Source organism: Kitasatospora sp. NPDC089509 (assembly GCF_044749365.1).
In the GTDB taxonomy this organism is placed as follows: domain Bacteria; phylum Actinomycetota; class Actinomycetes; order Streptomycetales; family Streptomycetaceae; genus Kitasatospora.
The window spans coordinates 444,520-500,324 of the sequence record NZ_JBIVHS010000002.1; the positions used below are offsets into that span (position 1 = coordinate 444,520).

The window sequence follows — 55,805 nt, forward strand, 5'->3', positions numbered from 1 at the left end:
ACGGCATCGCCAAGGAGGCCGCCGAGGCCAAGCTCACCGGCAAGGGCCTGTCCAAGGCCGACCTGGAGCGGCAGAGCCGGGAGGCGGGCCGCTCGGCCACCATCCAGACCGTGCAGAGCTTCCTGGACGTCCCGATCGACCACTTCGCCGAGGTCAACCTGATCGGGTTCTACGACATCGCCAAGGCGGTCGAGCCGATCCAGGTCTGCCTCAACCACCCGGTCGACGATCCGATCATCGCCCGGACCGCCACCCACGAGGGCGGCGGCACCGGCCTCAAACTCCCCGCCGGGATCAGCTCGCTGGACGCCGCCCAGGCGCTCTCCTTCGTCCGTCAGCGCCACCACCTCACCAACGGTGACCTCGACCGCACCCACCGGCAGCAGGCGTTCATCTCCTCCGTCGAGTACAAGCTCAAGCAGCAGGGCATCCTCAACGACTTCGGGCAGATGCAGAAGCTGTTCGGGGTGGTGAAGAAGGACGTCGTGATCGACAACGAGTGGAACATCCTCGACTTCGCCCAGCAGGCGCCCAACCTCACCGGCGGCAACGTCGAGTTCAACACCCTGCCGATCACCGGGTTCAAGACCGTCGGCGGGCAGGAGGTCAACACCGTCAACCCGGACCTGATCAAGAAGATCGTCCGGCAGCTGTTCAACCGGGACCAGACGCCGGCCGCCCCGGCCCAGGCGGCGTCCGGCGCCGCCCCGAGCGAGACGGCGGCCCCTACCCCCTCGGCCGGCGCCGCGCCCAAGTCCGTGGTCGACGTCAATGCGGCGGCGGGGGCGGGTGCCGCCTCCACCGAGTCCAAGGCCCTGGTCGAACTCGGCTACCAGGCGGGCCGGATCGGCGACGCCCCGGCCCGGACCCGTGCCACCACGGTGACCTACGGCAGCGGCGCCAAGGCCGACGCCCAGGCGCTCGCCGGCCGCTACGGCGTCACCGCCGTGCCGTCCTCGGCGGTCGCGGCGGGCCACGTGGTGCTCACCCTCGCCGTCACCCGGACCCCGAGCCCCACCCCGGCCGCGCCCTCGGCGGGCGCCTCGGCCCCGGCCGACGGCTCGGCCGACCCGGCCGCGGGGCTGCCGATGCAGGGGCCGGCGGTGAAGGCCGGCGGGATCCCCTGCGTGGACTGAGCCGGGGGCCGACCGGCTGGGTCGTACCGGTCGGTTCTGTCGGTTCGGTCGTACCGGTCGGTTCGGTCGGTTCGGTCAAGTCGCCTCCGGGCGGGGTGCCTTCGTGCCGTGTACGGCGGTGTACTCGGCGGCGAGCCAGGGCGCCAGGTCGTCGATGAGGGCGGCCAGCACGGCGTGGTCGGTGGTGGGGGTGCGGGCGACGGCCGCGGCCAGGCGCATCTGGTCGGCGCGGTCGGGGTAGTGGGCGGCGAAGGCCTCGGCGGAGGCGGTGAGGTCGCTGGTCCAGCCGTTCCAGCGGGGCATGACCAGGGTGAAGCCGGTGCGGACCAGCCGTCGGGACACGGCCCGGCTGAGCGCCCGGAGTTCCCCCTCGGCAGCGGCGGCGCCCGGCCTCCCGCCGCCCGGCCTCGCGGCGGCCAGCCGCTCGCGCCAGCGGGGGAGCGCGAGCGCGAGGTCGCCGTTGGTCTCGCGGGCGAGCAGTGAGGTCGGGCGGTAGCGGGGGAGTTGCCCGGCCAGGTCCTCGCCGAGCAGCGGGGTGCACAGACAGGCGAGGAACCAGCCCAGGTCGTGCCGCTCCAACTCGCTGAGCAGCGTGGTGGTGTCGAACAGCAGCACGCCGACGCCGTCGATCTGCGGGAAGGCGGCGTCGAGCGCGGCTTCGAGGGCGTCGGCCGCGGCCCGGTCGTCCGGGGTGGGCGGGCGGTGCAGGGCGAGCAGCAGGTCGAGGTCGGAGACACCGGGGATCGCGGTGCCGCGCGGGATGCTGCCGTACAGGTAGGCGCTGTGCAGCCGGGCAGGGCCGAAGGCGGCGGCGATCCGCGCCCGGGCGGCGTCGACCACCGGGGCGTACTCCGCCGTGACCCGCTCCAGCGAGCCCTCGCGCGCGATGCAGCCGTCCTCGTCCAGTCCTGTTCCGATCATGGGGGCACTGTGCCCGTTCGCCGGGGTGACGGCCAGCGAATATTGCGCGCAGTTGACGTCGGGTCGGATTGTCGGTGCCGTGTGCCAGCATCCATCGCACACGAACACGAAGGGAATTCCCATGGGCACCTGGGACATCGGTCATTTCGACAATGACACCGCGGCGGATTTCGCGGGCGAGCTCGACGAGGCTGCCCCGGGCGAGCGGGTGGAGCTCGTCCGGGCGGCGCTGGAGCGCGCCGCCCGGGGGCCGGAGTACCTCGACGGTGACGAGGGCGTGGCGGCCGTCGCGGCCGCGGCGCTGGTCGCCGCGCAGTGCCTGGGCGGTCCGGCGGTGACGACGGCGTACGGCCCCGACGAGCCGATACCCGCGCTGCCCGCCGGGTTGCGCCCGCTCGCGGTCGCGGCGTTGGACCGGGTGGTGGCGGAGGAGTCGGAGTCGGCCGAGCTCTGGGACGAGTCGGGCTCCGGCCCGGCCTGGCGGCAGGGGATCCGCGCCCTGCGCGAGGTGCTCGCGCAGGGCGTCCCGGCGGGTGCGGGTGCGGGTGCGGGTGCGGCGGAGAGTCAACTCCGCTTCGTGGCGGACCAGTAGACGAGCGCGGCGAGGCTGGTGGCGGCGCCGAGCAGGCAGACGGCGGTCCAACCGCCGTGGTCGTACGCCACGGTGGAGGCGATCGCGCCCGCTCCGCAGCCGGCGGAGTAGAGCAGCATGTAGCCCGCGGTCAGCCGGCTCCGGGCCTCGGGACGGATTTGGTAGAGGAGGTGTTGGTTGACCACGTGCACGGACTGGAGGCCGTAGTCGATCACGATCACGGCGAGCACCAGCCACCACACCGAGTGCGGCAGCAGCGCGGCCGGGAGCCAGGCGACGAGCATGGCCGCCAGGCCGACGCCGGCGGTGCGTTCGGCGTGGCCGCGGTCGGCCTGGCGGCCCGCGTACCCGGCGCCGAGGGCCCCGGCGGCCCCGGCCAGCCCGAACAGGCCGATCTCGGTGTGGCTGAGCTCGAAGGGCGGTGCGGCGAGCGGCAGGACCATCGGCGTGAGCAGGACGGTGACGGAGGTGAAGGTGAGCAGGGCGAGCACGGCCCGGACGCGCAGCACACGCTCCTCGGCGAACAGCGTGAACACCGAGCCGACCAGCCGCAGGTAGCCGGTCCGTCCGGTGATCCGGTCGGCGGCGCGGCGGCGCTCGGGCGGGAGGGCGGCCGCGACGGCGAAGGCCATCGCGCCGGTCGCGACGGCGGAGACCAGGTAGACGGCGCGCCAGCCGGCCAGGTCGCCGATCGTCCCGGCCACGGTGCGGGCGAGCAGGATGCCGACCACGATGCCGCTGGTGACGGTGCCGACCACCCGGCCCTGGTCGCCGGGCGCGGCGAGCGAGGCGGAGTGGGCGACGACCACCTGGGCCACCACCGCGAGGACGCCCACGGCGGCCATCGCGGCGAGCAGCAGCGCGGCGGAGGGGGCGAGTGCGACGGCGAGGAGGGCGAGCACGGAGAGGGCGAGTTGGGCGGTGGCCAGGGTGCGGCGGTCGACGTGGTCGCCGAGCGGGACGAGCAGCAGCAGGCCGATCGCGTAGCCGACCTGGGTCAGGGTGCCGACCAGGCCGATGGCGGCCGGGTCGATGCCGAAGTCCCGGGCGATCAGGTCCAGCAGCGGCTGGGAGTAGTAGACGTTGGCGACGGCCAGGCCGCAGGTGACGGAGAGCAGCCAGGCGACGGCCGGTGACAGGCCGGGGGTCGCCGGGGTCACCGGGGTCGGCGGGGCGGCTCCGGCGGAGGAGGTGGCAGAGGTGGAGGTGGAGGTGGTGTCGGAGGTGGCCAGGTCCGGGCAGCTGGGGGAGGTCATGGGCGGGAACCCCTCGATGGGCAGTGGTTTCAAAGTGCTACCGCTTCACCCTGGCATATCCTGGTTTCAATAAGCAACCGCAAGTCCGGCGGTACGCTGGGCGCCGACCGGCTGAGAGGTGGCAAGACGTGCCGAAACGGACCACGCACGAGGAATCGGCCTGCCCGGTCGCCCGCCCGCTCGACGTGGTCGGCGACGGCTGGACGCTGCTGATCGTCCGTGACGCCTTCGACGGGCTGCGCCGCTTCGGGCAGTTCCAGAAGAACCTGGGGCTGGCGAAGAACATCCTCTCGGCGCGGCTCGCCAACCTGGTCGCCAACGGCGTGTTCGAACTCGCCCCGGCCGCCGACGGCAGTCCGTACCAGGAGTACGTCCTCACCGAGAAGGGGCGCGCCCTGTTCCCGGTGATCACCGCGCTGCGGCAGTGGGGCGACCAGTGGTTCTTCACCGAGGGCGAGCCCAGGGCCCGGCTGGTCGACCGCGCCTCGGGCGCACCGGTCGCCCCGGTGGAGGTGCACGCGGCGGACGGGCGGTTGCTGGGGCCCGAGGACGCGAAGGTGCTGCTGCCCTGAGACGTGCCGCCGCCACCGGCCGACGGTCGGACGGTGGCGGCGGGGGAGCCGGGCGCGGGCCCGGGTCAGGGCGTGGTGCCGGACGAACCGTTCCCGCCGGACGAGCTGTTCTCGCGGGGCGCGCCGGGCGTAACGGTCGGGCCGGTGGCGCCGGTCGCCGCCGGGCAGGGCGGCAGGGTCGACGGGGCCGCGGTGGCGCAGGTCGCGAGGGGTGCGTTCGGCGTGGTGGTCACCCCGGTCGCGGTGCCGCCGTTGGTCGTGGCTGCGGTCGTGACGGTCGTCGCCGTCGGGGGCTTAGCGGTCGGGGGCTTGGTGGTCGGCGTGCCCGGACCCCCGGCGGACGACGTGCCGGCGGAGGTGCCGGTGGACGCGGCCGAGGTCTCGGCGGTCGCCGAGTGCTCGGTCGGGTTCGCCGGGGAGGAACCGGTGGAGGCGGTGGCCGAGCCGGTCCCCGTCGAGGTCCCGGTGGACGCCGACCCGGAGGAGGAGGTCCCGGAGGACGTCGATCCGGAGGAGGTGGTCGCACCCGAGGACGTCGATCCGGAGGTGGCCGGGCCCGAACCGGTCGCCGTTCCGGTCCCGGACGAGGCGCCGGAGGAGCCGGACGTGGACGGTGCCGTGGACGTGGTGGACGTGGACGCCGTGGAGGTCGAGGCTCCCGCCGTCGGCACGGTCGGCTTCCACGGCACCGGCGGCGGCACGCCCGGGACCAGCGGACCCGTCGGCGGACCGACGTGCCGGTCCACCACGTCGACCCGCCCGGTCAGCCGGGAGAACCAGCCGCCGGTCTCGACGTTCACCAGGACGATCTCGGTCACCGCCCGCGGCGCCGGTACCACCACGATCAGCGTGGTCGGCTGGAAGCCCGCCCAGGCCTTGCCGGTGTACGTGGCGTCGCTGATCAGCACCGGCGGCTTCAACGGGTTGCCGCAGGCGCACCGCACCCGGGGCACGCCCTGGGCATCCACCAGCACGGCGGTGCCCGCCTGCAGGGCGGACTGGAACTCGACCACGGCGCCGCTCTTGTAGCTGTGATTGGTCACCCGGGTGTCCGCCCGCAGGTACGCCGAGGTCAGCGAGCGCAGGTAGCCCGGGACGGCGGACTGCTCGATGCCGGCCGCCGAGGCCCAGGCCTGCCCTGCCTCGCCGCTCTGCACCATGCCGATCAGCCGCTCGGTGTCACAGCTGGGCCGGCTCATCGTCCCGCCGTACAGCCCGGCGGAGCTGCCCTCCACGCTGTGCAGGACGGCCGGCGAGGCGCTCCTCGGCGCGCCGCCCGGCTGCGCCGTCGCCGTGCCGGTCGGGGCGGTGCCGGTGGGCGCGGGGGCGGGGGCGCTCATCCCCTGGGTTTCCACCGAAGGGGTGAACGGGTCCGGACCGGCGTCGGCCGGGGCCTGCAGGGCCACCTCGTTGGCGGTCGGGACGGCCTGGTTCTTGCCGCCCTGGTTGGTGACGACCAGCACGGTCGCCACCACGGCCGCCACCACCACGCCCGCCGCCACCGACAGGGCCTTCCCGGAGCGCCACCAGGGCGTGCCCGGGCCACGGCCGCCGTCGCCCGCACCGCCGGAGGCCGGCCCGGACGGTCCCGAGGGCGGCGGTACGGACGGCGGTCCGGATCGCCCGCCGCCCGACGGCGAACCGGCCAGCGGGCCGGACGGCGGACCGGAGGGCGGTCCGTGGGGCGGCTCGCTCGGCGGGCCGGGGGGAGGTGGTTGGGAACTCATCGAGGCTCCGTTTCGCAGGCGGCCGGGGGGAACGGCCGACACGGGAGGCTCCTGCCACTGGGTTCCATTTCTCCCCCCGTACCCCGTTCGCCGCAACAGCAGGTGGCACCGCCGTCGCCGAGCGTGCCGTGCGGTGGTCGGTCACCCTGGGAACGGACCGGCGCCGTTCGGCGACCGGGATCCGTTCCCAGGGGTCGAGCACCGGGATCCGGTCACCAGGACCCGAGCAGCGGGACCCGTGCAGAGGAACCCGTGCAGCGGGATCCGAACAGCGGGATCCGAGCAGAGGAGGCGGTATGCAGCAGCCCACCACCGCGGCGGCCGGCCCGCCCGGAGCCGTCCGCGGTTGGCTGGACGCGCTCGCCGTGGTGCTGGCCGGGCTCGTCGCGATGGCGGCGGTGGCCGCGCTCGGTCTCTGGCTGGCCGGCGCCGACGGCCTGCCGGAGGGCGGCTTCCCGCCCGTGCTTGCCGCGACGCTGGCGCTGGCCGTCGGCGGATCCGTCCAACTCGACGGCGGCGCGGGCAGTTTCGCCGCCGTGGACGCCGGGGTCAACGCGATGCCGCTGACCGTCTCCCTGGTCGGCGCGGTGGTGATGGCCGAGGTGTTCCTGCGTCAACTGCGCTTCCGCGCGGTCGCCGGGGGCGGCGAACTGCTCGGCCGGATCGCCCGGGTGGTGGTGCTCTGGCTGATCGCGCTGGTGGTGATCACCGTCACCGCCAAGCACACCTTCACAGTCGAGATCGGCGGCAGCCTGGCGCAGACCATCGGCGGTGCACTCGGGCTCACCCCGGACATCGGCTTCCACGCGGAGGGCGCCACCACGATCGGCATCGGGCTGGCCTGGCTGCTGCTGGTGTTCGCGGCGGTCTTCGCGGTGTCCCGGCGGGCGCCGCTGCCGCGCGGGCTGCTGCGCTACCAACTCGCCGTCCGCCCGGCCGCGTTCGCGCTCTGGACGGTGCTGCTGGCGTACCTGGCGATCGGCGCCGTGGCCGGTGTCGTCACGGCGATCGTGCACGGCAACGCCCGGCAGATCCTGGCCGTGCTGCTGCTCGCGCTGCCCGACCTGGTCTGGCTGGCCTTCGGCATCGGCCTCGGCGCCACCTGGTACGGCCACCTGGTCGGCGCGCTCGGACTGCCCGTCCCCAAGCCGCTCAGCGCGGTGCTGCGCGCCCCCGGCGGGAAGCAGGCCACCATCGACCTCGGCACCCTGGCCGACCACGACGCGCGCAGCTGGTGGCTGCTGCCGCTGGCCGCCGTCCTGCTGATCACCGCCGCCTTCCTCGCCGCCCGCCGCTCCCCGCGCACCGTCCGGCTCTGGCAGCACGCCGTCCGCTTCGCGCTGGCCACCGCCGTCACCGTGCTGCTGATCGGCCTGTGGACCCGGATGGACGCCGCCTACGGGCTGTCCGTGCTGGGCGTCGGCCTGGGCCAGGGCGGGCTGGGGGACCTCCTCGGCGCGGTGCTCGGCGGCGACAACCCGGTGGCGGCACTGGGCAGCGGCAGCCTGACGCTGCGCCCGGCGCTGTGGACGGCGGTGCCGCTGGGAGCGGGCTGGGGGCTGGTGACCGGGGCGGTCGGGGCGCTGCTGGCGGCCCGGGTGCGGCACCGCGGCGAGGTGACGGAGGAGACCGGCGACTGACGGGGGCGGGTCGCCGGTCGCCGTGCCGCCGGTCGCCGTGCCGTGGTGACGTGACCCGCCTCAGAGCAGTCCGGCGATCAGGACGACCGCCGCCGGGACGGCCTGGGCGAGGGCACCGCGCCACACCCTGGGCTCCGAGACGAACAGGGTGATCCCGCCGGCCACCATGAAGGCGGCGATGTAGAGGATCACCGGCCGTCCCGACCCGGAGTGCCCGGTGTGCAGCAGGACCAGGCCCGCGACCAGGCCGAGCGCCAGGAACAGGTTGTAGAAGCCGACGTTGAACCGCCACAGCCGGACCTCCGGGGCGTCCGCCGTGCTGCCGGTGAGCAGGTAGCGCACCCGCGGGTGCCCGTACAGGTAGCTCTCCAGCGGCCACGCCACCAGGTGGATCGCGGCGGCGAGCATGGCGGAGAGCTGGCTCACGGCGTTCATGGTCGGTGGCTCCCTCGGGCTTGTCGGACACGCCCTAACGTTCCCGGGACGGCGGGTGGAGGACCGGGGCGGCCCAGGCGGGCGGCTCCGGCGGCGGCGCCGGGGCGGGGGCGCGGGCGACGGCCGGGACGACCCGGGTGGGCGGCCCGCCGTCGGCCCACCGGGCCGGGTCCCCGGCCGCCCGCAGCTCGGCGACGAACCGGAGGCAGTCCGCGTACCGCTCCTCGGGTGCCTTGGCGAGCGCCCGGCCGACCACCGCCTGGACCGCCCCGGGCAGGTCCGGCCGGTGCGGGCGCAGCTCGGGCGGCGGGTCGTTGAGGTGGGCCCAGAGCAGCGCGAGGTCGCTCTCCCGGCGGAACGGCGGGGTGCCGGCGAGCATCTCGAAGACCACGCAGCCGAGGCTGTACTGGTCGCAGCGGCCGTCCAGCGGCCGGCCGGAGATCTGCTCGGGCGCGGCGTAGTCGAGCGTGCCGACGATCTGGCCGACGCTGGTCAGTCCGCTGAGCGACAGGGACTTCTTGGTGAGCCCGAAGTCCGCCAGGTACAGGTGCTCGGGGTGTTCGCGGTCGGTGCCGGGGGCCACCAGGACGTTGCCCGGTTTGACGTCCCGGTGTACCAGCCCGAGATCGTGGGCGGCGTCCAGCGCGGAGGCGATCTGCCGGGCCAGCCGGGCGGTGCGCTCGATCGGCAGCGGGGCGTCCCGGCTGATCAGGGCGCGCAGGTCGCCGCCCTCGACGTAGCGCATCGCCAGGTAGAGGATGCCGTCGTGCTCCCCGGCCTCGAAGACCGGGACGATGTGCGGGTGGTCGATCCCGGCGGCGGCCTCGGACTCGTGCATGAACCGCTGCCGGAACACCTCGTTGCGGGCCAGCTCGGGCGCCAGCAGCTTGACCGCGACCGTCCGGCCGAGCCGCAGGTCCTTGGCCCGGTAGACCACGGCCATGCCGCCGCGCCCGATCTCCCGTTCCAGCCGGTAGCCGGCCACCCGTTGCCCGACCAGGCCCGCGGGCAGGCTCGGTGGCGAGGACGGCTCGGCGGGGATCACGACTCGCCGGTCCGGGTGGGGGCGTACGGGCCGTCCTCCGGCGTCGCCGCTGCCGACGTCGCCGCTGCCGAGGTCTGCGCCGCCGAGGTCGCTGCCGCCGCTCCCGCTGCCGTCCCCGGGGCCGTCGACTCCCGGGCCCGGGGCCGGTCGGTGGCCGCGTAGGTCTGGAGCTGCAGCCCGTCGCAGTAGCACCAGCGGTCGTGCACCGGGTCGAACACCCAGAGCGACTCGCCGTCCGCCACCAGGCCGATCCGCAGTCCGCGGGTGCGTTCCCGGAAGGCCTCCAGGTCCAGGGTGCCCGCGGCGAGGTCCTCCAGCAGGGCGCGGTGGCGGGCGAGCACGGCCTCGGCCTCGGCGAGCGCAGGGCGCGGGTCGGCGGTGCGGGCCGGGGGAGCGCCCGCGGCGGGTGGCGGCTGGGGGAGGGCGACCAGCAGCCGGCCGTCGACCCAGGCCGTCCAGCCGTTGGAGCACAGCACCTGCGCCCAGTCGCCCTGGTCGGCGATCAGCCGGACCGGCAGCAGCGGGTCGAGCCGGGTGGACGGCTGCGCCGGGTCCGGGGCCGCCCAACTCGCCAGTCCGCCCGGCGGGGCGACATGGGTGGGGCGGAACGCGAACTCGTCCATGGGCGGCCACACTTCCTCCGCCGCGCGAGCCGGAGCCGGGGGCCGTCGCACCGCAGCGGGAGATGCGGGGAGCGGGAGGGCAGGGGCTGCGTGCGGCACTGACACCGCAGTTCGCTTCCCACTCTACCGGCGGCCACCGGGGCGGCTACCCGCGCATGATCGGCTACCCGATCACGGTCACCCGCGCATGATCGGCCACCCGCGCATGATCGGCTACTTGCGCATGATCGTCGGCTCGCGCCGCCGCAGCAGGGCGAGCACCGCCATGCCGTAGACCGTCGAGAGGCCGACCAGGGCGGCCAGGTCCAGCAGCCAACCGGTGCGCTCGTGGCGGTACATCGGGTCGTCGGTGAGCGGGCTGGGCAGGACGAGCCGACCCAGGTCCACGGTGCGGGCCATCGCGGCCAGGCCCCATCGGGACGGGACCAGCCAGGCGAACTGCTCCAGTCCGGGCACGCCGTTCAGCTTGAGCATCAGGCCGCTGAAGACGACCTGGACGATCGCGAGGAGCACCAGCAACGGCATCGTGGTCTCCTCCCTGCCGACGAACGCGGAGACCACCAGGCCGAGCACCATCGACGTGAAGGCGAGCAGCGCGATCGCGATGATCAGCTCGGGCAGCTGGGGCAGCAGCACGCCACTGGTCACCGGCGGCGGGGCGTTCGGCCGAGGCTGTGCGGTGAGCCCGACCCCGGCCAGGCCGACCACGGTCAGCAGCGCGGACTGGGTCGCCGTGACGATGCCGAGCACCACCACCTTGGAGGCCAGGTAGGCCGATCTGGACAGCCCGACCACGCGTTCCCGCCGGTAGATCGCGCGTTCCTTGACCACCTCGCGCACCGCGTTGGCCGAGCCGATCAGCACCCCGCCGAGGCAGAGCGTCAGCAGGCAGTTGATGGCGTTGTCGTCGGTGAGGCGTGAGCCGGCCATCGCCCGGCACATCAGGCCGATGATGAACGGCAGCGCGATCATCACGGTGAGGAACAGCCGGTCGGCGGCGAGCACCGCGGCGTACCGGCGCACCAGGGTGCCCAGCTGGGAGAACCAGCTCTGCGGCTTCTCCCGGCCGATCACCGGGGCGGAGGCCACCGGTGGGTGCGCCGGGTGCGCGGCTTCGGCCGTCACGTACTGCCGGTACTGCGGCGAGGCGCGGAACCGCTGTTGGGACACTCCCTCGGCGTCGCTCTCGAAGGTCTCGAAGGCCTCCGGCCACTCCTGCTCGCCGAAGTACGCCAGCGCCTCGGTCGGCGGACCGTAGTAGGCCGTCCGGCCGCCGGGGGCGAGTACCAGCAGACGGTCGCACACGTTGAGGCTCAGAACGCTGTGCGTGACCACGACCACCGTGCGGCCGTCGTCGGCCAGTCCGCGCAGCATCCGCATCACCGAGCGCTCCATGCCCGGGTCCAGGCCGGAGGTCGGCTCGTCGAGGAAGAGCAGGGAGGGCTTGGTGAGCAGCTCCAGCGCGATGCTGACCCGCTTGCGCTGGCCGCCGGAGAGGCTGGCGATCACCTGGTCGCCCCGCTCCTCCAGCCCCAGTTCACGGATCACCTCGGAGACCCGGGCCTCGCGCTCGGCGGCCGCGGTGTCGCCGGGGAAGCGCAGCTCGGCGGCGTAGGACAGGGCGCGGTGGACGGTCAGCTGGGTGTGCAGGATGTCGTCCTGGGGGACGAGGCCGATCCGGCGGCGCAGCTCGGCGTAGTCGTGGTAGAGGTCGCGGCCGTCGTACAGCACGGTTCCCTCGTCGGCGGGGCGCAGCCCGGTGAGAGCGTTGAGCAGGGTGGACTTGCCGGCGCCGCTCGGGCCGGCCACCGCGAGCAGGGTCCGCTCGGTGAGCGGGAAGCCGACGTCGTCCAGCAGCACCCGCTGGTCCGGGCCGACCCGGACGACCAGGTGCTGGACGTCCAGGGAGATCTCCCCGGTGTCGTCGTACTCGACCAGCCGGCCGTCGACCAGGCAGAACTCGGCGTGGCCGATGCCGACGATGTCGGCCGGGCCGATCGGGGCCCGCCGTACCGGGTGGCCGTTGAGGTAGGTGCCGTTGTGGCTCTCCAGGTCGACGATCTCGTGGCGGCCGTCGGGCAGTTCGCGCAGTTCGGCGTGGTGCCGGGAGACCAGCAGGTCGTCCAGGACCAGGTCGTTGTCGGGCGAGCGGCCGATCCGCACGGTCGGGCCGGGCAGGTCCAGGACGGCGCTCGGGCTGCGGAAGACGTTGGAGCTCTCCGGGACGAGCAGGGTCGGCTGCTCGTCGGCCGTCTGGTCGGTGCCGGGGACGGGCAGGCCGGCGAAGGTCGCGGACGGGCCGGTGGTCGGATCGCCGAAGCGCAGCCGGGTGCCGGGGCCGACGTCCTCGCGGTCGACGCGGCGGCCCTGGTCGTAGGTGCCGTTGGTGCTGCCGACGTCCTCCAGCAGCCAGTGGCCCGCGGTGGCGCGCAGCACCGCGTGGTGCCAGGAGACCCGGGGGTCGTCCAGCACGATCTCACTGGTCGGGTCGCGGCCCAGGTGGTAGGCGTGGGTCGGGTCGATCAGCTGCGAGTCGCGGTCGGTGACCAGGACGAGGGGCGGCGCGGTGGGTGCGCCGGGGCGCTGTCCCATGCTGGGAATTCTATCGTCGGCCTCCCCGGGCCGCGTGCTCGGACCGCCCTCCCGGCCCCCGCCGACACGCGTCCGGACCGCGGCGGGGCGTCCCGTCCGGACCGGGCCCGGACCTCGCCCGGACACCGCCTGGGCATGGCCCGGACATCCCTTCCGGATCCTGACATTGGACTGGACCACTGCCTCGGCCCGGCACTAGGCTCCGGCGTGCCCGCAGGCCGTACTCCGGATGGGAACCCATGACGATCTGGCCGCAGTTGCGCCGCTCCCGGACCGTGCGAGCCGGCCGGACCACCGACCGGGTGCTGCGGCTCGGCCTGATGGACACCATGCTCGCCGACCTCTCCGTCTCGGTCGTGCTGTGCTTCGAGCAGCCGCTGGACGAGGACCGGCTCGCCGCCGGGCTGGCCCTCGCCCTGGGCCGGGTGCCGGTGTTCGCCGGACGGCTGCGCACCGTGCGGCAGGCCGACGGGGAGCGGCTGGAGGCGCTCTGCGACGACTCCGGCGTCCCGCTGGAGGTCTACACCGTCGACGGCACCCTGGCCGAGGCGATGGGCCGGGTGACCGCGGCCGGCACCGACCTGGTCGACCCGGTGACGGCCCCGGCCGCCCGCACCGGCGGCGCCCCGCTGCTCACCGTACGGCTGACCCGCACCGCCGACGGCGGGACGGTGCTCGGCTGCTCCTGGCACCATGCGATCGGCGATCTGAACAGCTTCATGCTGCTGCTGCGGATCTGGTCGGCGGCGGTCGAGGGCGAGCCGCTCCCGGCGGCCGAACTCGTCGACGACCAGGACGCGTTGCTGGCCGCGGTGCTGCCCGCGGAGGACTGCGGACGGCCCGGCTTCCGGGTGCCGTCGGCGGGGGAGGCGGAGCTGTTGGCCCGCGAGCTGGCGCTCGGGCCGCGGGCCAACCGGACCGTCCAGATCGCCTTCACCGACGCCGAAATCGCCCGGATGCGCGAGGAGTTCGGTGCCGCGGCCGGGCGCAGGCTGTCCTCCGGCGACGTGCTCTGCGCCCATCTGGTCAGCACCCTGCGGGACTTGGACGAGGACCCGGCCGAGCGGATGCTCACCGTCCCGGTCAACGTCCGCCGCTGGCTGGGGCTTTCGCCCGAACTGCTGGGCAACCTGCTGAGTGAGGTGCACCTGCCGCACCGGCCGAAGGACGGACCGGCCGCGCTGGCCGGCCGACTGCGGGCGGCGGTCGAGGAGTTCCCGAGCACCCACCTCAACCTGCGGGCCAACCTGGGCTTCCTGGCGGCGCTCGGCCGCGGCCGGCTGGGCGAGTGCGTGCCGCTGGGCTTCGATCCGCAGGCCCGTCGGTTCAGCTTCTCCAACTGGAGCGGCTTCGGGGCCTATCGGGTGAGCTTCCAGGGCCAGCGGCCGGTGTTCTTCAGCCCGGCCGCCAACTACCCGATCCCCTGGGTCTGCTGGACGGTCGAGGGGTACCGCGGCGAGGGCTTCCTGAGCACCGTGGTGCTGCCGGCCCGGCTCGCCGCCCGGGTGCGCGGGGCGGAGGGCCGGGCGGCGCTGCACCGGTTCCGGACGGCGGCCGACGCGCCGCCCGGGTCGGCGGTGGTGCTGCCGAAGGTGGTGTGAACCGGGCGTCAGCCTCGGACGGTGGGAACCCGGGGGTCAGCCGAAGGAGCGCTCGATCGCGGTCCACAGCTGGACCCGGGCCAGCAGCGCGGTGCGGACGGTCTCGGCGCAGGAGTCCCACTTGGCCTGGTCGTCGCCGCACAGGTCGATCAGCATCTGCATCGCCATCGGGGTGTGCTGCTCGCCGTCCACCTCGATGTGGCGGGACAGGTAGTCCTTGAAGACGGTGAGCACGCCGTCGGGGTCGTCGATGCCGACGACCTGGGTGAACATGTCCGGGATCAGGTCCTCGCGGCCGAAGGCGAAGGCGGCGGCCCGGCAGTGCACCGGCGCGTTCTCGATGATCGACCAGGTGGTGCCGGTGAAGTCGACGGCGGCCTGCGGCACCCCGGCCGCCTTGAGCGCCTCCGGCACCGGGGTGCGGGCGCCCAGCAGGTCCAGGAAGTCCTGCACCGGGCGCGGGTCGGCGCCGGCCTGGCGCATGCCCTCGACGTACAGCTCGAAGTGGCTGGTGTAGCCCTCGCCCAGCTCGTCGCTCTCCTCGACCAGCACGATGTCGTTGATCAGCCGACGGCTGGCGGTCGGCCCGTTCGGCACCCACGGGACGTCCACGCAGGTCAGGTCGCGCTGCAGGCTCTTCAGCAGGGACATGAAGTCCCAGACGGCGAAGACGTGGCTGCCCAGGAAGGTGCGGACCCGCTCGATGCTGTCGAGCCCGCGGTAGACGGTGTGGCCGACCACCTCGCGGCGCAGCGGGTCGATGGCCCGCTGGAGGCTGGTGAGGCCGGGGTGGGAACGGTCCCAGTGGTAACGGTTACCGGACATCGGTCTCCTCGGGGGTGTGGGTCAGGAGTGCTTCATGACGGCGTGCAGCGCCTGGCGGAGCTGCTCACGGCCGGGCTGGACGGCACGGTCGAGGGCGGGGGCGAAGGGCAGTACGGCGCCGTCCGGGCGGGTGATCCGGCGCGGCGGGGCGATCAGGCGCAGCTCCTCGGCGGCGGTGGCCAGCACCTCCGCGCCGAAGCCGCAGCTGCGGTTGGAGTCGTCGACGACGACCAACCGGCCGGTGCGGTCCAGTGATTCGGCGAGCGCCGGCCAGTCGAAGGGGTGGACGCTGCGCGGGTCGAGGACCTCGACCGAGATCTCCGGCGCGAGTTCCTCGGCGACCGCCAGCGCGTCGTGCACCAGGTGCCCGAGGGCGACCACGGTGACGTCGGTGCCGGGGCGGTGGATCCGGGCCCGCCCGAGCGGGACGGGCGCGAGCTCCCAGGTGACCGTCTCGCGCACCGGCAGGGCGGCGGCCGGGGCGAACACCACCACCGGGTCCGGGTCGCGGATCGCCGAGCGCAGCAGCCCGTAGGCGTCGGTCGGGGTGGCGGGGACCACGGTCTTCACCCCGGCGTGTGCGAACAGGCTGTACGGGTGGTCGGAGTGCTGCCCGGCCCAGCCGTCCCGGGAACCCGAGCCGGGCACCAGGCAGGTCAGCGGGACGCCCGCCTGGCCGCCGGTCATCAGCGAGAACTTGTGGGCCTGGTTGACGAGTTGCTCGAAGACCAGGAAGAGCAGCGAGGGGATCTGGAACTCCAGCACCGGCCGCCGCCCGGTCAGCGCGGCGCCCATCGCCATCGCGGTGAAGGCCTGCTCGGACAGCGGGGTGTCCACGATCCGCTCGGGTCCGAAGCGGTCCAGCAGGCCGAGCGTCGGGCCGGCCATGCCGGCGCCGATGTCCTCGCCGAACACGCAGACCGTGGGGTCCGCGGCGAGCTCGTCGGCCAGCGCCCGGTTGAGTGCCTTGGTGTACGAGAGCCTGGTCACGGCGTCACCCCCGCCCGGGGGCGCAGTCCGTCGGCGTACAGGTGGTCCAGTGCGCCCGCCGGGTCCGGGTGGGCCGAGGCGAGTGCGAACTCCTCGGCGGCGGCGAGCTGTTCGGCCACCGAGCGGTCCAGGCCGGCGACCGTCGCCGGGTCCAGCAGGGCGGCGGCCCGGGGCAGCGGGTCGCGCTCGCGCCAGGCGGTGACCTCCTCGGGGGTACGGTAGCTCAGTTTCATCCGGCGTTCCATGGTGTGGTGGCCCTCGTAGCGGTAGGTGCGGCACTCCAGGAAGCCCGGGCCGCCGCCCGAGCGGGCCCACTCGACCGCGCGCACGGCGGCGGCGCGCACCGCCTCGGTGTCCATGCCGTCGACCTGCTCGGCGGGGATGCCGAAGGCGGCGGCCCGGCCGTTGGCGCTGCCGGCGACGGCGGTGGCGGCGGGCAGGGTGGTGGCGTAGCCGTTGTTCTCGCAGACGAAGACCACCGGCAGCCGCCACATCGCCGCGAGGTTGAGCGACTCCAGCAGCACGCCCTGGTTGAGCGCGCCGTCGCCGAAGAAGGCCACCGCCACTCCGCCGTCCGCCGCGACTTCGCCGTCCACCGCCGGTCCGCTTTCCGCAGCCGTCCCGCCGTCGGTCGCTGCCCGGTGCTTGAGCGCCCAGGCGGCGCCGACCGCGATCGGGGCGCCGGCGCCGACGATGCCGTTGGCGCCGAGGATGCCCAGCGAGAGGTCGGCGGCGTGCATCGAGCCGCCCCGGCCGCCGTTCAACCCGTCGACGCGGCCCGCGAGTTCGGCGAGCAGTCGGTGCGGGGCGGCGCCCCGGGCGAGCACGTGGCCGTGGCCGCGGTGGGTGCTGGTCAGCCGGTCGGCCGGGCCGAGCGCCGAGCAGACGCCGACTGCGACGGCTTCCTGGCCGATGTAGGGGTGGATGCCGCCGGGGATCGCGCCGGCCTTCACCAGGGCGAGCGCCAGTTCCTCGAAGCCGCGGATCAGCCGCAGCATCCGGTAGCGCTCGGCGGGCGAGGCCAGCGGCGCGACGGCGGGGACGGCCGGGGGTGCGGTCACAGCGCTCCCCGCCAGATCGTCGGGCAGACGGCCGGGTCGGCGTAGTCCGGTCGGCCGTCGGCGGTGCGGCGCACCAGCACGTCGTGGTTGTACACCACCGGGCTGCCGTCCGGGCCCTCGTGCCGGCGGTACTCGTTGGCGCCGTCCTGGAGGTGCAGCGAGACCGCCCGGCGCGGATGGGACGCCAGGTTGGGGCCGCTGCCGTGGTAGGTGCGGCAGTGGTGGAAGGACATGTGGCCGCGCGGGATCAGCATCGGGACCTTGTGCACCTGCTGCCCGTTGAAGGCGGCGTTGGCGTCCAGGATGGCGTCCAGCTCGGCCTTGTCGCGGTCGGCGAAGTGCCGGGTGGAGTCCTCGCCGGAGGGCAGCTCGCGCCAGCGGTGGCTGCCGTCCACCATGGTGATGGTCCCGTTCTCCTCGCCGCAGTCGTGGAAGGGGATGAAGGCGGTGAGCATCGCCTCGGAGGTCGAGGTCTGCCAGTAGTGCTTGTCGAAGTGCCAGGGCACCCGGTTGCTGGGCTCCCCGGGCACCGGCGGCTTGTAGATCAGGGTGGACTGGAAGATCCGGATCTCCTCGGCCCCGGCCAGCAGCGCGGCCACCGCGCCGATCAGCGGCTTGCCGAGGACCGCGCCGATGGCGTCGCTCTGGTGGTGGACGTAGTCGTTGTGCCGCTGGACCGGGCCGTGCGCGGGCTGCCAGTCGGCCAACCGGGGCGGGCGGACGGACAGTTCGCGGTCGCGGTGGCCGGCGTAGTAGAGCTCGGTGGCGGCCTGGAGGGTGTCCAGCTCCTCCTCGCCGAACAGCTTGCGGGACAGGTACCAGCCGTGCTCGCGGTAGTGCGCCACCTCCTCCGGGGTGGGCAGCAGGGCGCGTTCGGCGTCGGTGAGGCGGAACTCGGTGGCGGTGGTCATCGGTGGTGCTTCCCTTCGGGGGCGGTCAGCCGGCGGTGGCGGAGGTCTGGCGTTCGACCGCCTCGTACAGCGCCTTGATGTTCGCGGTGCCGAACGTGCCGGCGCCCTGGCGCTCGATCAGCTCCAGGAAGGAGGTGCGGCGGGGGTGGGTGGAGCGGGCGAAGATCTGGAACAGCTGGCCGCCGTGGTCCTGGTCGACCAGGACGTGCAGGTCGCGCAGGGTCTCCACCGGGATGGCCGTCCGGCCCAGCCGCTCGGTGAGGGCGTCGAAGTAGGCGCCGGGGGTGGTCAGGAACTCCACGCCGCGCGCGCGGACGGTCCGGACGGCGGTGGCGATGTCATGGGTGCTGAAGGCCAGGTGCTGCACCCCGGCGCCGCCGTGGGCGGCCAGGAACTCGTCGATCTGGCCGGGGCGGCGGGCGGTGTCCGGTTCGATCAGGGTGAAGGTGACCAGACCGGAGGCGCTCTGCACCACGGTGGAGTCCATGGCCTGCTCGCCGACCTCCAGGGACTCCTCGAAGATCGCGTGGAGGCCGAGGGCGGCCTCGCAGAACCGTACGGCGGCGGCGAGTTCGCCGCCGGGCAGGCAGATCGCGACGTGGTCGAGGGCCTCCAACAGGCCCGGCCCGGTGGGCTCGGCGGATTCGGTGGGTCCGGTGGGCTCGGCCGGTTCCAGTGGGGTGAACCGCAGGGCGGTGTCGCCGAAGCCCGCGACCAGCCGGGCGGCCCGGTCCAGCACCCGGGCGCCGTGCCGCTCGGCCCGCTCCAGCGCGGCCTGCGGGTCGGCGCAGCCGAGGGCGAGGACGGCGATGCCGTCCCCGTGCCGGGCGACGTAGGCGGCCACCGGGTGGCCGGGGTCGGCGGCGGAGGTCAGCCGCAGCCGGATCGAGCCCTGGTGCAGGTCGATGGAGCGGGTGCCGTCCGCGGCGGCGGTCGGCGGCCCGGCGGTGAAGTCGTAGTCGGCGCACAGCCCGGCTGCGGTCTTGTCGGCGTCCGCGCAGTGGAACTCGACGCGGGCGATGGTCTGGATGGACAACGGGTTCTCCCCCCGGAGGGATGGTCGTTCGGGGATCGGCGCGTCACCGGGCGGCGCTGCCCGGTGGCGGGGTCCGCCGATCGCGGTGGCCCGGACGCGTCCTAGCCGGCCGTCCGGACGGAGTGGTCCGCCGCCTGGACGGAGTGGTCCGCCGCCTGGACGGAGTGGTCCGTCGTGCGGACGGAGGTCGGACCGAGGATCAGGCTCAGGTTGTGGCCGCCGAAGGCGAAGGCGTTGCTCAGCGCGGCGCGCACCGGGGCGGACCGGGCGGCGCCCCGGACGTGGTCCAGGTCGCAGGCCGGATCGGGGTCGGTCAGGTTGAGCGTCGGCGGCAGCGTCCCCCGCGCCACCGCCAGCGCCGTCACCGCGGCCTCCAACGCGCCTGCGGCGCCCAGCAGATGGCCGGTGGCGCCCTTGGTGGAGCTGACCGCCGGCGGGTGCGCGCCGAACACGGCGTGCAGGGCGGCGGTCTCGGCCACGTCGCCGAGCTTGGTGCCGGTGCCGTGGGCGTTCACGTAGTCGATGTCGCCCGGTGCCAGGCCCGCGTTGGCGAGCGCCATCCGCATCGCGTCGGCGGCGCCGGTGCCGTCCGGGCGGGGCATGGTCGGGTGGTGGGCGTCGGTGGAGGCGCCCCAGCCGAGCACGTCCGCGTACCCGGTGGCGCCGCGTGCGGCGGCGTGTCCGGCCCGTTCCAGGACGAGCACGGCGCTGCCCTCGCCCAGCACGAAGCCGTTGCGGCGGGCGTCGAAGGGTCGGCTGGACTGCTCCGGGTCGTCCCAACCCTGGGCCAGGGCACGGGCGTTGGTGAAGGCGGCGGCGATGGTCGGGTGCAGTGAGGACTCGGTGCCGCCGCACACCACCACGTCCGCGTCGCCCGCGCGGATCAGCCGCAGCCCCTCCGCGATCGCCTGGGCGCCGGCCGCGCAGGCCGTCACCACGGCCGAACTGTAGCCGCGGATCCCGTACTTGATGGCGATCCGGGCGGCGGCCATGTTGGAGAGCATGCCCGGCAGCAGGTACGGGCTGACGCCGGGGCGGCCACGTTCCAGCCGCCGGTGCGACTGCTGCTCGAAGGTCTCCAGGCCGCCGCCCCCGGTGGCCAGCACCACGGCGGTGCGGTGCGGGTCGGCGTCCCGGCCGACGGTCAACGCGGCGTCGGCGAGGGCGTCGTCGGCGGCGGCCAGCGCGAGCAGCACGAAGCGGTCCACGCAGCGGGTCTCGGTCGGCGGCAGCACCTCGCGGCCGTCCACCGCGGGGGCGATCCCGGCGGCGGGCAGCCAGCCGTGCGCGGGGTGCCCCTCGGGCACGGCGCGCAGGCCGGAGCGGCCGGCGGCCAGTGCCTCGAAGACCTCGGCGGTCTTGCGGCCGAGCGGCGAGACCAGGCCGATGCCGGTGATGACGGCGGCCTCGCGGGCCGCTGGGCCGGCGGCGTGGCGGTCGGGGCGGGCGGTCATCGGGTGCTCACCGCCGCCAGGTGGCGTTGCCGCAGCAGCACCTTGCGGACCTTGCCGGTCGGACCGAGCGGGATGTCGTCCCCGGTGACCACCAGGACCCGCCGGACGGTGGCGGCGGTGGCCTCGTCCAGGGCGGCGACCACGGCCTTCGCGCGCTCGGCGTCCGGACCGTCGCCCCGCTCGGCCGCCTCGGCGCCCTCGGTGAGGAGCAGCAGCACGTCGGTGACCACCTGCTCGCCGTCCCGGACCGCGACCACCGTGCAGTCCAGCACGTCGGATCGGGCGGCCAGCACCCGTTCCTCCGACATCGCGGTGAACAGCCGCTTGCCCTCGGCGAGTTCGACCGAGTCCACGGCCCGGTCGACGTGATAGTAATAGCCCTCCTCGTCCCGGTACATCAGGTCCCCGGTGAGGAAGCGGCCGCGCAGCCGGGTGCGGAAGGTGGTGGCCGAGTCGTTCCAGTAGCCGAGGGCCAGGGTCGGTGAGGCGGTGGCGAGTTCGCCGACCTCGCCGGGGCCGAGCGGCTCGCCGTCCGGGCCGACCACCTCGCAGTCCACGAAGGCGTGCGGGCGGCCGACGCAGCGCCCGTAGCGTTCGGTGCCGGGTCCGTGGGTGATGAAGAAGTGCGAGTGGCCCATCTCGGTGGAGCCGAGGCCGTCCACGAACAGCGAGCCGGGCACCCGGGTGCGGCCGGCCCGGGTGACGGTCTCCCGGCTGCCGGTGGCGATCAGTCGGCGGATGTGCACCTCGTGGGCGCAGTCGCCGGTGTTCCACCAGAGCGCGACGGAGGCGAGGTCCCGGGCGGCGAGGTCGTGGTGGGCGAGGTCGGCCCAGGTGGCGGCGAAGCCGATCACCCCGGTGGGGTGCCACTGCTCGACCGCGTCCAGCACGCCGGCGCCGGACTGGCCGGAGAGCAGGGCGAGTTCGGTGTGCGAGCTGAGCGCGAGGTTCAGCGCGATCAGGGTCGCGGCGTGCGGGGCGGGCAGCGCGCTGAGCATCCGCTCCTGGCCCTGGGGGCGGGGCAGGCGCAGCCGGTGGCGGATCGCCGCGTACAGGCTCGCGTGCGAGTGGACGACGGCCTTCGGCATGCCGGTGGTGCCGGAGGAGTGGGTGATCGCCACCGGGTCGTCGGACCAGTGCCGGTAGGGCTCCGGGGCGGCCGCCGGGTCGCCCGCGCCGAGGGTGGAGATCTCGGGCAGCAGCGGCGCGCCCGGGTCGTGCTCGGCCAGTGCCGCGAGCCGCGCGGGGTCGGCGAGCACCCCGGCCGCGCCGATCCGGGCGATGTAGCGGGCGGCCCGCTCGGCGTCCAGGTTGGGGTTGAGCAGGGCGGGGACGGCGCCGAGCCGGGTCAGTGCGAGGAAGGCGAGCACGTGCTCGGCGGCGTCGCCCGCGTGGACCACGACCGGGTCGCGCCGGGTGATGCCGAGGCCGTGCAGGGCGGCGGCGCGGGCCCGGACGGCGCGGTCGAGCTGGCGCAGGGTGAGCGGCTGCCAGGCGGGGTGGTGGTCCACCGGGGTGTCGAAGGTGAGCAGGGGCTTGTCCAGGCCCTGGCCGAGGGCGATCCGGGCGGTCAGCACATTGCCGGCGCCCACGTCGGGGTCGTCGGCGAGTCGGGTGCGGAGACTGCGGATGGTCACGGGGGTGGATCCCTCCCTCGGGGCCGGGGCGGCCCGGGCGGCTGTACGGGGCGGCAGACCTGCGGTCGGCGTGCGGACTGCGGCGGGGGTGACGGTGACGGTGAGGGGAGGGCCGGGCGCTGGTGTGCCGGGGTGCGGCTGCGTCAGGTGGCGGACCTCGCGGACGGCAACGGACAGGGGTACCGGGCCGGTTCAGTCGGCCGGGTGGGTGAGCAGCACCGCCACCGCGTGGTCGCCGTCGGCGGTCTGCTCGGCGGCGATGACCAGGACGCGGTCGGCGTCGCCGTCGGCGAGCAGCAGCGCGGCCAGCTCGTACGCGTCCTCGGGGACCGTGCCGGGTACGGCCTCGGTCGGGCTGATCGCCACGACGGGGCCGGTCAGGCCCCAGCGGGCGGCGATGTGCCCGAGGACGGCGTTGGGGTTGGACTGGAAGAACAGCAGCGGGGCCGGGCGCCGGCCGGGGTCGGCGCTGCGGTCGATGGCCCGGGCGGTGGCGCGGTCGCCGCTCGCGCTGGCGAGCAGCAGGGCGGTCCGTCCGGGGGCGGGTGGCGGGCCGTGGTGGGCGTGCAGGCAGTGGTCGGCGGTGTCGGCGATCAGTGGGCCCAGGCCGTCGGGGGCGAAGCCGGGCAGCGGGGGCGGGGGGCCGGGGAGGTCCGGGCCGGGGCGGCGGGCCTCGGCGAGGACGCGCAGGGCGGTGGTGGCAGGGGTGGTCATGGTGTGGGTGTCCGGGTCAGGCGGCGGCCAGGAGCAGGGCGGTGTTGGCGCCGCCGAAGGCGGAGTTGAGGCTGAGCGCGTGGCGTGGGCGGGCGGTGTGCGGGCCGTCCAGCACGAGGTCCAGCTCGACGGCCGGGTCGGGGCCGAGCCAGCCGGCGTTGACCGGGAGCAGTCCGGTGTCCAACGCGCCGATGGTGACGGCGAGTTCGAGCAGGGCGGAGGCCTCCAGGGCGTGGCCGTGCACGGACTTGCTGGAGCTGACCGGGAGTCGGGCGGCGTGCGGGCCGAACACCCGGTGCAGGGCGGTGGCTTCGGCGTGGTCGGCCAGGGTGGAGCCGGTGCCGTTGGCGTTGACGTAGTCGACCTCGGCGGGGGCGAGGCCCGCGCGGTCGAGTGCGGCCTCGATCGCCCGGGTCACCCCGGTGCCCTCCGGCTCCGGACGGCACACGTGGTGGGCGTCCCCGGTCCGGCCCCAGCCGGCCAGCCGGGCGAGCGCGGGCGCGGCGCGGCCGGCGGCGGCCGGGGCCGACTCGACCAGGACGGCGACGGCCGCGTCGCCGAGCAGGGTGCCGGTGCGGCCGGCGCTGAACGGGCGCAGTTCGCCGTCCCGGGCCAGGGCGCGTCCGGCGTCGAAGACGGCGAACACCCCGGGTTCGACCAGGTGGCCGGCCGCGACCAGGACCCGCTCGTGGCGGCCGGCGGCGACCAGGGCGGCCGCGTCGGCGACGGCGGTCGCGGCCGCCACGCAGGCCCCGGTGTACACCCGGGTGACGCCCGGCGCACCCCGGTCCGCGCGGACCCCGGCGGCCACCGCGGCGGCGGTGGCCCGGGTGCGCTCGTCGCTGTGCAGGGCGAGCAGGACGGGCATCGCGGCGCCCTCGGCGGCGGTCAGCCCGGCCTGGCGGCAGGCCTGGCCGATCGCGTCGAGCACGGCCCGGGCGAGCGGGAAGGTGCTGGCCAGCGGCACGCCCTCGGGCAGCAGGGCGGCCCGGGTGGTGCGGCGGCCGCTGACGTCGAAGCGGGTCACCTCGCCGAACGCGGCCTTGCCGTGGGCGGCGGCCTCGGTCAGTGCGGGGAGCCCGCGTCCGGCGGCGCTGAGCACGCCGACGCCGGTGACCACCGCTGCGACGGTGTGCCGTCCGGCGGGAGGTCCGGCGCCGGTCACGGCCGGGCCCCGGCGCGGTCGGCGAGTACCGCCGCGCGCAGCAGTTCGGTCGCCTCGTCGACGGTCCGTACGGCGCCGAAGCGGTCGTCGTCCAGGTCCAGCTGGAGGCCGTAGCGCTGCTCGAACTCGGCGATCAGCCAGGTGAGTTCGAGCGAGCCGAGGTCCTCGGGCACGGTGTCGGCGGCGCGCTGCCCGAACGCCGCCAGCATGGTCAGCACCGCGGCCCGGTCGGGCAGGCCGTCGGCCGGGTCCGTGCGGGTGTCCGTCGGGTGCTCGGTGGGGCGGGCCGGGTCGGTCACGCCGCGCTGCCGGCGGTCGCGGGGAGGGCGTCGATCCGCTTGACGACGTCGGCGGTGAACTCGTCCAGCGTCATCATCGCGGTGGTCTCCATCTCGTCCAGGTCGAACTTGATCCCGAACTCGTCCTCGACCTGCACCGAGAGCTCGGCCAGGGCGAGCGATTCGAGGTCCAGCCCGGCCGGGCCGAGGTCGGTGTCCCCGGTGACCTCGGAGACGTCGTACTGCATCTCGGTGAGGGCGGCCAGGACGAAGGCGCGGATGCGGTCCTGCATGGTGGTGGGCTCCTTGTCGGGGTGTCGGGCGGGTGTCGGGCGGGTGGCGCGGTCGGCCGGCGGTGCGCCCGGTCAGCGCACCGTGGTCGCGGCGGCCGCCGTGGCCGCTGCGGTGGCGCGCAGGGCGGCCGGGTCGCGCAGCAGCTTTCCGGTGGCGGTGCGGGGGAGGGCGGGCAGCACGACCAGCCGGCGCGGCCGCTTGTAGGCGGCCAGTCGGCGGGCCAACCCGGCCTGGACCAGGGCGGGTTCGGCCCCGGGCTGGACGGCCAGGTAGGCCTCGACGGCCTCGCCGTCGAAGACCACCACGGCCTCGCGGACCTCGGGCAGCGCGCCGAGGGTCTGCTCGACCTCGGTGAGGTCGACCTTCAGTCCGCCGATCGAGACCTGGGAGTCGAGCCGGCCGAGCACGGTGACCAGCCCGGTCCCCGGGTCCAGGGCGGCGGCGTCCCGGGTGTGCAGCCAGCCGTCCGCCCAGCGGCTCGGATCGTCCAGCCCCGGGTACGGCGAGGCCGCCGCGCCGAGCTGCAGCTCGCCCGCGACCAGCCGCATCCGCATGCCGTGGACGGGGCGCTTGGCCGGGTGCAGGGTGCCGTCGAGGTCGGTGGCGATGACCCCGGTCTCGGTCATGCCGTACATGGTGCCGAGCGGGACGCCGTACCGTTCGGTGAACAGTGCGGGCAGGCCCGGGCGGACGAGTTCGCCGGCCACGATCATCCGGCGCAGGTGCGGCAGCGGTGGGGGAGCGACCGTCCCCGCCAGCAGTTCGGCGTGGAAGGGCACTCCGACGAGGGTGGTCGGCAGCGTGCTCGTGCCGACCGCGGCGAGGATCCCGGCGGCGGTCATCCGTTCCGGGACGGTGAGCGCGGCCCGGGCGTGCAGGCCGTTGAGCAGCCCGCCGACCAGTCCGAGCACGTGCACCACCGAGGACAGCAGCACGACCCGCTCGCCCTCGCCGGGGAACTCCGGCAGTCTGCGGTAGCAGTCGAGTTCGCGCAGCAGGTCGCCGGCGGTGCGGGCGATGACCTTGGCCGGTCCGGTGGAGCCGGAGCTGAGCTGGATCAGCGCGTGCCCGGTGCGGGCCGGTCGGCCGTCCGTCAGCGGGACGGCCACCGGCTCGACCTCGGAGAAGCCGCGCAGCGCCGCAGCGGGCCGGTGGGCGGAGCCTACCAGCACCTGCGGAGCCAGTCGGGCCACCGCCGCGTCCACCTCGTGGTCGGTCAACCGGTGGTCGAGCAGGGCGACTTGGGCGCCGAGCCGCCAGCAGGCCAGCAGCACGGCGACGAACGCCACCGAGGGCGGCAGTCGCAGCGCCGCGGTACCGCCCGGGCCGAGCCCGGCAGCTGCCAGCTGGACGGACTGTTCCTCGACCAGGGCGCGCAGGGCGTCCCGGTCGAGCGGTGTGCCGAAGTGCAGGCACTCCTCGCCGCCCGGACCGGCCAGCAGCGACCGGTCGACCCAGTGCTCCGGGGCGTCGGCGTGCGGCGGTGCGGAAAGCGGAAGTGAAAAGCGGGAAAAGCCGGTCAACGCGGCTCCACAACAAGTGAGGGGATTTGACATGGACGCAATGGGCGTCACTCACAGCCAATACGGTCAATTCCGTTGCCAGACCATGGCACAGACGTTTGGTCAAATCAAGGTCTATACCAATGTGGTCGTTGCTCCTACGCTGCCGAACCAGGACTGGCCCGCGCGTGGCCGCCCGGGGCGGAAGGCTGCCCGTGGGCGCACCCACGTCGACCGGGAACGAACCTGTGGCGCGCGACCGACTCCCCCCGGAAATCCGGGACTTCGGTGAAGTCGGCCGCGGCGCGGAACGCACCCCGGCAGCGAACCGGCCGGTGTTCGGGCACCATGCACCGCGCCCGCGCGCCCGGCCGGTCCGTTCCGCTGAACCGCGCGCCGACCACCCCACGTTCCCCGAGTAGGAGCACCGATGACCGAACCGAACGACCGCTTCCCCGGCTGGAACTGGGACGACCCGGAGGGACTGGAGACCCGTCTGGACGCGTTCAGCGCCCAGGTCGCGACCTGCGACGCGCTCGAAGCCCGCCCCGGCGACCTGCCGCACGATCACGCCGGGCTGCGCCAACTCGGCATCACCGGAATCGAGTTCGCAGCCTTCCGGACCGCCCACCCGGAGGGCCTCGGTACCGACCTGGCCACCCTGCGCGGCCCGGACGCGGCCACCGAACCCGGCACCCTCTACCGGGTCGACGGCGACCGCTGGTTCACCCAGCTGGACATCGCCCGCCCGCTGCCCTTCGCCGACGCCAGCGTCGACTGGGTCTACGCCGAGCACCTGATCGAGCACGTCACCCTGCCCGTCGCGGTCGGCTGGCTGCGCGAGGCCCGCCGGATCCTGCGCCCCGGCGGCGTGCTCCGCCTCACCACCCCCGACCTGGCCCGCTACCTGGTCGGCTACGCCACCGGTGACGGCTTCCTGGCCAAGCACCGCCGCCGGCTCACCACCCTCGGCTTCGGCCCGCCGATGCCCGCCCGGCCGGCCTTCCTGGTCAACCAGATCTTCCGGTACTACGGCCACCAGTGGATCTACGACCTGGACGAGCTGCGGCACGTCCTCACCCTGGCCGGGTTCACCGCCGAGCAGATCCGGCACTGCGCCTACCGCCAGGGCCTCCGCCCGGACGTCGCCGACCTCGACACGGCCTTCCGCACCGACGAGACCGTCTACGTCGAGGCCGACCGCTGAAGCCCGTCCGGCACTGCCCGAGGCGCCGCCGAAGCCCCCCGCCGAAGCCCCGTCGCACCCCCGCCGAGCCCTCGAACGGACCACCGCCCATGCCCCTGCACCCCCAGGCCGAGGCCCTGCGCGCCCACCGCGCGCGCAGCGGCGCGCCGCCGCTCTACACCCTCACCCTGGCCGAGGCCCGCGCCGCCGACCTCGACGACATCCGCGCCGCGGCCGGCACCCCCGAACCGGTCGCCGCCGTCGAGGAGCACCGCATCCCCGGCCCCGCCGGGGACCTCACCCTGCGGCTGTACCGGCCCGAACCGCCCGGCCGCCCACTGCCCGCCCTGCTCTACCTGTTCGGCGGCGGCTGGACCCTCGGCTCGATCGACACCGGCGACGCGCTCTGCCGCCGCCTCACCAACGCCGTCGGCTGCGTCACCGCCGCCGTCGGCTACCGGCTCGCCCCCGAACACCCCTTCCCCGCCGCGCTGCACGACTGCCGCGCCGCGCTCGACCAACTCGTCGCCCGCGCGGAGGAGTTCGGCATCGACCCGACCCGGATCGCGGTCGGCGGCGACAGCGCCGGCGGCAACCTCGGCGCGGCCCTGACCCTGCTGCTGCGCACCGAGGGCGGCCCCGCCCTGCGCCACCAGCTGCTGGTCTACCCCAACACCGACCACGGCGCGGACACCCCGTCGCTGCGCGAGCACGACGACCCGCTGTGGTTCAACCGCCGCTCGGTCGCCTGGTACTGGGGCCACTACCTGGCCGACCCGGCCGACGGCGCGGACCCGTACGCCTCCCCGCTGCGCGCCGCCGACCTCTCCGGCCTGCCGCCCGCGACCGTCCTCACCGCCGAGTACGACCCGCTGCGGGACGAGGGTGAACAGTACGCCGAGGCGCTGCGCGCGGCCGGCGTGCCGGTCGACCTGCGCCGCTACCCCGGCGTCCCGCACGGCTTCTTCGCGATGACCGGCACCCTGGACGCCGCCGGCGAGGCCCAGGCCCACGCCGCCGCCCGGCTGCGGGAGGCGCTGTGGTGAGCTTCCGCCGGGCGCGATGACCTTCCCCCAACCCTGCTGAGGGGAATCGGCAAAGGCAGCACAGGGGCCCGGCTCGTCGTCACGAGCCGGGCCCCTGCCGTCGGGCGCTACTGCTACCGCACCCGCTATCGCACCCGGGTCGAGAACAGCCGGGCCGACCAGTACACCGCCAGCGCGGTCATCAGCACGACCACCAGCATCCCCTGCCAGACCACCGCGGCCCCGGTGTGCCCGGAGAACAGCGCGCGCATGCCCTCCACCGCCCAGTAGAAGGGGTTCCACCTGGCCAGCTGCCGCAGCCAGTCCGGCGCCAGGGTGAGCGGCAGCAGGACCCCGGAGAGCAGCGCGATCGGCTGGGCGATGGTGTTCACCACCGGGGACATCGCCGCGTCGGTGGGCACCATCAGCGCGATGCCGAAGGAGATCGCCGAGGTCATCAGCGCCAGCAGGCCCAGCAGCAGGTAGGCCAGCAGCAGGTTCAGCGGGTTGACCCGCAGGCCGAACGGCAGCGCGATCAGGGTGATCAGCACGGCCTGCACCAGCAGCGCCACCATCTCCCGCAGCGCGCGCCCCAGCAGCAGTGCCAGCCGGCTGACCGGGGTGACCCGGGCGCGCTCGATGATCCCGGCCTTCAGCTCGCCGAGCAGGCTGAATCCGGTGAACAGTCCGCCGAAGATGCACAGCACCGCCAACAGGCCCGGTACGTACACCTGGTAGGCGTCGGCGTAGCTGAGCGCACCCTCGGGGGCGAGCACCTTCCGCAGCAGCGGGGCGAACAGGAGGAGGTAGAACAGCGGCTGGATGACGCCGACGGCGATCCAGATCGGGGTGCGGATCATGAGCAGCAGCTGGCGCTGGAAGACCAGCCAGGTGTCACGGGCGAGCTTCACGGTATCCCCAAGGAGGTCGGTCAGGACTGCTGCAGCGAGCGGCCGGTGCGGGCCAGGAACACGTCGTCCAGGCTGGGCCGTTGGAGCTGGACGGTGCCGGGCGTGACGCCCGCCGCGTCCAGGGCGCGCAGCAGCCGGGGGATGGCGGCCGCGCCGTCCTCCAGGTACAGCCGCAGGCCCTCCTCACCGTTCGGCTCCAGCCGGTGCAGGTACGGTTCGGGGCGCAGCACCTCGGCGGCACGTTCGGCGACGGACTCGCCCGGGACGAGCCCGAGCAGCACGACGTCGCCGGAGATCTCGCGCTTGAGCGCCTCGGGCGTGCCCTCGGCCACCACCTGGCCGTGGTCGACGATGGCGACCCGGTCGCAGAGCGCGTCGGCCTCGTCCAGGTAGTGGGTGGTGACGACCACCGTCATGCCCTCGGTGCGCAGCCGGCGGATCTCCTCCCAGACGTACGCCCGGCTGGCCGGGTCCAGCCCGACCGTGGGCTCGTCCAGGAACAGCACCTGCGGGCGGTGGATCACTCCGAGGGCGATGTCCACCCGGCGGCGCTGGCCGCCGGAGTAGGTGGCGCACGGCCGGTCGCCGAACTCGGCCAGGTCGAAGGCCTTGAGCGCGTCGGCGGCGTCCTGGCCGGCCGCCGCCTTGCCGGCGCCGTACAGCCGGGCCTGGAGGACCAGTTCCTCGCGGGCGCTGACCTGGTCGGTGGTGCCGCCGCCCTGGGCGACGTAGCCGATCCGGCGGCGGACCCCGGCCGGGTCCTGGAACAGGTCGGCCCCGGCGATGACGGCCCGGCCGCCGTCCGGGCGGATCAGGGTCGCCAGCATGCGCAGGGTGGTGGTCTTCCCGGCCCCGTTGGGGCCGAGGAAGCCGTAGATCTCCCCGGCGTCGACGGACAGGTCGATGCCGCGGACGGCGTCGACACCGGCGTCCCCGCCGCTCCGGCGGGAGGTCTTCTTGCGGTAGGACTTGCGCAGTCCCGTGGTCTCGATCAACCGGAACTCCCGTACGGGGATGGGCTGCCACGGCACCCGGAGACAGGGCGGGCTCGGCACCTGCGAAGGCGGTGCTGCTGCGACACCCTAGGGCGGACCAGGCCCGGAGGCAATGGCCTAGACCAATGGACGTGCGCTCGGTCGATCTGCTAAGGGACGGTCGGCGGGCCGGCGAGTCAGTGTCCCGGCCGGGCCGACGGGCCGGCGGTCATCGGGCCAGCGCCTCCAGCCGGTCCGCCGCGGTGCGCGCCCCGCCGCCCGCCAGCAGCTCCCGGCCGAGCTGAACCGCCCGGGCCCGGTGGCCCGTTGACTCCACCACGGCGGTCAGCGCCGCCGCCAGCCGCTCGGGCGTCACCCGGGCGAACGGCACCCGCAGGCCCGCCCCGGCCGCCGCCAGCTGCGCGGCGACGAACGGCTGGTCGTGCCGGATCGGCGCGGTCACCAGCGGCACCCCGTGCGCCAGCGCCTCGCCCACGGTGTTCATCCCGCCGTGGCAGAGCACCGCGTCCAACTCGCCGCGCGCCAGCAGCTCCAGCACCGGCGCCCGGTCCACCACCACGGCGTGCGGGGGCAGTTCGGGCAGCAGCGCGCGCGGCGCCGCGAACACCGGCTGCAGCTGCGGGCCGCACAGCTCCAGCGCCCGGACCGTCCGGGCCAGGAAGTCCGCGCCCAGCCCGTCGGCCAGCGTGCCCATGGTGACCAGGACCCGCCGGCGTCCCGGCAGCAGCCGGTGCCAGGGGAAGTCCGGGTCGTGCGGCCGGGGCGAGAGCACCGGACCGACCAGCGCGTGGTGCGCCGGCGGGGTGCCGCCGGTCAGCGCCGGCCCGGTGGTGGCCAGCAGCAGGGCGGGGGAGAAGCGCGGGTCCAGGTACTCCTCGGCGGGGAGCCGGGCCCGTTCCCAGAGCCCGCGCAACAGCCCGGTCATCCATGCCTCGACCTGCGGCAACGCCCGGTACGGGCGGCCCAGTTCCATCGCCCCGGGCGCGAAGCCCGCCCACGGCAGTCCGTGCCGGTGCGCGACCAGCGCGCCCGCCGGGGTGTGCTGGTCGACCAGCAGCACGTCCGGCCGCCACTCGCGCACGACGGTGTCCAGCGGCTTCGCGGTGAACCGCGCGTACGGGACGATGAAGCCCTCCCAGAGCGAGCGCAGCGCGGCCAGGCCGTGCCCGCCCTGCGCGCGGAACGCCCTGGTGCCGGTGCCGAGCACCCGCGCGTCCGGGCCGAGCAGCGGCCGCAGCACCGACTCCGTGCCGGTCCAGGCGACGTCGTGGCCGCGCGCGGTGAGCTCGGCGGCGATGCCCGCGGCCGGGTTGACGTGTCCGGTGAGCGGCGGCATCACCAGCAGGAACCGGGTCATCGGCGATCCTCCTCGGAAGGTTCGGGAAGCTCGGGAAGCTCGGGAAGTCCGGGAAGCAGGGCCTGGACGTCGGCGACGGTCAGCGCCTCCAGCCCGGCCAGGTCCAGGCCGGCCCGCAGCCCGGCCAGGTCGACGGCCGGGCCGAAGCGTTCGGACAGTCGGACGGCGAGCTCGGCGAGCTCGGACTCGTCCAGCAGCAGGTCGCCGTCCAGCCGGTCGTCCGGGGTCAGCCGTTGCTCCCAGCCGGGCGGCGCACCGGCCACCTCGGCCAGCAGCGCGGTCAGTGCCCGGTTCAACGGGCCTCCGGGGTCGGGGGGTTCAAAGGTCTGCGGTTCAAAGGCCGGCGATTCACGGTCCGACAAGGGGTTCTCCCGTCCGGTCGACGGTGCGGAGTGGGTGCGCGGCGGCCCGGGGTGCGAAGGCGACGGTGGCGGCGGGCCCGGGGCGGCGCGCAGGAGAAGGGCCCGAGATCACTTGTGCGACCAGGCGGGCGTCGGAATACTAGCCCGCGTGACCGCACTGGAGGCAGTGGCCGTTCACCTCCCCCCACACGCCGTGCCCATCGAGGCGGTGGGCGAGCGCATCGGCCTGACCCCACGTCAACTCCGTCTCTTCCGCCGCTTCCACGGCCTGGACCAGCTACGACTGGATCCGACCGGGACGCTGCCCGACCTGCTCCACGCCACCCTGGACAACCTGCCGGAACTGCGCGGACGCGAGGAACACGTCCGTTTCGTGATCCACGCCCGCAGCATGCCGGTGGCCGTGCCCTACCCGCTCAACCCCCTGCACGAGGTGCTCGCCGCGCGCGGCCTGGCGCACGCGAACGCCTTCACCGTGACCCACCACGCCTGCGCGGTGGGCCTGTTGGCCATCGACCTGGCGGGCCGCCTGCTCGCCGCCGACCCCGACCCGCGGGCGCTCGCGCTGGTGCTGGCCGGGGAGAAGACCTTCACCAAGGACGCCCAGCTGGTGCCCGAGACCGGCATCTTCGCCGAGGGTGCCGCCGCCTGCCTGGTCAGCGCGGACGGCCCGCGGCACCGGGTGCGCTCCTTCGCGGTGCGCCAGCGCCCGGAGTTCGACGGCCGGCTGGCCGAGGACGCGGAGCTGCTCGCCCGCTACCAGCGCGAGTATCCGAACGTGATGGTGGAGGCGATCGAGGCGGCGCTCCACCAGGCCGGTCTGGACCTCTCCGAGCTGGCCGCGGTGCTTCCGCACAACGTCAACCAGGCCTCCTGGCGGATGACGGCGCGCCGGATCGGCTATCCGCTCGACAAGGTGGTGCTGGACAACGTGCTGTCGGTCGGGCACAGTTTCGCTGCGGACGGCCTCATCAATCTTCACACCGCCACCACGCGGGGGCTGATCCGTCCCGGCGATCACTACCTGATCGCCGCCGCCGGCGTCGGCGCGACCTTCTCCGCGATGGTGATGCAGTACTGACGTACCGTCGGTGCCGCGTCCGTCGCCCCGAGCGCTCGAACCCCGGAGCGCACTTCCCCCGTAGTCATCCCAGAGCACACTTCGCACTCCGGCCACCGCGCACGTCATTCACTTCGCAGTTCGTTCACTTCGCACACTTCCACGCACGACGGGACGGGACACCCATGCCAGAACCCGTGGTCCAGACCACTGACCCCGAGCTGCGCGAGCGCATCCTGCACGGCATCGGCGAACTCCTGCCGCGCGTGCTCAAGCGCGAGCTGCCCGAGATCCCCGCGGACGCCTGCCTGTTCGACGACCTCGGCCTGACCTCGGCCGGCACCATCGAGCTCATCCTGGAACTGGAGGAGTCGCTCGACATCCAGGTGGACGTCGAGCAGATCACCGAGGACGACCTGCGCTCGGTCACCAAGCTGGCCGACTACGTCGCCGGGCACCTCATCGCCGAGGACTGACCGGGTGCCCGCCGGTTCCCCCGGGCACGTCGGCGCTCCCGGTTCGCCCGGTACCCCCGGTCCGGCCGGCCTGCGGATCGCCCGGGTCCTGGCCCGCTGCTCCGACGGCCGCTCGGAGACCTCGCTCGACCCCGACCTGCGGGTCTTCGTCTCCGACCTGGTCCGCCCGTACGGCCTGTCGCTGCGCGAGGACCTGCTGCGCGAGGGCGTCGGACACTCCTACGAGGAGCTGGCCGCCGGGCTGCTGGGCGAGGCGCTGGCCGAGGACGAGCCGGTGGACCTGCTGATCCTCGCCTTCGACACCCCGGACGTGCGCCCCGGCGCACCGTCCTCGCTCGCGCTCAGCCGGTCCGTCCCCGGCGAGCCGCTGGCCTTCGCGGTCTGCGACCAGGGCACCGCGGCGGCCTTCACCGCGCTGCGGCTGGCCGCCGAGTACCAGCGGGCCGGCGCCTGCCGCCGGGCGGTGGTGGTGCTCGCCGAGCAGACCGCACTGCACTACGAGCCACCCGAACCGGTGGCGATGCCGCAGCGGCACGCCGCGGTGGTGCTGGTCTGCGAGGAGGCGCCGGGCCCCGGGCTGGTGGTGCACCAGTGGCGCGACCCCGACCGGCCGGAGTCGCAGGTGCCGGACCGGGCGGCGGAACCGGGGCCCGGGGCCGTGATCCTGGACTCGACCGCCGACGACCACGGCGGGTCGCTCGCGCAGCCGTTCACCGGTCTGTGGGCACGGCTCGCCGAGCAGCTGCCCGGGGGGCGGGTGGAGCGACGGCCGCTGCGGGTCACCGGGGCGGACCGTCGGCTCGGGGTGCTGAGCACCTTGACCCAGCCGTGACCGGCCTGGACCTGTGGCTGATCGCCGCCGATCAGCCGGCCGACGCGGTCGCCCGGCTGCGGGAGACGCTGGACGCCGAGGAGCGGGCCCGTGCCGAGCGGGCGGAGGAACCACGGCGCAGCCGGTTCACGGTGGTGCGCGGCGCGGTCCGCGAGCTGGTCGCCGCCCGGCTGGGCTGCCGCCCGGCCGAGGTGGTCTGGCGGCACGGTCCGCACGGCAAGCCGGAGCCGGCCGGGGCGGGCGGCCTGCGGGTGAACTGGTCGGCCGCGCAGTCGTGGGCGCTGCTGGCCCTCACCGAGGGCCGGGCGGTCGGCGTCGACGTGGAGCCGCTGCGCGAGCCCCGGCTGGCCGAGCGGATGGCCGCCCGCTGGTTCCCCTTCGAGGAGGCGCGCCATGTCGCGGAGGCCGCCGATCCCGCCGAACGGGCCGCCCGATTCACCGAGTTGTGGTGTCGCCGGGAGGCCTGCGTGAAGGCCTACGGCGGACGGCTGACCCAGGCGTTCGGGGTGTCGGTGGCGGGGCCGTCCCCGCTGCTGCTCGCCGATCCGGGCCCGCTCGGCACCGGCCCGGTGGGCCTGGCGGACGTGCCCGTCCCCGGGCCGTACCGGGCCGCCGTGGCCGTCCTCGAAGTTCGCCCCGTTCAAGTGAAGATGCTTGTATGGAACCAGAGTTGACGATGTATCAGACGACAGGGGCGATCACCGGCGGCCGCCGGTGGCGTCCGGCCGCACCCCCTCCCGCTGAGACCTCTCCACTGAGACCGCCCCGGTGAGCCGAAAGGCACGTACGACGTGACTGCCCACAACGCCGATGCCGTACCGCCCGAGGCGGGTCCGTCCGCCCCGCCCCGGAGCAGTCGGCGGATCACCCTCCGCTTCACCGCCACCAGCGGCGGCTCGGGCCCGCTCACCCGCGGCCAGGACAACATGATCCGGTGCATCCGGCGGGACGCCCCCGAGCAGATCAACAAGGAGTCGGTCTGGCCCGTCCCGCCCGGCACCACGCTCGCCGCCGGCCTGAACGCCCTGCGCCTGCTGGTCGAGCGGCACGAGTCGCTGCGCACCTCCTTCCCGCCCGGCTTCGGCCCGGACGCCTTCCCGGAGAGCCAAGTGGTGCACGGCGAGGGCCGGTTCGCGGTCACCGTCATCGAGACGGGCGGCCTGGACGATCGGGAACTCGACGCCCTGGCCGCCGAGTCGGGGCAGGCCGACGTCGCCGTCCCGGTGGAGCTGACCGTCGTCCCCCGGATCCGTTTCACGCTGCTGGCCGAGGGGCAGCAGCTGCGCCGGCTGATCGCCGTGGTCTGCCACGCCGGCGCCGACGGTGCCGCCACCGCGCTGCTGATCCAGGACTGGTACGCCCTCGCCGCCGGGAAGGACCTCCCGCCGGTCACCGCACCGACCCCGATCCAGATCGCCGCCGCCGAGCAGAGCCCGCAGGGCCGCCGTCGGGCCGCCGGCGCGCTGCGGCACTGGGCCCGGATCCTGGCCGCCGGCCCGCAGGTCGTGTTCGCCGACTCCCGGATCACCGGCCCGCCGCGCGGGCCCGGCGCCCTGCTGGTCCGCTCCCGCACGGCGGCCGCCGACCTCGCCGCGGTCTGCCGTCGCACCGGCGCCAGCCCCTCCGTCGTGCTGCTCGCCTCCTTCTCCGCCCTGGTCGCGTACCGGGCCGGCCGTACCGAGCTGGCCGTCTCGGCGCTCTCCGCCAACCGCCAGCGCGCCGCGCTGCTGGACCACGTCGGCACCCTCGCCCAGGACGCCCTGATCCTGCTCGACACCGACGCAGCCGACCTCGACCAGCTGATCGGCCGCGCCAAGTCCGCTTCGCTGAGCGCCTATTGGCACAGCGTGCTGGACGCCGAGCAGGTCTGGCAGCTGGTGGACGACGCCGCCCACGTACGCGGCACCCGCTTCGCCCGCCAGGTGGTCGTCAACGACCTCAGCCTCACCATCCCGGCCGCCGTCGCCGATGCCCAGCCCGCCCCGGCCGCCGACCCCGAACTCACCCCGCTGCCCGCCCCGCCGCTGCCGGTACGGCTGATGTTCACCATCCTGCGGATCGCCGGGAGTCTGGACTTCGCCCTGGTCGCCTGCCCCCAGGTGCTCGACGCGGGGGAGACCGAGGGCTTCGCCCGCGCGCTGCTCGCCCTCCTGGCGGCCGCCGCCGACGGGCCCGTGCCGCTCGCCGAGCTGCCCGAGGCGCCCGGCCCGCTGAGCCGGTCCCGACTCGGCGGGGAGCGGCCGAACGACGGTGAGGAGTACGAGGACGGTGAGTGGCAGGTGGTCGACGGCTCCCGGATCGACCTGGCGGCCGTCCGCGCCCTGCTGGACGCCGCCCTCGAAGCGGTGCTGGACCCGGCGCTGGACCCCACCGCCGGTCACCGAGTCGCCGTCGAGGACGGCAGGTTGACCGCCGACCTGACCACCGCCGACCCCCACCTCACGCCCGCCGACGTGCACCGTGCGGTGGTCGCCGCGCTGCCCGGCCGGGACACCGCGATGGCGCCGCAGCACTACCGGATCCACTACCGGGGCCCGGACGGCGAGCGGCTGGGCGCGGGCAGCGGCCGCGACCCGGAGACGGTCGCCCGGCTCGCCGCGCTCACCTGAACGTGCGACCGCGGGGCGGCCGGACCTCCCTCACCCCCACGGGTCCGTCCCGTCCTCCCCGTCCTCCCCGTCCTCGTCGTCGTGGGCCGACGCCGGCTCCCATGAACACGCCGAGGTGGCCCCGGAGGTGAGCCCCCACGGGTTCGGCACCTCCTCCTCCTCGTCCCCGCCCTGGAGCGGCAGCCGGTCGATCACCGCGACCAGCGCGGGGGGCAGCTGCGGTGCCAGCCCGTGGTGCACCCGGGAGAGGATGTCCCGTCGCACGTCCTCCGGCAGCAGTGGTCGCCGCATCCGCAACGTCCGTGGCACGGGCGGCCGTTCGGCCGCCGACAGCTGTTCGGACCAGGCCCGCCAGTAGTCGGCGTCGTCGGTCTCGCCGAGCTTCAGGTGGTGCAGGTGGAGGCAGTACGCGGCCGTGCCGCTGCCCGAGCCGGCCGCGAAGCGCCACCAGAACTCGGCGCCCTCCTCCTTGCCGGTCGCGTACAGCAGCGCGCCGAACACCTCCGCCCCCTCGGGCTGGATCCGGCGCGCGTTGACCAGCAGGTCGAGCCCTCGGGAGGCGCACGGGGCACCCAGCACCAGGGCGACCACCAGGCCCAGTTCGAAGGCGGCCTGCTCGTGTTCGGTGGGCAGGTGGGCCGGGGCGGCGGTGAGCCGGGCCTGTCGCAGGGCCGCGATCCGTTCGGCGTGGACGCGTTCGGGTCGGGGCACGTGGAGCGCCGCGCGCCCCCCGCCGGTCGTGCGCGCCCCGTCGAGCGGTTCGAGCTCCCGTTCGGTGGTCACGATTCGCCTCCCCGGTCCGGCAGTTCACCCACCCCGAGCCGGCGCGCCAACCGCTCCCGGGCGTGCCGGAGGTTGGAGTGCACCGTGGCCACCGGCCGGCCCAGGTAGGCCGCGATCACCTTGGCGTGCAGACCCAGCAGATAGCGCAGGATCACCACGTCCCGCTGCCGGTCCGGGAGTTCGAGGATCGCCGCGTACAGCCGCACCTCGTCCGCCTCGCTGTGCAGCAGCCCGTCGGCGACCTGCTTGAAGGCCCCGATCACGGCGGCGAAGGTGACCGCCTCCACCTCGACCGGCTCCTCGGCCGACACCCAGTCCCCGACGTGCCGGTTCGCCAACCGCCAGGCGTAGGCGGCCGGTTCCTCGAACCGCAGCACCTGCGGCCAGCAGCGGGCCAGATCGGCCTTGACCGCCTCGACCACCAGTGCGGCGTCCGCCTGGCTGCCTATCCGGGTCAACGCGAGGGCGTGCCAAGCGGGTTCATGGGTCTCGCAGAACGCGGCGTAGGTGAGGTCCAGGCGTTGGCCCGGGTCCATCACCGCCGTCCGCTCGGCTCCGGCCGTCCCGGCGTACGCCACCGCCGTCCCACCGCGGTACCCGCGCGCGGGGGAACCCCTGTCGATCGTCATCGAGCCTGCTTTCCGTGGTCGTCGGCTGCTCGCCGGGCCACCCGAGGGTCGGGCTGTCCGCGCCCATCCTCATTCCACCAGGCCTGTCACTCCAGGCTGCAAAGCGAATACAGATTGTCATCCCATGTGATCCGGTGATTGATCAAATTCGACGGGGCGACGATTGGCCCCCTGATCCGGTGGGCAGCAATCGGAGGGTACCGGGCAAGGCCGAGGGGGAGTGCGATGAGCCGCTACGACGGGGTCGACCTGCGGTTGAACGTGGCGCACTCGGCCCGGATGTACGACTACTACCTGGGCGGTTTCACCAACTTCGCCGCCGACCGCGAGGCCGCCGGCCACGTCCTGGCCACCGCGCCCTGGGTGCGTACCGCCGCGCGCGCCAACCGCGCCTTCATGCACCGCTCGACCCACGCCCTCGCCCTGTCCGGCATCGACCAGTTCCTCGACATCGGCACCGGCATCCCCACCTCGCCCAACCTCCACGAGGTCGCGCAGGGCGTCCGGCCGCGGGCCCGGGTGGTCTACGCCGACAACGACCCGATCGTCCTCACCCACGCCCAGGCCCTGCTGACCAGCACCCCCGAGGGCCGCACCACCTACGTCGAGGCCGACGTGACCGACCCGGCCGGCCTGCTCACCGCACCCGCGCTGCGGGAGTCCCTCGACCTCACCCGCCCGGTGGCGCTCTCCCTGAACGCCCTGCTGCACTTCGTCCCCGACGACCAGGGCGCGTACGAGCTGGTCGACCACCTCAAGTCCGCCCTCGCCCCCGGCAGCGCCCTGGTGATGTCCCACCTGAGCGCCGACTTCGACCCCGAGGAGATCGCCCGGGTGGTCCGCATCTACCAGGCCGCCGGCACCGCGATCCAGGCCCGCAGCCGCGCCGAGTTCATCCGCTTCTTCGACGGCTGGACGATCCTCGACCCCGGCATCGTGCCCACCGTGGCCTGGCGGCCCGACCCCGACGACCCGCCCGTCCCGCCTTCGGAGGCGACCGGGTACGCGGGCGTGGCGCTGAAGCCCTGAGCGGCAGGATCCTCTTCCGCTGACGAACCGTCGGGAACGCCGCCGCGTCCATCCGATCAAGGACGCGGCCCGCCCGCGAAATTCGATCAGAGGGGAACCATGCACGCTCAGCCTTCGGAAGCCCGGCACAGCCGTCGCGCCGTCCTGGCCCTCGGCGTCGGAGCGGCGGCCGTCGCCGTCACCGCGTCGACCGCCACGGCCGCTCAGGCGGCCACCGGCACCGGCCTCCAGCGCTCGCTCGCCGAGCTCGAACAACAGCACTCCGCCCGGCTCGGCGTCCACGCCCGCAACCTCGCCACCGGCCGCACCGTGCGCTACCGGGCCGACGAACTCTTCCCGATGTGCTCGACCTTCAAGACCCTCGCGGCCGCGGCCGTCCTGCGCGACCTCGACCGGGACGGCGAGTACCTCGCCCGGCGCGTCCACTACACCCAGGCCGACATCGACCGGGCCGGCGGCGCCCCGGTCACCGGCCTGCCGGCCAACCTGGCCGACGGCATGACGGTCGGGGAGCTCTGCAAGGCGGCCATCGACCACAGCGACAACACCGCCGGAAACCTGCTGCTGGAGCGGATCGGCGGCCCGACCGGCATCACCCGCTTCTGCCGCTCGCTCGGCGACCGCACCACCCGGCTGGACCGCTGGGAGCCCGAACTCAACTCCTCCGAGCCGGACCGGACCACCGACACCACCAGCCCGCACGCCATCGCCCGGACGTACCGCCGCCTCACCCTCGGCCACGCCCTCCCGCCCGCGAAGCGCGAGCAGCTGCTCGGCTGGCTGCGCGGCAACACCACCGGCGCCCGCCGGCTCCGCGCGGGCCTGCCCGCCGACTGGACCCTCGCCGACAAGACCGGCACCGGCACCGGGTACGGCACCGCCAACGACGTCGGCATCGCCTGGACCCCGGCCGGCGACCCGGTCGTCCTCGCGGTCCTGACCACCAACCCCCGGGACCCCGCCGCGAAGGCGGACGAACCCCTGGTCGCCCGGACCGCAGCCCTGCTGGCCGCCGCCCTCGGCTAGGCCCTGTCCGGCCGATCTTGCCGGGCGCGCGACGCCGGGCATCCCGCCTGGACGCACGCCCGAATCGTCCAAGTACGTCCAGTACGAGGCCGACTCGGGCGCACGCCCAGCCGGGCGCGAAGTGGGGGTACCTCCCGGCCGAAGGCTGGGGGAGCCGCGCGCTGATCCGCCAAGATCGGCCGGACAGGACCTAGGCCCAGTCCGGCCGATCCAGGCGGGATGCCCGGCGTCGCGCGCCCGGCACCTCGGGTGCTGGGCGGAAGTTCCGCCCTATCCGCCCAGCACCCCGGCCGTGCGCAGGGCGGTGATCCGGGTGTCGGGGTAGCCGAGGGCGCGCAGGGCGGAGTCGGTGTGGGCGCCGAGGGCGGGCACCGGTCCCATCGGGAGCTCGACGCCCGCGAAGCCGAACGGGGGCAGCAGGGAACGGACTTCGCCGACCGGGGTGGCCACCGGCCGCCAGCGGTCGCGGGCGGTGAGCTGGGGGTGGTGCAGCAGGTCGTCGACGCCGTTGAGGCGGGCCGAGGCGATGGCGAGGGCGTCCAGGCGCCCGATCGCCTCGTCGGCGGTCAGGGTCGCCGTCCGGCCGCCCACCAGCGCGTCGACCAGCCTGCGCCGGCGCACCCGGGCGACGTTGGTGGCCCACTCGGGGTGCTCGGCGAGGTCCGGCCGGTCCAGGAAGCCGGTGGCGAGACGGGCCCACTCGCGGTCGTTCTGGACACCGATCATGACCTCGTGGCCGTCGGCGGTCGGGTAGGCGTCGTAGGGGGCGATGGCCGGGTGGGAGAGGCCTGCGCGGCCCGGTGGGTTTCCGGTGCCCTGGGTGTGGTGGAGCTGGTGGCCCAGCCACTCGGCGGTCGCCTCGAACATCGACACCTCGATCGCGGTGCCGCGTCCGGTACCGGCCCGGCCGACGAGCGCGGCGAGAGTCGCGGTCAGGGCGTACATCCCGGCGGCGATGTCCGAGGTGGGGACGCCGGTCTTGGCCGGTCGGTCCGGCGGGCCGGTCACCGAGACGAGCCCCGACTCGCACTGGATCAGCATGTCGTAGGCCCGCTTGTCCTGGTACGGGCCGCCGGCGCCGTAGCCGGACAGGTCGACGGTGATCAACCGGGGCTGCCGGGAACGCAGTTCGGCGGAGCCGAAGCCGAGCCGGGCGGCCGCCCCGGGGGCCAGGTTCTGCAGGAAGACGTCGGCGCCGGCCACCAGGTCGGCCAGCACGGTGCGGCCCTCGGGCGCCTTGAGGTCGACGGCGACCGACTCCTTGCCGCGGTTCAGCCAGACGAAGTGGCTGGCCAGGCCGTCGACGCTGCGGTCGTAGCCGCGCGCGAAGTCTCCGCCGTCGGGGCGCTCGATCTTCACCACCCGGGCGCCCAGATCGGCCAGGTGCCGGCTGGCCAGCGGCGCGGCCACCGCCTGCTCCAGTGCGATGACGGTGATGCCGGTCAGCGGCAGCGACATCCGTCCTCCCTCCCTCGTGGACCCCGGGGGCCTACCCACGCCCGGCGGCGTTCAGTCGGACCCGCTCGCCCGCCCGTCCCGGGATCCCCGGGACGGGCGGGACGGGCGGGACGGCGGCGCCGCGGTGCCAGGGTGTGACCCGGCGACGCCACCGGGCGCACCGCCGTACCCTTCACCCGTTCGGGGATCACCGTGAAGCTTTCCCTGCGGACCGCCGCGTCCGCCGCCTCCACCCTGGCGCTCGTCGCGTCGGGCCTGCTGTTCGCCTCGGGCACCGCCTCGGCGGCCACCTCCTGCTACGCCAGCAGCTGCACGGGCCTCGACCCGGCGACCACCATCTGCCAGAACGACGCGGTGACCGTCCGCTACACGGCGCCCGACGGCGATGCGGAGCTCCGCTACAGCCCGACCTGCCGTGCCGCCTGGGCGCGGGCGCTCGCGGGCGGTGGCCGCGTCCCGGCCACTATCCAGGTCGAGAACACCAATCACGAGTCGTTCACCGCTCTGAACACCGGCGACCACACGGTCTACACCCGGATGGTCAACGACAAGGACATCCAGGCCCAGGCCTCGTTCCACTACGCCAACAACACGCAGTACGGCTACTCGGACTGGTACTAGCCACCGGGGCCCGGCCCGCCGCAGCGCGCGGGCCGGGCCCGACTGCCACCCCGTGGCTCCGTCCCCTGCACCCCCGCCACCCCGGGCCCAGACTGGGTGGTGAACCGCTGCCGCCCCGCGAGGGAGACGCATGCTGCTGGGACTCACCACCGCGCTGGTCGCCACCGTCTGCTTCGGCTTCGGGGCGGTCTCCCAGGCGCGCGGCGCGCGGTCGGCGCCCCGGGCGGACCGGGTGCGGGCCGGGCTGCTGGCCGCGCTGCTGCGGTCCTGGCAGTTCATCCTCGGGACGGTCCTGGACGTGCTCGGCTTCGTGCTGAGCATCGTGGCGCTGCGCAGCCTGCCGCTGTTCCTGGTCCAGGCCGTCACCAACGCCAGCCTCGCGGTCACCGCCCTGGCCGCCGTCCGGCTGCTGGGCGCGCGGCTGCGCCGGAGCGACCTCGTGGGCATCTTCGCGGTGGTCGTCGGCCTCGGTCTGCTCGCGCTCGGTTCCGGCCGGGAGGGCCGGGAGTACGCCCCGGCCGCGTTCCACTGGGCGCTGCTCGCCACCACGGCGGTGATGCTGCTGGCCACCCTGGTCCTGGTGCGCCGGGACGGCACGGCGGCCGCGGCCGGTCTGGGGCTGCTGGCGGGCATCGGCTTCGGCGTCACCAGTCTCGCGGTGCGCGTCCTGGACGCGGCCTCCCTCACCTCCGTGCTCACCGATCCGGCCGCCTACGCCCTGGCGCTCGGCGGGCTGGGCGGCTACCTGGCGTACGCCCTGGCCCTGCAGCGCGGCACGGTGACGGCGGCGACCGCCGCCGGGACGGTGGCCGAGACCTTCGGCCCGGCCCTGGTGGGGGTGGTGTCGCTGGGCGACTCCGCGCGTCCGGGGTACGCCTGGTGCGCCCTGACGGGCTTCGCGGTCGCGGTCGGCGGAACGTTCCTGCTGTCCCGCTTCGGTGAACTGGAGGGCGAATCCGCCGAGCTGGCGGCCCCGCACCGGGACGCCGAGGCCGAGCCCGCCGTGCCGCCCCGGTAGCCCGGACGGCTCTGCCGTGCGAAGGTGACGTGCCGGACAAATCGGACGGCGGAACGCCCAGGGAGCGGCAGGTGCGCGATGGCGGAGGAAGCCGCGACGGCTGACGGAGCCCAGGCCCGGCGGCAGCGGTCCGGACCGGCCGACCGGCCCGTCGCGCTGATCACCGGCGCCTCCTCGGGCATCGGCCTGGCCACCGCCACCCGGCTGGCCGACGCGGGCTGGCGGACCCTGCTCTCCGGCACCGACCGCACCCGCCTGGACTCCCTCGCCGAGCGCACCGGCGGCACCGCCCTGCCGGAGGACCTGAGCAAACCGGACGGCCCGGCCCGCCTCGCCGAGGCCGCCCTGGCCGAGGCCGGCCGGGTGGACGTCCTGGTCGCCAGCGCCGGCCTCGGCTGGCGCGGCCGCTTCGCCGACACCCCCTCCGACGTCCTCGACCGGATGATCGAGGTCAACCTCGCCGCCCCGCTGCGCCTGGTCCGGCTGCTGCTGCCCGGCATGCTGGAGCGCCGCCACGGCCGGATCGTGCTGCTCGGCTCGATCGCCGGCCAGGTCGGGGTGCGCGACGAGTCCGCCTACTCGGCCACCAAGGCCGGGCTGACGATGTTCGCCGAGAGCCTCTGGTACGAGCTGCGCGGCACCGGGGTCGGCGTCCGGCTGGTGCTCCCCGGCGCCGTCGACACCCCGTTCTTCGACCGGCGCGGCACCCCCTACCAGCGCGAACGCCCGCGCCCGGTCCCGGCGGAGCGGGTCGCGGACACCGTGCTGGCGACCATCACCACCGAGCGGGACCGCCTCTTCGTCCCGCACTGGCTCGGCTTCCCGGCCCGGATCCACGGGGCCGCCCCCGGTGTGTTCCGCCGGATGGCCTCCCGCTTCGGGTGAGCGCCCGCGCGGGCGCGCTGCTCGCGTCGGCCGCCGCCGTCGAGTTCCTGCACCTCGCCCCGGCGGCCGTCCGCCTCCCACCGGTGCGCCGCACCCTGGCCCGCCGCACCGCCGGGTACGGCACCGCCCCCGGCCACCTCGCCCTCACCTTCGACGACGGCCCGGACCCGCGCAGCACCCCGTACGTCCTGGACGCCCTGGACGGACTCAGCGCCCGCGCCACCTTCTTCCTGCTCGGCTCGATGCTGGAACGCGCCCCCGCCCTCGGTCGGGAACTGGTGCTGCGCGGCCACGAGGTCGCCGTGCACGGCTGGCACCACCGGCCGCAGTGGTACCCGGCCCCGGCCCGCGACCTGCGTGAACTGCGCCGCGCCGGCGAGGCGGTGACGGACCTGTGCGGCGTCCGACCGCTCTGGTACCGCCCGCCGTACGGCGTGCTGACGGCCGGTCCGGCGCTGGCCGCCCGCCGGCTCGGCCTGCGCAGCGTGCTGTGGACCGCCTGGGGCCGCGACTGGACGGCCGAGGCCACCGGCGACTCCGTCTTCGCCACCGCCCGCCCCGGCCTCACCGCCGGCGCCACCCTGCTGCTGCACGACTCCGACTGCACCTCCGCCCCCGACTCCTGGCGCGCCACGCTGGCCGCCCTCCCGCTGATCGCCGCCCACTGCCGGGCCCGCGCCCTCACCCTCGGCCCGCTGCGCGACCACGCCGTGCCGTCCGGCCCCCGCTCCGGCACGCCGCTCCCGCAGTGAGGCGCCCGCAGTGAGACGCGCGCACCGAGACGCCCGCAGTGGGGCGCCCGCGCTGAGGCGCCCCGACTACCCCAGGCCCACCCGCTCCAGTGCCGCCCCGAACCCCTTCAGCCAGGCCTCCGGGGTGGCGCCGGCCGAGGGCTGCGGCTCCGGCCGGCCCAGCGCGGCGAGCGCGTTGCGGACCACCTCGTCCGGGCGGGCGCCGACCACGTCGGCGTGGCCGAGCTCCAGCTCGTGCTGGAGGTTGTCCCGGCCGTGGCCCTGGACGACGTCGAGCAGCAGCAGTCGGCGCCCGAGCGCGCGGGCCTCGCTGCAGGTGTCCCCGGAACTGGTGACGACCAGGTCGGCGGCGGCCATCAGGGCCGGGATCCGGTCGGTGTAGCCGAAGGCGTGCAGCCGCGGTTCCCGCCGGGCGGCCGCCCGCAGCCGCCGTTCCAACTCCTGGTTGTGCCCGGCCACGGCGAGCACGTGCGGTCCGGCGGCGGCCAGCGAGGCGGCGGTGCGGGCGATCGGCCCGAGCCCCCAGGCGCCGGACATCAGCAGCACGCACCCGGCCCCCGGCGGCACGCCGACCTCGGCGCGGGCCGCCGCCCGGCCCGGCGGACGGTAGAACGGCCGCCGCAGCGGCGCGGGGACGACGCACACGGAGGCCTCCGGCCGGTAGCGGCGCACCGCGCAGGCGGCGACCTCGGAGGTGACCAGGAACAGGTCGGTGCCCTCCTGCACCCAGAGCCGGTGCGGGGTGACGTCCGTGCAGAACACGAAGTGCCGGAAGTCCCGCCGCGGCAGCCGGTTGACCGCCGAGCTCGCGGTGGCGAACACCGAGACCACCAGCTGCGGCCGCTGCGCCTCGACCAGCCGGCCGAGCGCCGGGACGAGCCGGCTGCGCGCCGCCGCGTCGGCGAGCAGCGCCAGCCGGGCGCCCGGGCGCAGCGCCGAGAAGTGGAAGGCGTCGTAGACCCCGGGCAGGTCGAGCAGCCGCCGGAAGACGGCCTCGCCGGCGGCGCCCGAACGCTGCCCGAGCAGGGCCATGGCGTCCACGGTGTCGGTGCTCCAGCCGCGGTCCCGCAGGGTGTCGGCGCAGGCCTGGGCCATCACGTCGTGGCCCTGGCCGAGCGAGCCGGAGACCAGCAGGGCGTGCGGCATCGGGCGGCCCGGTCAGCCGGCGGCGGGCGCCGCGGCGGTGGCCCGGTACCAGTCGGCGTAGCGGTGCACGCCGTCGGCGAAGTTGGTCCGCGGCGACCAGCCGAGCAGCCGCTTGGCCTGGGCGGAGGAGATCCGCCGCCCGGTGTAGTCGGCCTTGCGACCGTCGATGTGCTCGATGGTGACCGGGCCGAGCAACCGGTCGACGGTGTCGGCGATGTCGCGCACCGAGACGGCGGTCGAGCCCTCCAGGGCGAAGGTCTGGTCCTCGGCGCTGGGGGAGAGGGCCCGGACGTGGGCGTCGGCGAGGTCCTCGACGTAGACGAAGTTGCGGCTCTGCAGGCCGTCCCCGGCGATGGTGATCGGCCGCCCGGCCAGGGCCGCCTGGACGAACCGGGCGACCACCAGCTCGTCGCGCATCCGGGGCCCGTACGGGATGCCGTAGCGCAGGATGGTGAAGTGCTGGCCGTACAGCTCGCGGTAGCTGTGCACGAGCATCTCGGCGGCCAGCTTGGTGGCCACGTACAGGTGCCCGCTGTGCTCCAGCTCGATCGGCACGTGCTCGTCCAACTCCTGCTCGCCACCGTCGAGTTGGTCGTCGGTGAGGGCGGCGCCGTAGACCCACACGGTGCTCGCCAGCACGGTGCGGCTCAGTCCGCTGCGCCGGGCGGCCTCCAGCACCGCCTCGGTGCCGTCGATGTTGGTCCGCACCGCCCGGACCGGGTCGGCGGAGACCTGCTCGACGTCGGCCATCGCGGCGAGGTGGTAGACCACCTCGCTGCCGGCCAGCGCCGAGGTCAGCGCCGGCAGGTCGAGGACGTCGAGCCGGGCGTGCTCGGCGTCGGGGTGGAGGTACTTGTCGGTGGTGTCCACGGCGAGGACCTCGTGGCCGGCCGCGATCAGGTGGTCCACGACGTGTGAACCGATGAACCCGCAGCCACCGGTGACGGCTATCCGCACGGTCTTGCTCCCTTCGCTTCCGCTACCCGGCCATCCGCCGGTGCACGGTCGAGACGGCCTCGATCACCAACTCGGCCTCGTCCCCGGTCATGTCGGAGTGCACCGGCAGGCAGACCTGCCGGGCGCAGACGTCCTCGGCCACCGGCAGCGGACCGCCCCGGTAGGGGGCGAACACCGGCTGGAGGTGCAGCGGCAGGTCGTACACCTCGCCGGACAGCCGCACCCCGTACTCCTCGGCCACCGTCCGCTTGAACGCGGCGCGGTCCACGCCGGGCGCCAGCAGGGCCACGTACTTGTAGTAGTTGCCGCGGCAGCCGGGCGGTTCGAGCACCGGCCGGAGCCCGTCCGGACCGGTCAGGGCCGAGTCGTAGCGGCGGGCGACGGCCCGGCGGTTCTCGATGAACTCCTTCAGCCGGCGCAGGTGCACCGCGCCGACGGCGGCGTGCAGCTCGCTCATCCGCCAGGAGTAGCCGAGCCGGACGTGGTGGTTGGCGCCGAAGGAGCCCTTGCCCTGGTCGCGGTAGATCCGGGCCTCGTCGCGCAGCTCCGGCGACTCGGTGACGATCATGCCGCCCTCGCCGCTGGTGACGACCTTGGTCGGGTAGAAGGAGAAGGCCCCGGCCAGGCCGAAGGTCCCGGCGGCGCGGCCGCCCGTGCTGCTGCCGTGGGCGTGCGCGGCGTCCTCGACCAGCGGGACGCCGTGCTCGTCGCACAGCGCGCGCAGGGCGTCCACCTGCGGGGTGACGAGCCCGCCGATGTGGACGAGTACGACGGCTGCGGTATCCGGGGTGAGGGCCGCGGCCAGGGTCTCGGGGGAGAGCGCCAGGGTGGCCGGGTCGACGTCGGCGAAGACCGGGCGGCCGCCCGCGTGGACCACCGCGCCGGCCGTCGCGTAGAAGGTGACGGCGGGGACGACCACGTCGCGGCCGCGGACGTCCACGGTGCGCAGGATCATCTCCAGCGCCGCCGTGCCGCTGCTCACCGCGACGGCGTGCGAGGCGCCGTGCTCGGCGGCGAAGGCCTGCTCGAAGCGCTCGGTCCACGGGCCGAGGGTCAGGGCGCCGGTGGTGAGCATCTCGGCCACCGCGTCGGCGACGGCTGCGCGGTCGTTCTCGTCGAACACGATGCGGGCGGCTGGCACGCCCATGGGGCACCTCCGGCGGCGGGCTGGGATCAGCACCGATCGGGACGGGGCGGCACGGACCGGGACGAAACGGTCGGGCCAGAGGCCCATCACGCTACTTCGCCCGGGCGGTCGCGGCCCGTCGTCACCCCCCGCCCGGGTGACCCCCGGCTGCTCCCGCCGCAGGCCACCGGGCACGACCGGCTGCTCCCCGGGAAGGCCGCACGCTCCGCCGTACGGGGGAGGGGCGTACTGCGTCCGCAGTACGCAAAGTGCCTGCGCAGGGACGACGACGGAGTAGGGGGCGGCGATCAAGGATGGGACACGCTGCGAGCGGACCGCCTCCGGGTGGCCGCGTCAGTACCCGTCCCCGTCCTCGCATCCGCTGTCGAAGCCCGCTTCCGAGCACCCGCTTCCGAGCACCCGCTTCCGAATCCTGAAGGAGTCCGTTCTCCCGTGGCAACGTTCCTGTACCGCCTGGGCCGATGGGCCTTCGTCCGGCGCCGGCTGGTCGCCCTGCTCTGGGTCGCCGTGCTGGCGCTCGCCGGAGTCCTGGCGGCCAAGGCGCCCGCCGCACCCGACGACGGCTTCTCGATGCCCGGCACGGAGGCGCAGAAGGCCTTCGACCTGATGAACGAGCGCTTCCCCGGCGGCCACGCCGACGGCGCCTCGGCCCGTCTGGTGTTCGTCGCGCCCTCCGGCCAGAAGATCACCGCCGGGCCGAACCAGCAGGCCGTGGAGAAGACGGTCGCCGAGCTCGCCCACGGCGAGCAGGTCACCGGCGCGGTGGACCCGTTCAAGATGCCGGGCGCCGTCTCCAAGGACGGGACGACCGCGTACGCCACGGTCAGCTACTCCGCCAAGGCGGGCGAGGTGGCCAAGGGCGCCACCGACGCGCTCCAGCAGGCCGCCCAGCACGGCCGGGACGCCGGGCTCAAGGTCGAGATCGGCGGCAACGCGCTGATGGCCAAGCCCGAGGCGGGCGGCAGCAGCGAGGCGATCGGCATGGCGCTGTCCGCCGTGGTCCTGGTGATCACCTTCGGCTCGCTGGTCGCCGCCGGCCTGCCGCTGCTCACCGCCGTGATCGGCGTCGGCCTCGGCATGTCGCTGATCACCGCGCTCGGCAGCACGCTCGGCCTCTCCTCGACCACCGGCACGCTCGCCATGATGCTCGGCCTCGCGGTCGGCATCGACTACGCGCTGTTCATCGTCTCCCGCTTCCGGGCCGAGCTGATGGAGGGCCGCACCCCGCAGGAGGCGGCCGGCCGGGCCATCGGCACCGCCGGCTCCGCGGTGGTCTTCGCCGGCCTCACCGTGGTGATCGCCCTCGCCGGGCTCTCCGTGGTCGGCATCCCGATCCTCGCCAAGATGGGCATGGCCGCCGCCGGCACGGTCGTCATCGCCGTGCTGGTCGCGCTCACCCTGGTGCCCGCGCTGCTCGGCTTCATCGGCCGCCGGGCACTGCCCCGCAAGGTCCGCAAGGCCGAGGGCGACGGCCGGGGCGACACCCCCGGCGCGGCGCGGCCGGCCGGCGCGAAGGAGAACGGCGGCGCCCGCTGGGCCCGGTTCATCCTGCGCCGCCCGCTCACCGTGCTGCTGCTCGGCGTGGTCGGCCTCGGCGTGCTCGCCGCCCCCGCGCTGGACCTGCGGCTCGGCCTGCCCGGCGACGAGGCCAAGCCCACCTCCACCACCCAGCGCCGCGCCTACGACCTGCTGTCCGAGGGCTTCGGCCCCGGCTTCAACGGCCCGCTGACCGTCATGGTGGACGTCAAGGGCACCAAGGACCCGAAGGGCGCCGCCGCCGAGGTCGAGAAGGACATCGCCGCCCTGCCCGGCGTGGTCACCGTGACGCCGCCGATGTTCAACAAGGCGGGGGACACCGCCCTGCTCAACGCCATCCCGGCCACCGGCCCGAGCGAGGCCGCGACCAAGGACCTGGTCCACACCATCCGCGGCCACGCGGCCGGGCTGAAGGCCTCCACCGGGGCGACCGTCCTGGTCAGCGGTACGACGGCGATGAACATCGACGTCTCGCAGAAGATGACCGACGCGCTGCTGCCCTACCTCGCCGTGGTCGTCGGCCTGGCCGTCCTGCTGCTGATGGTGGTCTTCCGCTCCGTCCTCGTCCCGCTCAAGGCGGCGCTCGGCTTCCTGCTCTCGGTGGCCGCCGCCCTCGGTGCGGTCGTCGCGGTCTTCCAGTGGGGTTGGCTGGCCGACCTGATCGGGGTCGAGCAGACCGGCCCGGTGATGAGCATGATGCCGATCTTCCTGATCGGTGTGGTCTTCGGCCTCGCCATGGACTACGAGGTGTTCCTGGTCACCCGGATCCGCGAGGGCTTCGTCCACGGCGAGGAGCCCGGTGAGGCCATCGTCACCGGCTTCCGGCACAACGCCCGGGTGGTCACCGCTGCCGCGTTCATCATGATCGCCGTCTTCGCGGGCTTCATCGGGATGAGCGAGCCGATGATCAAGATGATGGGTCTGGGCCTCGCCGCGGCCGTCGCCTTCGACGCCTTCGTGGTCCGGATGACGATCGTCCCGGCCGTCCTCGCCCTGCTCGGCCGTCGCGCCTGGTGGCTGCCGCGCTGGCTGGACCGACTGATACCGGACGTCGACGTGGAGGGCAGCAAGCTCCACACCGTCGCCCCCGAACCGGCCCCGGCCCGGGAGTCGGTCACCGTCTAGGTCCGGACAGGTCCTAGGTCCGTTCCGGCTCGGCCCGAGCGTCCCTCGGGCCGAGCCCGGCACCGTCCCGGACCGGGCCGTCCCCTTGGACGGCCCGGTCCGGCGCCGGTCGGCTCGGACACCGGTTCGAGCCCCAACCGTTACCGTTGCTGTCGGGGGCCACCGCCCGCGCGGAGCCCCCGACCCGGCGCGCCGCACCCCACCGGTGAGCGGCGCGATCCGACTGGCAGAACCCGGCGAGGGTGCGGCCAGGGCACCCCGACCCGGAGAGCAGGAGCATGAGCGACACCTGGCAGCGGCTGCGCCGCGAGCACCCGCGGGTGCTCGACATCGCCGGCGGCGCGGGTCTGCTCGCGGTCACCGCCGCCGGAGCCACCGTCGACCAGACCAGCGGGCGGTTCGCCCCGGTCGACCCGGTCACCGGCGTACTCGCCCTGATCGCCGCCGTCGTCGTCTTCTTCCACCGCCGCCACCCGCGCTCCGTGGTCGTCGTCACCCTGCTCTGCACCATGATCCTCGCCGTGGTCAGCCCCCGGCTCACCCCGACGCTGGCCACCCCGCTGCTGGTCGCCCTCTACTCCCTCGCCGTCCACACCGACCGCTCCACCGCGCTGCGCGCCTCGATCGTCACCGCCGTCCTGCTCACCGGGATATCGCTGGTCTTCGGCCCCAGCGGCCCGATCGGCGAACGGCTCAGCGTCCTCGCCTGGGCGCTGCTGCCCGGCGCCCTCGGCGACTCCATCCGCAACCGCCGGGCCCATCTCGCGGCCATCGAGGAGCGCGCCGAACGCGCCGAACGCACCCGCGAGGAGGAGGCCCGCCGCCGGGTCGCCGACGAACGGATCCGGATCGCCCGCGACCTCCACGACGTGGTCGCCCACCACATCGCCCTCGCCAACGCCCAGGCCGGCATCGCCGTCCACCTCATGGACAGCCACCCGGTGCAGGCCCGCGAGGTGCTCAGCCACATCACCGACGCCACCGGCTCCGCCCTCCAGGAGCTGCGGGCCACCGTCGGCCTGCTGCGCCGAGCCGAAGAACCCGCACCGCTCGAACCCGCCCCCGGCCTGGACCGGCTGCCCGAGCTGATCAACGCCTTCGAGCGGGCCGGCCTGCCGGTCCGCCTCACCGTCGAGGGCGAGCCCCGACCGCTGTCGCCCGGCGTCGACCTCACCGCCTTCCGGATCGTCCAGGAGTCGCTGACCAACGTCGCCAAGCACGCCCGCGGCGCCGGCGCCGAGGTCACCCTCTCCTACAGCGGCAGCCGGGTCGCGGTCAGCGTCGCCAACGGCCGCCCCGCCGCCCCGAGCCGGCCGCGCGCCGCCCTGCTGCCCCCGCCCGCCCCGGGCGAGAGCGGCTTCGGCCTGATCGGCATGCGCGAGCGGGCCGGCGCCGTCGGCGGCCGCCTCGCCGCCGACCGGCGGTCCGACGGCGGCTTCCTGGTCACCGCGGAACTCCCGCTGCGCACCGGCGCCCGGGAGGACGTCGCGCCGCACGCGGAGGGCGCCGCCCACCGCGAGGGCGCCGCCGAACCGGGCGGCCCGGCCGAGCCCGCCGCCAGGGACCGGCCCGCCCACGCCTTCTGGCGCGACTGCACCGTCCGTCCCGCCCGCCCCGCCGACTCCACCCGACCCGAACACGCCCTCCGGAAGGACGAGGACCCCGCATGACCATCCGCGTACTGCTCGCCGACGACCAGGCCCTGCTGCGCGGCGCCTTCCGGATGCTGATCGACGCCGAGGAGGACATGGAGGTGGTCGGCGAGGCCGCCGACGGCCGGGAGGCGGTGGAGCTCGCCCGGGCCACCAAGCCCGACATCGTGCTGATGGACATCCGGATGCCCGGCGCCGACGGCCTCGGCGCCACCGCCGAGATCTGCGCGGACGAGGAGCTCTCGGGCACCCGGGTGCTCATCCTCACCACCTTCGAGATCGACGACTACGTGGCCCAGGCGCTGCGCGCGGGCGCCGGGGGCTTCCTCGGCAAGGGCGCCGACCCGAAGGAGCTGCTCGCCGCCGTGCGCACCGTCGCGGCCGGCGACGCCCTGCTCTCGCCCGCCGCCACCCGGGCCGTGATCGAGCAGTTCCTCGCTCAGCCCGACCCGGCCGCCACCGCGCCGGCCGAACGGCTCGCCGTCCTCACCGCCCGGGAGCGCGAGGTGATGTCGATGGCCGCCACCGGCCTCACCAACGAGGAGATCGCCGAGCGGATGTTCGTCAGCCCGTTCACCGTCCGGACCCATGTGCACCGGGCGATGTCCAAGCTGGACGCCCGGGACCGGGCCCAACTCGTCGCGATCGCCTACCAGTCCGGGCTGGTCCCGCCCGGCCGACCGTCCTGACGGCCGGCTTCCTCGCCGCGCCGCGATCCGCCGCGGCCGTCGCGGTTGTCGTGCTAGCGGACTGAGGCGGCGTCAGAACGTCCTCCCGGCAACCCTTCAAGATCCGGCCGTGGTCGGAAACCGACTCCGAACGGGTGTATCAGCGAGTAGTCTGCCGATGACTCAGAATGAGGAGGGTGTTCGTGGAAACCAAGGACGCGGCCGGCGAGGTGCGGGTTCTCCAGCCGTTGCCCGAGCGCACGGACGACGGATCGCAGGCCTTCGAGCTGCGGCTCGCGCGGCTGCTCCGGGTGCTGGACGTCGAGGTCGCCCCGGGGGCGGACTACCCGAGCGCGGCCCGTTGGGAGGTCCACAAGGCGCTCGCCGGGCGGTCCGAGCTGCCCGAGGAGTACTTCGAGCCGCTGCTGGAAGCGGCGGTCCACGACCCCAACCCGAGCTTCAACCGCCGTTTCGTCGAGCCCGCGTTGATCGCCTTCGGCCAGCGCCGGGTCCGCCTCGCCCTCCTGGGGTACCTCCAGGCCGGCACCGACCCCGAGCGCGCCGGTGCCGCCCGGGCCTGGTACTGGACGGCGCTGACGGTCGGCGGCGGCCGGACCGCGACCGCCGGCGAGGGCGCGGCCGTCCGCGACAGCTGGAACGAGGCCGCGCTGCGGGAGTTCGTCGGCAACGAGGACCTGGACGTCCGCCGCTGCATCCTGCCCGGCCTGCCCCTGGTGGTACGGGCCTACCCGGCCGAGCTGCACGCCCTGGTCGAGACGGCGGTCACCATCGCCCGGTCGCACCCCGACGAGTACATCCGCCACCGTGCCGAGATCCAGACCGGCCTCTGACCCTCGCCCCCCATCCGCTCCGGGTGCGCGCGCCGAGGCGCCCACCCGGAGCGGGCCCTCAGCCGGTCTTGACGGTGATGTCGCCGATGTCCGTGCCCAGGTCGAGCTTGAACTTGCCGTTCGGGTCGTTCTGGACGCCGATGTGCTTCTCGCCGATGTCGGTGCCGGCGCTGACGTGGTACGAGCCGGTCGGGACGGTGACGTGGATCTCGCCGTTGGAGGTGGTGGCCTTGATGTCCTGGGCCTTGCCGGGGGTGAGGTTGATCCCGCCGTTGTCGGTCTTGGCCTGGACCCGGTCGCCCTTGAGCGAAGTGCCCTTGATCTCACCGTTGTTGGTGCGCACGTCGACCGAACCGGCGGCCTGGTCGACGGAGATGTCCCCGGCGTCGGTGTGCACCGAGACCTCGCCGACCTGGGTGAGGTGGATCCCGCCGGCGGAGGTGCCGCCGCTGATCGGCAGTCCGGCCGGGAGCTCGACGGTGTAGTCCACGGAGCAGTTGTGCCCGCAGCCGCCGAGCACCAGCACCCCGCCGTCGACCCGGGTGGTCCCCCCGGGCTTCCCGCTGTGGTAGGTGATCTTCCGGTGGACGGAGACCTTGTCGGCGCCGGACTTGCCGGTGACGGTGATGTCCCCGGCGGAGTTGTCGAGCTTGACCGCGGTGACCCTGTCCGGGACGGTCGCGTCGTCACTGAGCGACGTCCCGACCGGATCGCAGGCGGTGAGCACCCCGGCGGCGAGCGTGGCGAGTCCGGCGGCCGCGACGGCCCCGGCGAGGCGGCGGTTGGTGTGGCGGCGGTGGTGGAGCATGGTGGTGGTTCCCCCCAAGTCATGCGCGATCGTCGCGTGTTGACCCCGTCTGACCGCCCCCGGTCCGGAGCCGTCCCGACGACAGTAGCCGGGGGCACCGGCCCGGGTCGGTGGTAAAAACCCCCCAATCCGAGCTCCGGCCAGCACCACCCCCGACCCGGTCGCCGTGCCCCCGCCGTCAGGGCTTGCGCGCGACCCCGCCGTACATGCTGACCCGCTCCGCCCCCGGGGCGGGCGCCGCCTCCGGCCGCCAGAGCGGCACGGTGACCACCCCGGGATCGAGCAGCTCCAGGCCGTCGAAGAACGCCCCCACCTGCTCCCGGCTCCGGCCGACCAGCGGCGCGGTGGCCCGGTCGTAGATGCCGGTGACCCGGTCCCGCACGGCGGCGGGGATGAAGTCGGCCGTGCCGTGGGAGAGCACCAGGTGGCTACCGGAGGGCAGCTCGGCCAGCAGGGTGGCCACCGCCCGGTACGGCTCGTCCTCCTCGCGCAGGAAGTGCAGCACGGCCGCGAGCACCAGGCCGACCGGCCGGGAGAAGTCGAGCACCCCCTCGGCCCGGACGGCTTCCAGGACCGCCTTCGGTTCCCGCAGGTCGGCTCGGAGGACGCTGGTGCGCCCGGCGCCCGCCCCGGCCATCAGGGCGCGGGCGTGGCTGAGTACGATCGGGTCGTTGTCGACGTAGACGACCCGGGCGGCCCGGTCGACGTTCTGGGCGATCTCGTGGGTGTTGCCGACGGTGGGGATGCCGGTGCCGATGTCGAGGAACTGGTCGACGCCCAGCCCGGCCACGCAGCGCACCGCGCGGGTGAGGAAGCCGCGGTTGGCCCGGGCGGTGGACCGGAACTCGGGATTGGCCGCGAGCGCCTTCTCGGCGGCGGCCCGGTCGGCGGGGA

General features: G+C 74.8%; 53 protein-coding genes (2 of these 53 only partly in view). 22 read left to right on the plus strand and 31 right to left on the minus strand.

The window, feature by feature from the left end; genetic code table 11:
• Positions 1-1,136, plus strand: partial view of an LCP family protein gene (locus ACIP4P_RS05510; protein ID WP_400915052.1) — the 3' portion only. It extends 490 nt beyond the left edge of the window; the window shows 1,136 of its 1,626 coding nt (coding positions 491-1,626); its start codon lies off the left edge, out of view; its stop codon occupies positions 1,134-1,136.
• Between the two features lie 75 nt (positions 1,137-1,211).
• On the opposite strand, the gene ACIP4P_RS05515 is transcribed toward ACIP4P_RS05510, so the two are convergent.
• The gene (locus ACIP4P_RS05515; protein WP_400915054.1) at positions 1,212-2,057 is read right to left on the minus strand and encodes a nucleotidyltransferase; all 846 of its coding nucleotides are present in this window, start codon (positions 2,055-2,057) and stop codon (positions 1,212-1,214) included.
• A gap of 121 nt (positions 2,058-2,178) precedes the next feature.
• Between ACIP4P_RS05515 and ACIP4P_RS05520 the strand changes: the two genes are divergently transcribed.
• Positions 2,179-2,649 (plus strand): DUF4259 domain-containing protein, encoded by a 471-nt coding sequence (locus ACIP4P_RS05520; protein WP_400915055.1) that lies wholly within the window; start codon positions 2,179-2,181, stop codon positions 2,647-2,649.
• Here the strand turns inward: ACIP4P_RS05520 and ACIP4P_RS05525 are convergent.
• Positions 2,622-3,905, minus strand: a complete 1,284-nt coding sequence (locus ACIP4P_RS05525) for an MFS transporter (protein WP_400915056.1) — start codon at positions 3,903-3,905, stop codon at positions 2,622-2,624. The genes ACIP4P_RS05520 and ACIP4P_RS05525 overlap by 28 nt on opposite strands.
• A gap of 128 nt (positions 3,906-4,033) precedes the next feature.
• On the opposite strand from ACIP4P_RS05525, the gene ACIP4P_RS05530 reads away from it, so the two are divergent.
• Complete coding sequence (locus tag ACIP4P_RS05530) at positions 4,034-4,477, plus strand: winged helix-turn-helix transcriptional regulator (RefSeq protein WP_400915059.1); 444 nt, start codon at positions 4,034-4,036, stop codon at positions 4,475-4,477.
• Between the two features lie 65 nt (positions 4,478-4,542).
• On the opposite strand, the gene ACIP4P_RS05535 is transcribed toward ACIP4P_RS05530, so the two are convergent.
• Positions 4,543-6,204, minus strand: a complete 1,662-nt coding sequence (locus ACIP4P_RS05535; RefSeq protein WP_400915061.1) for a DUF6777 domain-containing protein — start codon at positions 6,202-6,204, stop codon at positions 4,543-4,545.
• Positions 6,205-6,500: 296 nt separating this feature from the next.
• Here ACIP4P_RS05535 and ACIP4P_RS05540 point away from each other — a divergent pair, with 296 nt between their 5' ends.
• A complete protein-coding gene (locus tag ACIP4P_RS05540) occupies positions 6,501-7,844 on the plus strand; it encodes a streptophobe family protein (RefSeq protein WP_400915064.1) in 1,344 nt (447 codons plus the stop codon).
• A 60-nt stretch (positions 7,845-7,904) separates the two neighbouring features.
• On the opposite strand, the gene ACIP4P_RS05545 is transcribed toward ACIP4P_RS05540, so the two are convergent.
• From ACIP4P_RS05545 to ACIP4P_RS05560, 4 genes are all read right to left on the minus strand, one after another.
• Positions 7,905-8,279 carry a DUF1304 domain-containing protein gene (locus tag ACIP4P_RS05545; RefSeq protein WP_400915067.1) on the minus strand — a complete coding sequence of 125 codons (375 nt, stop codon included), beginning with the start codon at positions 8,277-8,279 and terminating at the stop codon, positions 7,905-7,907.
• A 34-nt stretch (positions 8,280-8,313) separates the two neighbouring features.
• Complete coding sequence (locus tag ACIP4P_RS05550; RefSeq protein ID WP_400915070.1) at positions 8,314-9,324, minus strand: serine/threonine-protein kinase; 1,011 nt, start codon at positions 9,322-9,324, stop codon at positions 8,314-8,316.
• Positions 9,321-9,947: a hypothetical protein gene (locus ACIP4P_RS05555; RefSeq protein WP_400915072.1), complete on the minus strand. Its 627-nt coding sequence runs from the start codon at positions 9,945-9,947 to the stop codon at positions 9,321-9,323. Before ACIP4P_RS05555 ends, ACIP4P_RS05550 begins: the two co-directional genes overlap by 4 nt.
• Before the next feature lie 213 nt (positions 9,948-10,160).
• Complete coding sequence (locus ACIP4P_RS05560) at positions 10,161-12,539, minus strand: FHA domain-containing protein (protein WP_400915074.1); 2,379 nt, start codon at positions 12,537-12,539, stop codon at positions 10,161-10,163.
• Positions 12,540-12,778: 239 nt separating this feature from the next.
• Between ACIP4P_RS05560 and ACIP4P_RS05565 the strand changes: the two genes are divergently transcribed.
• Positions 12,779-14,140: an acyltransferase gene (locus ACIP4P_RS05565; RefSeq protein WP_400915076.1), complete on the plus strand. Its 1,362-nt coding sequence runs from the start codon at positions 12,779-12,781 to the stop codon at positions 14,138-14,140.
• Between the two features lie 36 nt (positions 14,141-14,176).
• Here the strand turns inward: ACIP4P_RS05565 and ACIP4P_RS05570 are convergent, their stop codons facing one another.
• The 12 genes from ACIP4P_RS05570 to ACIP4P_RS05625 form a co-directional block, all read right to left on the minus strand.
• The gene (locus tag ACIP4P_RS05570) at positions 14,177-14,965 is read right to left on the minus strand and encodes a DUF3050 domain-containing protein (RefSeq protein ID WP_400915077.1); all 789 of its coding nucleotides are present in this window, start codon (positions 14,963-14,965) and stop codon (positions 14,177-14,179) included.
• Positions 14,966-14,986: 21 nt separating this feature from the next.
• The gene (locus ACIP4P_RS05575) at positions 14,987-15,955 is read right to left on the minus strand and encodes an alpha-ketoacid dehydrogenase subunit beta (RefSeq protein WP_400915080.1); all 969 of its coding nucleotides are present in this window, start codon (positions 15,953-15,955) and stop codon (positions 14,987-14,989) included.
• Positions 15,952-17,016: a thiamine pyrophosphate-dependent dehydrogenase E1 component subunit alpha gene (locus ACIP4P_RS05580; RefSeq protein ID WP_400915083.1), complete on the minus strand. Its 1,065-nt coding sequence runs from the start codon at positions 17,014-17,016 to the stop codon at positions 15,952-15,954. Before ACIP4P_RS05580 ends, ACIP4P_RS05575 begins: the two co-directional genes overlap by 4 nt.
• Positions 17,013-17,927: a phytanoyl-CoA dioxygenase family protein gene (locus ACIP4P_RS05585; RefSeq protein WP_400915084.1), complete on the minus strand. Its 915-nt coding sequence runs from the start codon at positions 17,925-17,927 to the stop codon at positions 17,013-17,015. Before ACIP4P_RS05585 ends, ACIP4P_RS05580 begins: the two co-directional genes overlap by 4 nt.
• A 25-nt stretch (positions 17,928-17,952) precedes the next feature.
• Complete coding sequence (gene hppD / locus ACIP4P_RS05590) at positions 17,953-18,963, minus strand: 4-hydroxyphenylpyruvate dioxygenase (protein WP_400915085.1); 1,011 nt, start codon at positions 18,961-18,963, stop codon at positions 17,953-17,955.
• A 101-nt stretch (positions 18,964-19,064) separates the two neighbouring features.
• Positions 19,065-20,417: a beta-ketoacyl-[acyl-carrier-protein] synthase family protein gene (locus tag ACIP4P_RS05595; protein WP_400915086.1), complete on the minus strand. Its 1,353-nt coding sequence runs from the start codon at positions 20,415-20,417 to the stop codon at positions 19,065-19,067.
• Positions 20,414-22,054, minus strand: a complete 1,641-nt coding sequence (locus tag ACIP4P_RS05600) for a class I adenylate-forming enzyme family protein (protein WP_400915088.1) — start codon at positions 22,052-22,054, stop codon at positions 20,414-20,416. The genes ACIP4P_RS05595 and ACIP4P_RS05600 overlap by 4 nt, the downstream gene beginning before the upstream one ends.
• Before the next feature lie 192 nt (positions 22,055-22,246).
• Positions 22,247-22,768 (minus strand): hypothetical protein, encoded by a 522-nt coding sequence (locus ACIP4P_RS05605; protein ID WP_400915089.1) that lies wholly within the window; start codon positions 22,766-22,768, stop codon positions 22,247-22,249.
• A 16-nt stretch (positions 22,769-22,784) separates the two neighbouring features.
• Positions 22,785-23,888, minus strand: coding sequence for a beta-ketoacyl synthase N-terminal-like domain-containing protein (locus tag ACIP4P_RS05610; protein ID WP_400915090.1), 1,104 nt, complete (start codon positions 23,886-23,888; stop codon positions 22,785-22,787).
• Between the two features lie 41 nt (positions 23,889-23,929).
• Entirely contained in the window at positions 23,930-24,232 is a 303-nt protein-coding gene (locus ACIP4P_RS05615) for an acyl carrier protein (protein WP_400915092.1), read from the minus strand.
• Entirely contained in the window at positions 24,229-24,504 is a 276-nt protein-coding gene (locus tag ACIP4P_RS05620; protein ID WP_188304079.1) for an acyl carrier protein, read from the minus strand. The genes ACIP4P_RS05615 and ACIP4P_RS05620 overlap by 4 nt, the downstream gene beginning before the upstream one ends.
• A gap of 72 nt (positions 24,505-24,576) precedes the next feature.
• Positions 24,577-26,028 carry a class I adenylate-forming enzyme family protein gene (locus ACIP4P_RS05625; RefSeq protein ID WP_400915095.1) on the minus strand — a complete coding sequence of 484 codons (1,452 nt, stop codon included), beginning with the start codon at positions 26,026-26,028 and terminating at the stop codon, positions 24,577-24,579.
• A gap of 409 nt (positions 26,029-26,437) precedes the next feature.
• On the opposite strand from ACIP4P_RS05625, the gene ACIP4P_RS05630 reads away from it, so the two are divergent.
• Positions 26,438-27,214 (plus strand): methyltransferase domain-containing protein, encoded by a 777-nt coding sequence (locus ACIP4P_RS05630; protein ID WP_400915096.1) that lies wholly within the window; start codon positions 26,438-26,440, stop codon positions 27,212-27,214.
• Positions 27,215-27,303: 89 nt separating this feature from the next.
• Complete coding sequence (locus ACIP4P_RS05635) at positions 27,304-28,239, plus strand: alpha/beta hydrolase (RefSeq protein ID WP_400915098.1); 936 nt, start codon at positions 27,304-27,306, stop codon at positions 28,237-28,239.
• Positions 28,240-28,364: 125 nt separating this feature from the next.
• Here ACIP4P_RS05635 and ACIP4P_RS05640 read toward each other — a convergent pair whose 3' ends face one another.
• The 4 genes from ACIP4P_RS05640 to ACIP4P_RS05655 all read right to left on the minus strand — a co-directional run bounded on the left by ACIP4P_RS05640 (position 28,365) and on the right by ACIP4P_RS05655 (position 31,777).
• On the minus strand, positions 28,365-29,129 hold the full coding sequence (locus ACIP4P_RS05640; protein WP_400915100.1) for an ABC transporter permease: 765 nt from the start codon (positions 29,127-29,129) through the stop codon (positions 28,365-28,367).
• Positions 29,130-29,149: 20 nt separating this feature from the next.
• On the minus strand, positions 29,150-30,124 hold the full coding sequence (locus ACIP4P_RS05645; RefSeq protein ID WP_400915101.1) for an ATP-binding cassette domain-containing protein: 975 nt from the start codon (positions 30,122-30,124) through the stop codon (positions 29,150-29,152).
• Between the two features lie 208 nt (positions 30,125-30,332).
• Entirely contained in the window at positions 30,333-31,481 is a 1,149-nt protein-coding gene (locus tag ACIP4P_RS05650; RefSeq protein ID WP_400915102.1) for a glycosyltransferase, read from the minus strand.
• Positions 31,478-31,777, minus strand: a complete 300-nt coding sequence (locus ACIP4P_RS05655; protein WP_400915103.1) for a hypothetical protein — start codon at positions 31,775-31,777, stop codon at positions 31,478-31,480. Before ACIP4P_RS05655 ends, ACIP4P_RS05650 begins: the two co-directional genes overlap by 4 nt.
• 214 nt (positions 31,778-31,991) lie before the next feature.
• Here ACIP4P_RS05655 and ACIP4P_RS05660 point away from each other — a divergent pair, with 214 nt between their 5' ends.
• The 5 genes from ACIP4P_RS05660 (at position 31,992) to ACIP4P_RS05680 (ending at position 36,820) form a co-directional block, all read left to right on the plus strand.
• Positions 31,992-32,924 (plus strand): 3-oxoacyl-[acyl-carrier-protein] synthase III C-terminal domain-containing protein, encoded by a 933-nt coding sequence (locus ACIP4P_RS05660; protein WP_350517662.1) that lies wholly within the window; start codon positions 31,992-31,994, stop codon positions 32,922-32,924.
• 164 nt (positions 32,925-33,088) lie between these two features.
• Complete coding sequence (locus ACIP4P_RS05665) at positions 33,089-33,379, plus strand: phosphopantetheine-binding protein (RefSeq protein WP_350517663.1); 291 nt, start codon at positions 33,089-33,091, stop codon at positions 33,377-33,379.
• A gap of 4 nt (positions 33,380-33,383) precedes the next feature.
• Complete coding sequence (locus ACIP4P_RS05670) at positions 33,384-34,211, plus strand: hypothetical protein (protein WP_400915104.1); 828 nt, start codon at positions 33,384-33,386, stop codon at positions 34,209-34,211.
• On the plus strand, positions 34,208-34,885 hold the full coding sequence (locus tag ACIP4P_RS05675) for a 4'-phosphopantetheinyl transferase family protein (RefSeq protein ID WP_400915105.1): 678 nt from the start codon (positions 34,208-34,210) through the stop codon (positions 34,883-34,885). The genes ACIP4P_RS05670 and ACIP4P_RS05675 overlap by 4 nt, the downstream gene beginning before the upstream one ends.
• Positions 34,886-35,002: 117 nt before the next feature.
• Positions 35,003-36,820, plus strand: a complete 1,818-nt coding sequence (locus tag ACIP4P_RS05680; RefSeq protein ID WP_400915106.1) for a condensation domain-containing protein — start codon at positions 35,003-35,005, stop codon at positions 36,818-36,820.
• Between the two features lie 30 nt (positions 36,821-36,850).
• On the opposite strand, the gene ACIP4P_RS05685 is transcribed toward ACIP4P_RS05680, so the two are convergent.
• A complete protein-coding gene (locus ACIP4P_RS05685) occupies positions 36,851-37,603 on the minus strand; it encodes a hypothetical protein (protein ID WP_400915107.1) in 753 nt (250 codons plus the stop codon).
• On the minus strand, positions 37,600-38,232 hold the full coding sequence (locus ACIP4P_RS05690; RefSeq protein WP_400915108.1) for an RNA polymerase sigma factor: 633 nt from the start codon (positions 38,230-38,232) through the stop codon (positions 37,600-37,602). The genes ACIP4P_RS05685 and ACIP4P_RS05690 overlap by 4 nt, the downstream gene beginning before the upstream one ends.
• A 225-nt stretch (positions 38,233-38,457) precedes the next feature.
• Here ACIP4P_RS05690 and ACIP4P_RS05695 point away from each other — a divergent pair, with 225 nt between their 5' ends.
• Both ACIP4P_RS05695 and bla read left to right on the plus strand, forming a co-directional pair.
• Positions 38,458-39,261, plus strand: coding sequence for an SAM-dependent methyltransferase (locus tag ACIP4P_RS05695; protein ID WP_400915110.1), 804 nt, complete (start codon positions 38,458-38,460; stop codon positions 39,259-39,261).
• 99 nt (positions 39,262-39,360) lie between these two features.
• Complete coding sequence (gene bla, locus ACIP4P_RS05700; RefSeq protein ID WP_400915111.1) at positions 39,361-40,287, plus strand: class A beta-lactamase; 927 nt, start codon at positions 39,361-39,363, stop codon at positions 40,285-40,287.
• Between the two features lie 270 nt (positions 40,288-40,557).
• On the opposite strand, the gene ACIP4P_RS05705 is transcribed toward bla, so the two are convergent.
• Positions 40,558-41,745, minus strand: a complete 1,188-nt coding sequence (locus ACIP4P_RS05705) for a CaiB/BaiF CoA transferase family protein (protein ID WP_400915113.1) — start codon at positions 41,743-41,745, stop codon at positions 40,558-40,560.
• Positions 41,746-41,937: 192 nt separating this feature from the next.
• Between ACIP4P_RS05705 and ACIP4P_RS05710 the strand changes: the two genes are divergently transcribed.
• The 4 genes from ACIP4P_RS05710 to ACIP4P_RS05725 all read left to right on the plus strand — a co-directional run bounded on the left by ACIP4P_RS05710 (position 41,938) and on the right by ACIP4P_RS05725 (position 45,021).
• The gene (locus ACIP4P_RS05710; RefSeq protein ID WP_400915115.1) at positions 41,938-42,366 is read left to right on the plus strand and encodes a DUF2690 domain-containing protein; all 429 of its coding nucleotides are present in this window, start codon (positions 41,938-41,940) and stop codon (positions 42,364-42,366) included.
• A 130-nt stretch (positions 42,367-42,496) separates the two neighbouring features.
• Complete coding sequence (locus tag ACIP4P_RS05715; protein WP_400915116.1) at positions 42,497-43,384, plus strand: hypothetical protein; 888 nt, start codon at positions 42,497-42,499, stop codon at positions 43,382-43,384.
• A 78-nt stretch (positions 43,385-43,462) separates the two neighbouring features.
• Positions 43,463-44,269 (plus strand): SDR family NAD(P)-dependent oxidoreductase, encoded by an 807-nt coding sequence (locus tag ACIP4P_RS05720; RefSeq protein WP_400915118.1) that lies wholly within the window; start codon positions 43,463-43,465, stop codon positions 44,267-44,269.
• Positions 44,266-45,021, plus strand: a complete 756-nt coding sequence (locus ACIP4P_RS05725) for a polysaccharide deacetylase family protein (protein WP_400915120.1) — start codon at positions 44,266-44,268, stop codon at positions 45,019-45,021. Before ACIP4P_RS05720 ends, ACIP4P_RS05725 begins: the two co-directional genes overlap by 4 nt.
• A gap of 66 nt (positions 45,022-45,087) precedes the next feature.
• On the opposite strand, the gene ACIP4P_RS05730 is transcribed toward ACIP4P_RS05725, so the two are convergent.
• The 3 genes from ACIP4P_RS05730 to ACIP4P_RS05740 are packed head-to-tail and all read right to left on the minus strand — an operon-like array spanning position 45,088 to position 48,271.
• Positions 45,088-46,167: a hypothetical protein gene (locus ACIP4P_RS05730; RefSeq protein WP_400915122.1), complete on the minus strand. Its 1,080-nt coding sequence runs from the start codon at positions 46,165-46,167 to the stop codon at positions 45,088-45,090.
• 12 nt (positions 46,168-46,179) lie between these two features.
• The gene (locus ACIP4P_RS05735; RefSeq protein ID WP_350516771.1) at positions 46,180-47,124 is read right to left on the minus strand and encodes an NAD-dependent epimerase/dehydratase family protein; all 945 of its coding nucleotides are present in this window, start codon (positions 47,122-47,124) and stop codon (positions 46,180-46,182) included.
• Between the two features lie 22 nt (positions 47,125-47,146).
• Positions 47,147-48,271: a DegT/DnrJ/EryC1/StrS family aminotransferase gene (locus ACIP4P_RS05740; RefSeq protein ID WP_400915124.1), complete on the minus strand. Its 1,125-nt coding sequence runs from the start codon at positions 48,269-48,271 to the stop codon at positions 47,147-47,149.
• Between the two features lie 432 nt (positions 48,272-48,703).
• Between ACIP4P_RS05740 and ACIP4P_RS05745 the strand changes: the two genes are divergently transcribed.
• The 4 genes from ACIP4P_RS05745 to ACIP4P_RS05760 all read left to right on the plus strand — a co-directional run bounded on the left by ACIP4P_RS05745 (position 48,704) and on the right by ACIP4P_RS05760 (position 54,103).
• The gene (locus ACIP4P_RS05745) at positions 48,704-50,932 is read left to right on the plus strand and encodes an MMPL family transporter (protein ID WP_400915125.1); all 2,229 of its coding nucleotides are present in this window, start codon (positions 48,704-48,706) and stop codon (positions 50,930-50,932) included.
• Between the two features lie 278 nt (positions 50,933-51,210).
• Positions 51,211-52,602 carry a sensor histidine kinase gene (locus tag ACIP4P_RS05750; RefSeq protein WP_400915126.1) on the plus strand — a complete coding sequence of 464 codons (1,392 nt, stop codon included), beginning with the start codon at positions 51,211-51,213 and terminating at the stop codon, positions 52,600-52,602.
• Positions 52,599-53,273, plus strand: coding sequence for a response regulator transcription factor (locus ACIP4P_RS05755; RefSeq protein ID WP_350516775.1), 675 nt, complete (start codon positions 52,599-52,601; stop codon positions 53,271-53,273). Before ACIP4P_RS05750 ends, ACIP4P_RS05755 begins: the two co-directional genes overlap by 4 nt.
• 182 nt (positions 53,274-53,455) lie before the next feature.
• Complete coding sequence (locus ACIP4P_RS05760; RefSeq protein WP_400915128.1) at positions 53,456-54,103, plus strand: hypothetical protein; 648 nt, start codon at positions 53,456-53,458, stop codon at positions 54,101-54,103.
• A gap of 58 nt (positions 54,104-54,161) precedes the next feature.
• On the opposite strand, the gene ACIP4P_RS05765 is transcribed toward ACIP4P_RS05760, so the two are convergent.
• Positions 54,162-54,911: a DUF4097 family beta strand repeat-containing protein gene (locus ACIP4P_RS05765; RefSeq protein ID WP_350516777.1), complete on the minus strand. Its 750-nt coding sequence runs from the start codon at positions 54,909-54,911 to the stop codon at positions 54,162-54,164.
• Positions 54,912-55,089: 178 nt separating this feature from the next.
• On the minus strand, positions 55,090-55,805 hold the 3' portion of the coding sequence (locus ACIP4P_RS05770) for an SAM-dependent methyltransferase (protein WP_400915351.1). Its footprint extends 100 nt past the window's final position; the window shows 716 of its 816 coding nt (coding positions 101-816); its start codon lies off the right edge, out of view — the gene reads right to left on this strand; the stop codon is at positions 55,090-55,092.

Bases quoted from the DNA above. Each gene is read 5' to 3' on its own strand.
- ACIP4P_RS05555 (WP_400915072.1), bottom strand. From the start codon at position 9,947: ATGGACGAGTTCGCGTTCCGCCCCACCCATGTCGCCCCGCCGGGCGGA.
- ACIP4P_RS05720 (WP_400915118.1), top strand. From the start codon at position 43,463: ATGGCGGAGGAAGCCGCGACGGCTGACGGAGCCCAGGCCCGGCGGCAG.
- ACIP4P_RS05525 (WP_400915056.1), bottom strand. From the start codon at position 3,905: ATGACCTCCCCCAGCTGCCCGGACCTGGCCACCTCCGACACCACCTCC.
- ACIP4P_RS05705 (WP_400915113.1), bottom strand. From the start codon at position 41,745: ATGTCGCTGCCGCTGACCGGCATCACCGTCATCGCACTGGAGCAGGCG.
- ACIP4P_RS05750 (WP_400915126.1), top strand. From the start codon at position 51,211: ATGAGCGACACCTGGCAGCGGCTGCGCCGCGAGCACCCGCGGGTGCTC.
- ACIP4P_RS05515 (WP_400915054.1), bottom strand. From the start codon at position 2,057: ATGATCGGAACAGGACTGGACGAGGACGGCTGCATCGCGCGCGAGGGC.
- ACIP4P_RS05535 (WP_400915061.1), bottom strand. From the start codon at position 6,204: ATGAGTTCCCAACCACCTCCCCCCGGCCCGCCGAGCGAGCCGCCCCAC.
- ACIP4P_RS05545 (WP_400915067.1), bottom strand. From the start codon at position 8,279: ATGAACGCCGTGAGCCAGCTCTCCGCCATGCTCGCCGCCGCGATCCAC.
- ACIP4P_RS05570 (WP_400915077.1), bottom strand. From the start codon at position 14,965: ATGTCCGGTAACCGTTACCACTGGGACCGTTCCCACCCCGGCCTCACC.
- ACIP4P_RS05715 (WP_400915116.1), top strand. From the start codon at position 42,497: ATGCTGCTGGGACTCACCACCGCGCTGGTCGCCACCGTCTGCTTCGGC.
- ACIP4P_RS05690 (WP_400915108.1), bottom strand. From the start codon at position 38,232: ATGACGATCGACAGGGGTTCCCCCGCGCGCGGGTACCGCGGTGGGACG.
- ACIP4P_RS05560 (WP_400915074.1), bottom strand. From the start codon at position 12,539: ATGGGACAGCGCCCCGGCGCACCCACCGCGCCGCCCCTCGTCCTGGTC.
- ACIP4P_RS05605 (WP_400915089.1), bottom strand. From the start codon at position 22,768: ATGACCACCCCTGCCACCACCGCCCTGCGCGTCCTCGCCGAGGCCCGC.
- ACIP4P_RS05520 (WP_400915055.1), top strand. From the start codon at position 2,179: ATGGGCACCTGGGACATCGGTCATTTCGACAATGACACCGCGGCGGAT.
- ACIP4P_RS05540 (WP_400915064.1), top strand. From the start codon at position 6,501: ATGCAGCAGCCCACCACCGCGGCGGCCGGCCCGCCCGGAGCCGTCCGC.
- ACIP4P_RS05630 (WP_400915096.1), top strand. From the start codon at position 26,438: ATGACCGAACCGAACGACCGCTTCCCCGGCTGGAACTGGGACGACCCG.
- ACIP4P_RS05665 (WP_350517663.1), top strand. From the start codon at position 33,089: ATGCCAGAACCCGTGGTCCAGACCACTGACCCCGAGCTGCGCGAGCGC.
- ACIP4P_RS05755 (WP_350516775.1), top strand. From the start codon at position 52,599: ATGACCATCCGCGTACTGCTCGCCGACGACCAGGCCCTGCTGCGCGGC.
- ACIP4P_RS05650 (WP_400915102.1), bottom strand. From the start codon at position 31,481: ATGACCCGGTTCCTGCTGGTGATGCCGCCGCTCACCGGACACGTCAAC.
- ACIP4P_RS05740 (WP_400915124.1), bottom strand. From the start codon at position 48,271: ATGGGCGTGCCAGCCGCCCGCATCGTGTTCGACGAGAACGACCGCGCA.
- ACIP4P_RS05695 (WP_400915110.1), top strand. From the start codon at position 38,458: ATGAGCCGCTACGACGGGGTCGACCTGCGGTTGAACGTGGCGCACTCG.
- ACIP4P_RS05635 (WP_400915098.1), top strand. From the start codon at position 27,304: ATGCCCCTGCACCCCCAGGCCGAGGCCCTGCGCGCCCACCGCGCGCGC.
- ACIP4P_RS05595 (WP_400915086.1), bottom strand. From the start codon at position 20,417: ATGACCGCCCGCCCCGACCGCCACGCCGCCGGCCCAGCGGCCCGCGAG.
- ACIP4P_RS05765 (WP_350516777.1), bottom strand. From the start codon at position 54,911: ATGCTCCACCACCGCCGCCACACCAACCGCCGCCTCGCCGGGGCCGTC.
- ACIP4P_RS05565 (WP_400915076.1), top strand. From the start codon at position 12,779: ATGACGATCTGGCCGCAGTTGCGCCGCTCCCGGACCGTGCGAGCCGGC.
- ACIP4P_RS05620 (WP_188304079.1), bottom strand. From the start codon at position 24,504: ATGCAGGACCGCATCCGCGCCTTCGTCCTGGCCGCCCTCACCGAGATG.
- ACIP4P_RS05730 (WP_400915122.1), bottom strand. From the start codon at position 46,167: ATGCCGCACGCCCTGCTGGTCTCCGGCTCGCTCGGCCAGGGCCACGAC.
- bla (WP_400915111.1), top strand. From the start codon at position 39,361: ATGCACGCTCAGCCTTCGGAAGCCCGGCACAGCCGTCGCGCCGTCCTG.
- ACIP4P_RS05585 (WP_400915084.1), bottom strand. From the start codon at position 17,927: ATGACCACCGCCACCGAGTTCCGCCTCACCGACGCCGAACGCGCCCTG.